The sequence below is a fragment of the Bacillus sp. PK5-006 genome (genome assembly GCF_054161415.1).
Genome location: NZ_CP096414.1, coordinates 1,724,730 through 1,781,745, shown reverse-complemented (window position 1 = coordinate 1,781,745; position 57,016 = coordinate 1,724,730). Strand labels below are relative to the sequence as shown.

Here is a 57,016-nt window from a genome sequence, read left to right as displayed (position 1 = left end):
GCTGTTCTTTTCGTTGAAATCCCTTTTTATTAGAAATATCACCGAAGCCGTGCAGTAAGCTTCTCAGTCCTCTGACGACATGCGTCATTTCTTCTTCTTTTACACCAAAGCGTGACATAATGGATTGAACAAACTGAACAAGGCGCTCTGCTGCAAGTCGTACTTCTTTTTCGTTCATATGTGAAAAGGCAGCTTCATAAAGACCGGGATGTGTTCGGACAAATTGCACATATTGTCTGGCAAAGGCTAAAACAGCTTCTTTTTTTTCCAGCCCCTCTGTGACTTGCATCCCTTCCTCACAAAGCATGGAGAGCCCCTTTACTGCGAGTGCTGCCTGAATCTCATGAAGGCCGGATACATGATTATAAAGAGAAGGCGGCCTGATATTCAGCCTTTTAGACAATGTAGCAATAGTCAAAGCGGAGAAGCCCTCTTCATCAACAAATGCAGCCGCTGTATCCATAATTTTTTCTTGTGTAATTCCCATTCTTGGAGACACGGTTTACTGCCCTCCTTTTTTTAGCTGGTGCTGTCTTTTTTTAACGGCAGCTTGAAGCTTTTCATGAGGCTCTATGATAAGGTCACCATGTCCTGCAGCAAGACAGGATATGCGCAGCGCTAGTAATTTTTCAGCGCTTTTTAATGCGGTTTCTGCATCCCATGTGGCAAATGCCGGGAACGGGAAGCTCCACCGAAACTCACCCGTAACCGATAAGCTGCCTTTTGTCACAAGTGCATCCCCTGCAATGACAACTCCTGACCTTTCATCGTATAAAGAAATGCTGCCGGGTGTATGCCCTGGTGTTGCAATCACTTTGAGCGTCCCAATCTCATCTCCTTCTTTGACAAGTACATCTGGTTTTGTATGAATATTTTTCATAAAACTGCCTTTAATTTTTTGCTGAGGTTCATCAGGGAGCAAGGAAAAGTCACCTTCAAAAAGGCGTGCATCACGTTTTGATAAATAGACAACTGCCTCTGGAAAAGCCTTCTTCACCTCATCTAATGCGCCGATATGATCCATATGGCTATGAGTGAGAATAATCTTATGAATTGGTTTGTTCTTTTTACGGGCAAATTCGATGATCGAGTTTGCCGCCATTTTTAAAGCAGCATCAATTAAGATGAGTCCTTCCTCTTCCTCAAAGACATAGCAATTTACCGGAAATAATCGCGGCATCAATGTAAGCTGGTGCAGACGGTCAAAAGTTGTTAATCTCATGATTGCCCTCCTAAAACTAATATCGTTAGTTTTATATTAACTAATAGTATTAGTTTTAGCAATCATTTTTTCATCAACCGCAATATAAATATCAATTTGTGCTTCTTTTGGATCAATAGATCTTTCATCATACCATTCAAAATCACCTGTATAAGTGCGGTATTGACGCTGATCCCACGTCCAAATCTTGTGCCATGTTTCAAGCACGACCTCTTCAATCGGTCCTTTTCTCGTTTGAAATCTTGCATAGGTGGACGCAGGAATCTCTTTTACATGTTCGATCTGCTGATCCGCGAATTGCCCAGCTGTAAATAAATAAGAACCATGTTCATCTTTTTCATAATCTGAATAGAGCCCTATGACTGGAGCTTGTCCCCCATGTAGCTGCTGCGCAAAAAAATCCTGCCAAAGCGGTGCAATCTTCCGCTCTTTTGTTTTCTCTATTTCATTTGTTGTTCGAACAGACAACCCTTTGACCCATTGTTTCTCTAATGTGACGATATCGTACATACATTCTCATCTCCTTTTCTCCCATCATATAAAAAGAAACCTGACAACAGTGTGTCAAGTTTCTAATCGCTTCATAAATTGTTTTAATTGGAGATCAAATGCTTCCTTGATGTGCTGAGGTGAAACAATGTCGACGTCCGGTCCTAAATGGAATAGGAAACTGTGCAGCCAATCATCTTGCGGCACAGTCAATGCTGCCAGATAGGTTCCGTCTGAACATATGATCAATTCGTTCTCATCCACCCATTCCTTCACTTTGCCAACTGATGCTTCGGTTAACCTGAGCGTGAGGGTTGTGACTGAAGGTTCTTCATGCCAAGAGTCATTCCAAGGCTTCTCTTCATTTTTGATTCTTTTCGGCCTGAAATATGCTGAAATGGTGATGAGGTCTGTCATTCTGGTCAGCTTGAATAGACGAAAATCATGTTTCACACAACAAAACGCATACAAGTACCAATGCCTTCCTTTTAAGACAAGCGTATAAGGCTCCACTTTACGTGGAAGTGTTTCACCTTTTGCGTTGCGATAAGTGAATTGAATGAATTGATGCGCGGAAGCAGCTGTATGGATCAGCTGAAGCTTCTTTTCTGCCTGGCTGTCTTTTCCCCATGAGCTTAAATCAATAAAGACATGGTGCTGTTTCTCGCTTTCATCGCTTTGTGGCGGAATGAGAGATTTGATTTTTTTCAGTACATGTTCACTTTCTTTAAAGGAGTATGCACTCGTCATGCTTTCAAGGGCAGTTAAAATAAGCTCAATGTCATCATCGGTAAATAATTTTTTCTCTAAACGATAGTCGTCAACAAGCGAAATGCCTCCGCCTGCTCCTTGTGTTGTCACAATAGGAATCCCGGCTTGATTGATGGTCTCAATATCGCGATAAATCGTCCTTACGCTCACTTCGTGAAGTTCAGCAAGGTCTTTCGCTTGTATTTGCTTTTTGCTAATGAGCAGCATCACAATAGACAAAATACGATCGATTTTCATGCTTTTCCTCTTTTTCATAAATGTAGGTTTTGATTTGATAAAAAATGAAAGAATGGTAAAGATAAGGAACAGCCAGCATTCGTTTACATCCCTGCACATGCAGGAGGAGGTTGCATCATGACACATCACGTGTGGCAGTTATTCATAATTGGGGGCATTATGCTGATCTGCATCATCTTTCGAATGAATCGAATGAGACGCTATCAGCTTGTGCGCCCGATCAGTCTTTTGATGAGAATGTATGTATTTGGACTCACTGCCCTTATTCTCTTATTAGAAGGCTGGCAAAATCACAGCATTTTCATCTATGCCGCTATTGGTATGCTCTTTGGAAGCAGTCTGGCCGTTCATGCCTATGAGACGATCCGCATGAAAGAAGAAAATGGCCGTCTTTATGTGAAAACGAGTAAATGGATTGAAAGCTTCATTTTATGCTTATTTTTATCACGACTTAGTTTTAAGCTGGGTGAGCTGACGAACCATTCGCTCACAAAGATTGGTGTCGTTGAACTGTATCAGCATATTGTGAGTGATGATGCCATGACCATGCTCAGCTTTTTTCTGTTAGCTGCTTACTATGTTGTTTTTTCTTATCAAATGATGAAAGCAGGTAAACGATCAACCCGTATGCATCATGCGTAAAAACCTTCCTACTCATATAGGAAGGTTTTTATTAGTCATGCTGTGCATGATGAATCATTTGTTCAAGTACTTCCATCACATGCTGATCTTCAGGACTGTAAAAGATCGATGTCCCTGCTCGTCTAGATTTCACGAGACGAAGGTTTTTTAAAAAGCGCAGCTGATGAGAAACTGTTGATTGCATGAGATTCAGCGTTTCTGCGATATCATTTACCGAGTATTCACCTTGAGACAAGAGGTGCAGAATACGAATACGTGTCGGATCAGATAAGGCTTTAAACGTTTGGGAGACAAGAAATAAACTTTCTTCATCCAGCTCCATCCGTTCCTGTTCTTGATTTGTATTCAGTTCTTCCTTCATTTCGCTTCACCTTTCTTGTTAGTCAAATCACGACTTATTCTATGTATCATCATATACTAAAACGTCCGGCGTGCAAAGCGGGCACACTTTAAACAAAAGATTTATTCAAATAGCATTGACACTTGGTAGCATTCTTTTTAAAATGAGCATTATTTATTCATTTTTAGAGGAGCTGATAGGCAAATTGACTGAAGAGCCAAGACTAAAACGCAGCCTGACTGTCTTTCCACTTGTTGTGATCGGGCTTGCTTATATGGATCCACTTGTCGTATTTGATTCATACGGCATTGTTGCTCAGCTGACGAAAGGACACGTCGCTGCAGCTTATATATTTACGTTGCTGGCATTACTATTGACAGCGCTTAGCTATGGGAATATGGTGAAGGCTTTTCCAAAAGCAGGATCTGCTTATACATATGCGCAAAAAAGTATTCATCCTCATGTCGGCTTCCTTGTGGGCTGGACACTTTTACTGGATTATTTATTTCTGCCTATGGTGAATTTTGCGATCGGAAGTGCTTATTTAACCGCAGCCTTTCCTGATGTACCTCATTACATTTGGATCATCATACTTGCTATCGCCATAACGACTGTCAATGTCATCGGTATACGGCTTACAGCCAACATTACGGCGCTGTTTGTGACATTTCAGGTCATTGTCGCTGTCACCTTTGTTGGATTTGTTATTTATGGGCTCACGCAAAACGCTGGCAGTGGAGAGTTATTGTCAGCCCGGCCTTTTTATTCAGCGAGCTTAGATCCAGCGCTTATTTTTTCAGGAGCGACCATTTTATGTTTCTCCTTTCTAGGATTTGATGCCATTTCCACTATGTCTGAGGAAACCATTAAACCAAAAAAGACGATTCCGCTTGCCATTTTCTTAACAGTTGCGATTGGAGGCGTACTGTTTACTTTGACGTCTTATTTTTTGCAGCAGGTGTTTCCAAATTTTCAGCAGTTCAAACATCCTGATGCAGCCTCACTTGAAATTGCAGAATTTGTGGGCGGCGCATTTCTTCACTCGTTCTTTTTAGCCGGCACAATGGTCGCTGTCATTTCTTCCTCCTTATCGTCACATGCGAGTGCAGCAAGGCTTTTATATGCAATGGGAAGAGATCAATCGTTACCAAAGCGTTTCTTTGGGTATATTCATCCGAGATTAAAAACCCCTGTTTTTAATATTTTGTTAATCGGAGCTTTCTCCTTAACCGCAGTCGTTGGCGAACTTGAAGTTATTTATTCCTTTATCAGCTTCGGCGCGTTAATTGGATTTACCTTTGTGAATTTGTCTGTTTTTGCGTACTTTTTCGTCAAACAAAAACAAAGAGGTATTCTGAATACATTGAGATATGCCGTGATCCCTCTATGCGGGACGGCGTTTTGCATTTGGCTGTTAACGAGCATCAGTACAAATGCATTAATCATTGGCATGATTTGGCTGATTATCGGTTTTGTTTATTTCTGCTTCAGGCTGAAAACAAGACCTGAATTTACGTTTGGATATGATTGATTATAAGGTTTTCACTTGGTATCCTGCACAGGATATGGCATAATGAAAAGGCTGTACTTCCCTTTTAAAAGCGGGGCAAAACAGGGGTGAACTGACCTTGAAAAAGAAAAAAACAGGATGTTTTGCCATTTCAGGCTGTTTCACGATTTTTCTCTTTGTTTTCGTATTAGCAGCCATTGCCATCTCCTTTAATCAAAAGGAGTTAAAAAAGCTGCCGATTGATACGGAATCAATTGTTTTGTCGAGATTGGATGATTACAAACCGCTTGTAGAAACAGAGTTAAGAGATCAAGATTTAGATCAGTATACCGGGTTAATCCTCGGTATGATGTATCAAGAATCAAAAGGCAGGGGCGGAGATCCAATGCAGGCCTCTGAATCTCTTGGTTTGAAACGAAATGAAATCAATGACCCTGAGAAAAGCATTAAACAAGGAGTCCATCATTTTTCGACTATGTACAAGCATGGGAAGAAAAAAGGCGTTGATTTGGAAACCATTATTCAAAGCTATAACATGGGAATCGGCTATATTGATTTTGTTGCAAAAAACGGGGGAAAACATTCCGAGAAACTGGCAAAGCAATACTCCAAAAAGCAAGTGAAACGAAACCCCGAGGTCTATACGTGCGGCGGCAATAAAGATAACTTCCGCTATCCGTATTGCTACGGTGACTTCACTTACGCTGAAAAAGTAAAAGAAAAAACGAAAACAGTTGAAGAAAAGATGAAATTGGCTTCTTCATCCACACCATCATCGTAAAAAAAGCACTTCCGTATAGGAAGTGCTTTTCATTTTATCGCTGTTCTTTCCCAATTTCCGGGAGGATCGTTTTTGCTAAATGCTGGTCCATTTCCTCATATTCATCATAATGAATCGTTTCATACAGCTCTTTTCTCGTTTGCATATCCCCAAGTATCCCCTGCTGCGTTCCCTTTTCCATGATTTCTGTAAATAAACGCTCATACGCTTTTGCAGCAACTCTAAGTGATGACACAGGGTAAATGACCATTTGAAATCCAAATACAGAAAATTCGTCTGCATGATAATAAGGCGTCTTGCCAAACTCCGTCATGTTTGCAAGGAGCGGACCTTTAATATGGTTTGACGCATGCGTGAAGTCCTCTGCTGTGATGAGTGCCTCAGGAAAAATAGCATCAGCTCCTGCTTCTACGTAAAGATTGGCCCGGCGGATGACATCCTCCATTCCATTTACGGACTTTGCATCGGTTCTTGCAATCACCAAAAGCGTTGGTGCCGCTTGTTTGATGGCTTTGATTTTTGCGACCATTTCTTCTACTGGAACGAGTGATTTCCCGTTTAAATGCCCGCATTTTTTCGGCATTTGCTGATCTTCAATTTGAACAGCTGCCACTTTGCTCTCAACCATTTCTTTTGCCGCTCTTGCTGCATTTAAAACACCGCCATAGCCTGTGTCCATATCGACCAAAAGCGGCAGCTGGGAAGCTCGAATAATCTCCTTCGCTTTTTCAGCCATTTCTGTTGAATGGATCATGCCGAGGTCTGGCAGTCCTTTGCTGGCACAAAAAGCGGCACCTGATAAATAGAGCCCTTGAAAGCCCATTTTTTTCGCATAGAGCGCAGACATTCCATCGTGAACGCCTGGAATTTGAAATAAAGCTGATTTGTTCATTTGTTCTTTAAAGGCTGCGGCTAAATCAGCCTGACTTCTTTCTTCATTCACGATCCACACGCTAGCTCCCCCTTATATGACGAATAAGTCCATAAATGCTGGCACTGTTGTTGTTTTTAATTGATTTGGATTTTGGCAGAGTGACACAATTTGATCCACTTGCTTTTGTGGAAATCTTGTCTTTAAATGATAGAGCCATTTCTTTTCAAGCAGCGGAATGCCTTCCTGTCTTCTTCTGCGATGACCGAGCGGGTATTCAATTTCAATTCGGTCTGTCATCGTCCCGTCTTTAAAGAAAATTTGTACACAGTTTGCAATCGATCTCTTTTTCGGATCTAAATAATCCTCTGTGTAACGTTTATCCTCTTTCACAATCATTCGATCACGAAGACGATCAATGGCTGGATTTTGCGCCGTTTCTTCTTCATAATGGTCAGCTGTTAGTTCACCATAGATCAGTCCAATGGCTGTAATATACTGCAAGCAATGATCACGGTCTGCCGGATTATAAAGCGGCCCTTTCTTATCAATAATCCGAATCGCTGACTCATGTGTCGTAATCTCTACCCGGTCAATTTCATCTAAACGATCTTTTACAGCGTCATGCAGCATCACAGCCGCTTCTGCAGCAGTCTGCGCATGGAACTCAGCAGGATAAGCAATTTTGAAAAGAACATTTTCTATGACGTATGATCCAAGGGGCTGGGCGAGCGTAAGTGGTTTTCCTTTCATCAGAACATCTTCAAAGCCCCACTTCTCTGCACTGAGGGGCGTTTGATAACCCATTTCCCCTTTACGTGTCATCATTGCCAGCCTCACTCCGCGGCTTGTTGCATCCCCCGCTGCCCATGATTTCCTCGATCCTGTGTTTGGGGCATGGCGATACGTCCTAAGCGGGGAATTATCAACAAACGCTTGTGATAAAACATGCTGGACCTCTTCCTTTGTTCCGCCAAGCATTGCACACACAACTGCACTTGTTGCCACTTTGACAAATAACACATGGTCCAATCCATTTCGATTCAGACAATTTTCTAAAGCAAGGACACCTTGAATTTCATGTGCCTTGACGATTGCATGCAGTACATCATTCATCGTTAGCGGCTCTTCTCCGTTTGCAAGGCGTGTTCTGCTGATATAATCACTTACAGCTAATATTCCGCCTAAGTTATCTGACGGATGCCCCCACTCCTGTGCAAGCCACGTGTCATTATAATCTAACCAGCGGATCATACAGCCGATATCAAAAGCCGCTTGAACGGGATCTAGCACAAACGAAGTGCCAGGAACTCTTGCTCCGTTAGGCACAACAGTTCCAGGTACGATAGGTCCAAGGTGCTTCGTACATTCTGGAAAATTAAGAGCCAGCATTCCGCACCCGAGCGTGTCTATGAGCACATACCGCGCGGTTTCAATGGCCTCTTTGCTCGTAATTTCTCCGTCTACTGCATAGGCAGCGATTTCTACTAATAGCTGATCTGTTTGATTGGCGACTGCTGTTTTGTTCATGTTCATTCCCCCGTTTTTCCATCATCATTTGAAACCTTTAATCCTCTTGGCCCTAGATACCGGACTCTCGGTCTAAAAATGCGATTATGCAAATGCTGTTCAATGACATGTGCGGCTAATCCGCTAGCTCTTGCAGCAAAGAAAATGGGTGTATAAAGTGAAATAGGGATTCCGAGCACGTAATAAATCGGTGCAGCATAATAATCAAGATTTGGATAAAGGTTTTTCTGCTCTTTCATATATGCCTCTCCTGCTACACACATGTCATATAGCGTTGTATCTCCCTTCGATTCGGTAAGCGTTTTCAATGAACGTTTTAAAAGAGCGGCTCGCGGGTCCATTTTTCTCATGTATACTCTGTGGCCAAAGCCCATCATTTTTTCTTTTGCGGCTAATTTTCGTTCAATGAGCGCAAGAAATCCTTCTGTTGTTTTTCCTTCAAGAAGCATGTGCATGACAGCTTCATTTGCTCCTCCGTGGAGGTCACCTTTTAATGAAGAGATCGCTCCAGTAAAAGCACCATACATGTCAGAATGCGTGGATGCAATCACTCTAGCCGCAAACGTTGAATTCGGCAGCTCATGTTCGCTATATAATGTGAGTGTTTGGTCAAAAGCGGTAATTTCGTCTTGTGTCGGGGTGCGTCCAGTTAGCATGGATAAAAAGTTTTCAGTGTAGGATTTGGTCTGATCTGGAGAAATAGCGGCGTCTTTTGTGAGAATATAATAGCTTCCAGCAACAATGGCCGGCAGCTGTCCTAGTAATCGAACTGCACGCCTTTTTTGGCACGCTTCAGATCGATCATGTAATGCGTCATCATACCCTGCAAGAGCAGATAAACACGTTCTCATCGCATCCATAGGGTGAGTGGATTTTGGTAGCTTGGTTAAAATGGTTTGAATGGTTTGATGTAAGCTCGTTTGTGAGGATATATCTTGCTGAAATTGGTGATATTCCATCTTATCTGGTAATCTTCCATAAATAAGCAGATAGGCTGTTTCTAAATATGTCTTGTTTTGTGCCAGCTCAATGAGGTCGTACCCGCGAATCACAATTTCCTCTTGCTCCACATCTAAGTATGATATGGACGTTTCGCTTGCCACAATGTCTTCAAGCCCCGGTTTATACTGCAATTGTTCAGTCATCATATAACCCCCGTTTCGTCCAATTGTTGATCTCCAAACGAGCAAACGGCCAGAAATGATGTGAATCTATAGATGGGAAGATACCGTGCTAGTCGGATATCCAATTACCATTCTATCCAAAGCACTTCATCTTGTAAATAAAAGAACGTATGTCCAATTGGACATACGTTAGCTGTAATATGGAGAAATCATGATATAGACAATGACGCCAGTGAGACTAACATAGAGCCAAAGCGGCATCGTCCAGCGGGCAATTTTACGGTGACGCTCGACCTGCATCTGTGCGCCTCTAAATAGTGTAATCAGTGCAAGCGGTACAATAATAGCTGAGAGCACAATATGTGTAATCAAAATAAAGAAGTAAATCGGACGGATGATCCCTTCTCCTCCGAAGTGTGTATCAGCTGCCATTGAATGATATGTCACATAGGAAATTAAAAAGACAAGTGTTGTTGAAAATGCAGCAAAAATAAATCGTCTATGTGCTTTAATGTTCTTTTGTTTAATCATAATGAGTGCTGAAAGTAAGAAGATAAACGTAAAGCTGTTCATCACGGCATTCAGTAACGGCAGAAATGTAATATCCAGATGACTAAATTTATCTGTTTTTGGCATTAAAAATAATAAAGCGATTAATCCGTTTATGGCAATTGTTAAAATGACAACAATGCCGGTGAAATTTTTCGGTTTTTGATTCTGTTCGTTCATGTTTGAAAACCTCTCTTTATTAGTTCCGACTAAGAGTATGTTATTTAACTTTCTCTATAAAGTCAATGAATTCGCTGTCTTCGTCGAATTTTAGACAAACTTGCCGATTACTGGCGTTCTAACGGGTTGAAAGATTCATCCACTTCCTTTAAAATTGGAATTTATGTGATTTTTATCATTTCTTATATGAAAGGAGTAATGGACTTGTCAATCTTACAGGAAACACCCAAAGATGTGAAGGCGTTAGAGCAAGAATTACAGCAATTGCAGTTCCAAATGTATCGAATGCAAGAAAATATGAAAGATATTTCGAAAAAGGCAAAGATCATTGGCATTGATCAGGCGAAAGAAGATGAATGGATGATTGTCTCTGCCATTGAAAATGCTGATACATGTAAAATCATGCTGACCGATTGTGAAAAAGCTTTTCGCGGACAATCTGATTTTTCCTTAATTGCGGAATATCCTGAAGAAGGAAAGATTCATATTGCTGATATTAAAGGCCCTCCCGATAATGGGTACGGCTCAATCTGTATGAAGCATTTAAAAGAGATCGCAAGGGAGCAGAACATTCCAGTTATTACAGGTGATCTCGTCAAAAGAGATTGGAATCACGTGGACCGATTGATTCACTTTTATGAAAAGCACCAATTTGATGTCCAAATCAATTGGAAAGAACAAAGCGGAGAAATTTATTGGGTGGACAGCTAACGACAAAAAAACAGCGTGTATGATGGAATATACGCTGTTTTTTGTCGAAAATGCAAATTTTTCTGAAAAATGTGTGTTTTTTTGACCAAAAAAAGGGTACAATAAAAGCATCAGGCCGCCACCTGATGCTTTCTTCCAAAAAACAATAAGTTACTAGTTAAGTACTTTCACTTTGACTGATTTTACGCCCCAATTTTTTGCTTGGGATTTGCTTGGTACATGAACATCAATTTTGTTACCTTTAATTGCGCCGCCAGTATCTGCTGCGATGGCTTCACCGTAGCCTTCAACATAAACCTTACTTCCTAATGGAATGACATTAGGATCTACTGCAATCACTTTCGCATTTGGGTTTTTGTTTAAGTTTACCCCTGTTGCAGTGATACCTGAGATGCCACCATCATTTGCTGTATAAGCCGTAGCCGTTACAGTCATTTCTTTTTGTACACTTTGACTAGCAGAAGATGATTCTGCTTTAGCTGTTTCCTGTTTAGGAGCAGCTTTTTTCGGTGCTTCCTGTTTAGGAGCAGCTTTTTGTGTTGTTTGCTCTTTTTGGACAGGCTCCTGTTTTTGTACAGGCTCTGAGCTTACCGGAGCTGAGCTTTGACCAGCAACACTTAGTGTTGAACCAATCATAATTATATCTGAGTTTAAGTTATTCCAAGACTTAATATCGCTAATTGACACATTGAATTTTTGAGCGATTTTCCAGAGGCTGTCCCCCTTCTGGACTTTATACTGCTCCTGAGTTTTCTCTTTTGAAGAGATTGTCAATTTATCACCTACATAAATCATGTCTGTAGATAAATTGTTCCAACCCTTTAGGTCCTTTAGAGACACATCATTTTTTTGAGAGATTCCCCAAAGTGTATCACCTTTCTTCACAGTGATTTCCTTTGCAGAAGCTTGCTGTGCTCCAAATGCTGTTGTAGAGATTGCTGCAACAGCAACCAAGGACATAATAGTCTTCTTCATAAAGTAAATCCTCCCTTGTTAGCTTTTTATGGCGGCTAACGAGTGCTATCGTAACATATGTAAATGTCAATTCAATAACAAAACGATATGTTTTAGATTACAGTTCCTTTACATGAAACATCTCTCTCCATTGGTAAATCAGACCACAAAACAGCTCGATTACCCGCCATATCAAGGTTTTGAAAGGATCAGAAACCTCCTGTTGAAAACGTGTCCAAACGCAGCGAAAAAAATTTATTTTTCTTCTTCAACCTTTTTATTTTTCTCTTTTTCTATAAATAAATGGATTTCTTCTAAAAAAACATCCCCGTATTTCTCTCTTTTTTGAGCGCCTATTCCCTTAATATTGAGAAGTTCTTCTTCTGTTTTAGGCTGAACGGCTGACATTTCCTTCAAGGTTTGATCAGAAAATACAACAAATGGCGGAACGCCCTGCTCTCTTGCCAGCTTCATTCTCACCGCTCTCAGCTGCTCAAATAATGCATCGTTTTCTTGAATCGCCTCTCTTTTAACTGCCTGCTTTTTATACACAGCCTCTTGCCCGACTAACACTTTCTTTCCTTTATGTGTCACTTTTAATGTTGGATAAGCTCCTTCAGACATGTGCAAATACTCTTCTGTAATTAAAAATTCGATGAAATCACTAATTTGCTGGGCGGATTGCTGCTTCATTAAAGCGTATGTAGGAAGACGGTCGAAACCGAGGTCAAGCACTTTTTTATTTTTAGAGCCTGCCAGTACTTGAGCAATCATCATTTTTCCAAAGCGCTCGTTCATTCTAACCGTACACGATAAAACCATTTGCGCTTCTCGAGTGACCTCTTCACGCTCTCTTTCATCAAGACAATTACTGCATTTTTGGCAAGGGGCACTTGCTGATTGATCAAAGTAGTCCATCACAAATTGCTGCAGACATTGCTCAGTGTGACAGTAATCGACCATTTGTCTAAGTTTAAGCAGCTCATGCTGAAAGCGCACTTCATCTTCTGTTGACTGTTCAATGAGGAATCGCTGCATTCGTACGCCCTGCGGCGAAAACAGTAAAATGCATTCACTTTGGAGCCCGTCTCTGCCGGCTCGTCCAGCTTCTTGATAGTAGCTTTCAATATCCCTTGGAATTTGATGATGAATCACAAAACGGACATTTGACTTATTAATTCCCATGCCAAATGCAGATGTAGCGACCATGACCTGGATGTCATCGTTTAAAAACAGGTTTTGCTGCTCTTCTCTCACATCGTCATCTAACCCGCCATGATAAATGCCCACTTTGATCTTTTGTTTCTTTAGCCGATTGTAAATATTTTCGGCTTCTTTTCTTGTAGCAGTATAGATAATGCCGGACTCAAGCTTATTTTTCTTCATATAATGTGTGATAAAGCGGTCACTATTTTCTCCTTTGACCACCTGAAAAGATAAATTTTCTCTAGCAAAACCAGTAAAAATGGTTTCTTCTTCGTTCATGCCAAGCTGTTCACATATATCTCGGTGAACCTTTTTCGTGGCTGTAGCCGTTAATGCGACAATCACTGGCCTTTTTGTCAGCCGATTTAAGCATTCTTGAATAAAGCGGTAGCTCGGCCTAAAATCATGCCCCCACTCAGATATACAGTGTGCTTCATCAATTGCAATTAAAGGGATCGTTAACCGATCAAGCAGCTGAAAAAAACGTTCATTTTGTAAACGTTCAGGTGTGATATAAAGCAGCTGATATTCCCCATCTTCACATTTTTTCAGCCTTTTATTCATTTCAGCTGCGGAAAGTGTGCTGTTTAAAAAGGACGATCGTATGCCCATCTCATTTAGCGCATCGACTTGATCTTTCATTAAAGAAATTAGCGGGGATACAACGATCGTTGTTCCTTCCATCATCAAGGCAGGAATCTGGTAGCAAACCGATTTCCCCCCGCCTGTCGGCATAATACAGACGGTATCCTTCTGTTTGTTTACAATCGATTCAATGGCTTGTTTCTGTCCCTGCCTAAAGGCGTCAAAGCCAAAGTATTGTTTCAGGAGTGCTTCTGCTTGTTCTAACATCCAATTCCCTCTCCGTCTTTTGTTTTGTCTATTTTAACATACATTCATGCCTCTTCCTGCTGACTGTGCAATTTCGTTTTTTCACAAAATAAAAAGCCATTTTCCAAAATGGAAAATGGCTTGAATCATCCTAGGAAAAGCTGCGGATGCCGTAATCTAAGTAAGAAAGTTTTAAACCACCACTCCTCAAAGTGGGTGTTTGCAGAAACGTTCCTGTCTTCCTCGCTAAGGAGGCATGACATTCCGGCTTCAATATAAAACTCCCTATTACAGCTTAAAGGTTAAAACTTAATTAACATTACGCGCATCGCAGCCTTTAAACTATATTACACGAAAGTTTATTAAATTTCAAGAGATCTTTTTTCTATGAAATACTCATGTATACAAGTTATTTGTTCATGTGTACATAAGAAAAAATTATTCTGAAAAAATTTAACCTTCGCTTATGATCCTATTTTTCCTCATCTACATCAACATCTTGCTCTTCCTCTAATCTTTCATACGTATCTGAATGCATCTGATCCATTGTTTCTCTATTTGTTAAATCGCGCATTTGATCGGAGAATGAACGGTCAAATTCGTTTGGATCTTGAGTGGTTTCTTCATTTTTCTTTGCATCTATTGAATGACGTGTATATGGAACTGCTTTTAAACGCTCGTATGGGATCTCTTTTCCCGTTTTCTCACATATCCCATATGTTCCGTCTTCCATTCGTTTCAGTGCTGCATCGATTTCACCTTCAAGCTGATCATCGACCTGATCCAGCGTTTGTTCTGTCATACGGTCTAAATAGATGCTCCCATGATCAGCGATATGATTACCAACACCATTTGAAATCTCACTCGATTCAACGAGCATCGATTCTTCTTTCTTTTTTGATCCCTTCACATCTTCTTTTAATTGAATCAATCTTTCGTATAAATCAGCTTGTTGTTCTTTCGTTAAGCCCACGGTCAATCACTCCTTTCTCATTACCTTCCCGCTGAAAGGGAAAAGAAAACATCAAAAAAGCCGCCGCCTCTTTGGCAGCAGCTTTCTTTTCTTACAGATGGCGAAGTGCTTCTTCGATTGGTTTATCGCCTTTCATCAAGTCAAAGGACTTATTTTTCACATTGGATTCTGTTAAGCTCTCCACAAGAACAATGGCTACGTCCTCTCTTGAAATTTCGATGTTTTGATCATCTGGAATATGTTCGGCAGCTTCAATCTTTCCTGTCTTCTCCTCATGCAGCAGGGCACCTGGGCGGACAATCGTATAGGAAAGACCAGACTGTTTTAAGTGCTCATCGGCTTTTCTTTTTGCTTCATAATAAGTTTCCATACTTCCTTGCCCTTTTCCTTGATTCGGATCATCTGCATTATAAGCACTAAGCATAACAAAATGCTGGATGTTTTCTTTTTTCGCTGTATCAACGAGGCGTTTTGCCCCTTCTTGATCGACCGCAATGGTCTTATCTGCACCTGTTTTTGAGCCTGAACCAGCTGCAAAGATGACAGCGTCTGCTTGTTTCACAGCATCTGTCACATCTTTTTCAAGATCACCGATGACAGGTGCTGCACCAAGTTCTTTTAGTGCATCAGCTTGTTTTTCATCTCGAATGAGAGCAAGCGGTTCATGTCCTTTTTCTTTTAAATAACGAACGACAAGTCTGCCTGTATGTCCATTTGCTCCTGCAACTAATACTTTCATTGTTCATTCTCCTTTCTGTATCTGTTTCATCTTTATCCTTTTTTGCTATCATTCAAACTCTTAAGCAGAAAAAAGCCCTTCCCATCAGATGGGAAGGGCTTAGCAATGTGCGATCTATAAAAATAAGAACGAAGAATGAGAAAAGTGCATATGATCTATGTAATCGCAAGATTGATCAGCAAAGATGTTTTGTCAAAATGGCTTGCACATCACTCAAATCCGTCTCTTTGGAAAAGTCGAGTTCAAATACTTTTGAGCTTGTAACAAGCAGCATACCTGTGTCCTGATCAAACACGCCAGCTTCTTGTATGGCAAAACTTTCAATTGATCGATACGGCAAGGAGACCCTGACTTTCTTCTTAGAAAATACGCGGTTATCGCCAAAGATCAGTCGTTTATTGGTAAAGCAAATTTGGTCGTGACGCAGTCTGTAAACAGCCTCAATTCTTTCCCCTTCAATCAATAAGGATTCGAATTTCTTATCATTTTGTTTACTGACAGAAAAAATACCCACGTAAACCCCCTCTTCCTGCATCAAATTCCTTTATGACAAAACGGCCACACGGCTCTGTGGGTACGTTTTATTCTCACTTATAGAATACGCTATAAATGGTTGTTATTCCATTACGAATAGATTAAATTTCATTTAACTTTTTCTTTTTGATCCGATGCTCTTTCCTCTACTTATTTAGACAGTTAAACCAGGAAAAAAGTTTCAGTTCTTTTCGAGAAAAATGCTGAATCATTCCAATAAAAAAACAGTGATTATGCCAAATCACTGTTTTTAAATGACTATTCGTCTTTTGGTGTATCAATCGTTCCCTCGGCATACACATCGGAAATCTGTTCAAGCGTAATCGCCATATCAGCGTCCTCGTGTTCATGCCATGCATTTTGATTTTTCTGCTCGTCATTTTGCTGCTTTTTCATCATCATCACCCTTTACTGTTTTTCTTAGTATGAGTGATGACCATCAAAATCATTCAGCTGAAATATCTTCGAAATACTCCTTGTAATACCCGCCTACTTTACCCGTATTGTCTACGACAAACAGGAATTCTTCTGTTTCATTTTTCACTTCATATGTGCTTCCAACCGTTAATGCCCGGTCGACCATATATTTTTTCGCATTTGTATGTACACATTTTACTTGTTTTAACGTTTGAGCCGTTTGCCAGTTTTGATGGATCATGATTTAAAAACTCCTTTTTTCATCTATACATTTATTGTAGCCAAATTTTCGCGAAATGCAATGAGTGTTATGGATTGCTTTCAAACAGGTCGTGTAATATGATAATTGTATACGTTTACATCTTTGTGCGTATACAATTTAAGTTGCTTGTCCGCTTTTCCCACCTAGAACTCGCAGAAAACAATCCATATCTTTAAGGAGGTTTGTTTATTTATGAGCTCTACAACACTTCAAATTAGTTCAAAACTCGAATCTTTTCTCCAAGGGACGAAAAAACTCTACATTAATGGTCAGTTTGTCACAAGTCACGATAACAAAACCTTTGCTACTCCTAACCCAGCCACAGGCGAAACCCTTATTGATGTTTATGAAGCAGGTGCAAAAGATATTGATGAGGCCGTAAAAGCTGCAAAAAAAGCCTTTCATGGTCCTTGGCGCTCAATGTCTGCCGCTGAACGCGCCCGCCTCATGTTCAAGCTTGCTGATTTAATGGAAGAAAATCAGGAAGAGCTTGCACAGCTAGAAACTTTAGATAACGGAAAACCAATTAATGAAACAACAAATGCAGATATCCCCCTCGCTATTGAGCACATGCGCTATTATGCGGGCTGGACGACAAAAATGAATGGACAAACCATTCCTGTCAGTCAAGGATATTTTAATTATACCCGCCATGAGCCGGTTGGGGTTGTAGGACAAATCATCCCATGGAACTTCCCGCTGCTCATGGCTATGTGGAAAATGGGCGCCGCACTTGCAACAGGGTGCACCATCGTTTTAAAGCCAGCCGAACAAACTCCACTCTCTGCTCTTTACTTAGCAGAATTAGTGGACAAAGCCGGCTTCCCAGAAGGCGTGATTAACATCGTTCCTGGATTTGGCGAAACAGCCGGAGAAGCCTTAACTGATCATCCTGACGTGAACAAGCTGGCCTTCACAGGGTCAACAAGTGTTGGGAAATTAATTATGGAGAAAGCGGCTAAAACCATTAAGAGGGTCACATTAGAGCTTGGCGGAAAATCACCGAATATTATTTTACCTGATGCCGATTTAAAGAAAGCCATTCCAGGTGCTTTAAATGGCGTCATGTTTAACCAAGGCCAAGTATGCTGCGCAGGGTCCAGAGTCTTTGTTCATCGGAGCCAATATGATGAAGTAGTCGATCAAATGGCCAAATATGCAGGATCCCTCAAACAAGGCGCTGGTCTTCATCAAGATACGCAAATTGGACCTCTTGTAAGTAAAGAACAGCACGAACGCGTGTTAGGCTATATTGAAAAAGGTAAATCCGAAGGGGCAACAGCCGTTGTCGGGGGCGATTGCCCTTATGAGGCTGGCTATTTCGTCTCTCCTACTATTTTTAAAGATGTAGAAGATGAAATGACCATTGCCAAAGAAGAAATCTTTGGACCTGTCTTATCTGCCATTCCTTACGATTCCATTGATGAAGTGGTCGAACGAGCCAACCAGTCTGAATATGGATTAGCAGCAGGACTTTGGACAGAAAACTTAAAGCATGCCCATGATATCGCTGCACGTCTTGAAGCAGGAACAATTTGGGTCAACTGCTATAATGTCTTTGATGCCGCCTCCCCGTTTGGAGGATATAAGCAATCAGGTCTTGGCAGAGAAATGGGATCATATGCCCTTAACAACTATACAGAAGTCAAAAGTGTATGGATTAACCTCCAAGACTAATGACGTCAAGAAAGCCGTGACCCTGTCATCGGCTCAGATCGTTGACAAAGTGCTAAAATGATTTTTATTTTAGCACTTTGTCTTCTTTTCAGCGTGATAGAAAACCTTTGCAGTCTAGGAAGGACGGCTACTTTTGCGGAGCGAATTGACATTCGTGAGCACCAGCGCGCAGACCTGACACCTAATGCGAGGGTTTGTCTACACGCTGAGCCGGTGACCCTGTCATCGGCTTTTTTTGTATTTGCATGTGACAGGCCGGCTCCTGAATATAGTATGAAAGGAAAGGAGCATGGCCGCATATGCAAGATTTTAAATTGAAAGTAAACGAATTTATTGAAGAATTGCACATGCAAATGCAGCGAAGACAACGAGAAGATGGTGCCTTTGTTTTCTGCTTTGAAGGTCCTATGATGACAAATGCTTTTTTGATTATGCTGTTAAAGGCTGTCGGCGATTCGGATCAGGCTTTGGTTCATCAATTAGCAGAAGCGATACGCGAAAAACAAAATGAGGATGGGTCTTTTTCTTTGTATCATGATCAAACGGGACATGTAACAGCCACTGTGCAGGGCTATTGCGGAATGCTTGTTTCAGGCAGGTTTCAACAAGATGAGCCTCATATGGAAAAAGCAGCGCAATATATTCGATCAAAAGGCGGATTAAAGAACGTTCACTTTATGACAAAGTGGATGCTCGCCGTCAACGGCATGCACCCTTGGCCGTATTTCTATGCACCACTTTCCTTTTTACTCATCCCTACATACTTTCCGCTGCACTTCTATCATCTTAGTGCATATGCAAGAATTCACTTTGTGCCAATGATGATTGCACTCAACAAACGATATACCTCTCATGAGACATTTCCAAGTTTGGCACACCTTGATGCAAACATGTCTAAGAATCCATTTGACTGGTTTATGGCAAGAGAAGAACGTTCCGCTCAACACTTTCTGACTTACATGCGGTCGTATACAGCACTCGACAGCCGGCTGGACTTTTTCGGATATGAAGCAGCAAAGCGATATATGTTTGATCGCCTTGAAAAAGATGGCACGCTGTACAGCTATTTAAGTGCCAGTATTTTTATGGTCTATGCACTGATGAGTCTTGGGTACTCCCCGGGACATCATCTCATTTTAAAAGCAGTCAAAGGCATGAAAAAGCTAGTCACTGTCTGTCAGGGCAGAATGTATGCAGAAAATTCCACATCCACAGTTTGGGATACAGCGCTTGTCAGTTATGCTTCTCAAAAAGCTGGCAAAAAACAAGAAGACCCAGTCATCACAAAGTCTTTCTTATACTTATTGAACCGGCAGCAAATGAAGAAAGCAGATTGGGCGATTCATAACCGTCATGCTGCCCCGGGAGGCTTTGGTTTTTCAGATATCAACACAAATAACCCTGATTGTGATGATACGCAAATTGTCTTAAAAGCCATTCCGCGAACATACGCACCAGTTCAATGGAAACGAGGATTTCATTGGCTTCTTTCCATGCAAAACCGTGACGGCGGATTCTCTGCCTTTGAAAAAAATCAAGATCACTTCCTGCTTCGACATCTTCCGCTTGAATCTGCGGAGGATGCAGCAATTGATCCATCGACCCCCGATATTACAGGCCGGGTGCTTCATCTCATTGGTCTTGAAGAGAAAAACATGTCTCCTCCTCTTCACAGGCAAAAAGATCGATGTGTCAAGTGGCTCCTAGATCACCAAGAGAAAAATGGGTCATGGTTTGGCAGATGGGGTGTTTGCTATATTTATGGAACGTGGGCAGCATTAACAGGACTAAAAGCGGCCGGCATCCCCTCCACCCATCCTGCTGTTCAAAAAGCGTGCCGATTTTTAAAGCAGATTCAACGAGAAGATGGCAGCTTCGGAGAATCGTGTAAAAGTGCAGAGGTAAAAACGTATGTCCCTCTTCCGTTTGGCACAGTGGTTCAGACGGCTTGGGCAGCAGAGGCACTTTTACAATATGAGAAGCCAGATGACAAAACGATTTTAAAAGCCATCTCATTTTTGACCCATCATCAGCACACGAGTGAAGCCTTGCACTATCCAGTAGGCATTGGCCTGCCAAAGCAATTTTACATCACTTATCATAGCTACCCATTTGTCTTTCCGATGATGGCTTGTTCCACATTTTTAGAAGAAATGAGGCGTAAAAATGAATAAGGAAGAATACCGTTTGCAGCTTAAAGAGTGGCTTAGCTCGATTCAACCCGCGATTCAAGATGACAACATCCGTCAGAAAGTAGACCATTTATGGTTTTCAATGGATGATGAACATTCCAGTGAACAAGAGTGGTACGAACTGGCAGAACGTATTGCTGAGGACATGAACCCACAAGAAGACATGCGAGAGGTAGCAGCTGGAAGTCACAAGTTACCTCCTCTCCCTTACCGGTATGATGCACTAGAACCGTTTATATCAAAAGAAATTATGTATTTGCATCACCAGAAGCATCACCAATCATATGTAGATGGTTTGAACCAAGCTGAGCTTGCATTAAAAAATGCAAGAAGAACCAATGATTTTAAAATGATCAAACATTGGGAACGGGAGCTTGCCTTCAATGGTGCGGGGCACTATTTACATTGTATTTTTTGGTTTTCCATGAGTCCTTCAGGAAAACGAAAGCCCACTGGACAAATGCTTCGTCTCATTGAACAATCGTTTGACAGCTATGATGCATTTAAATCTCAATTTTCAGCAGCGGCCAAACAAGTAGAGGGTGTTGGCTGGGCCATTCTCGTATGGGCGCCCAGATCTCAGCGATTAGAGATTTTACAAGCAGAACGCCATCAATTTTTGTCACAATGGGATGTGATCCCCCTTCTAGCCCTTGATGTATGGGAGCACGCCTACTACCTTCAATATTTGAATGAAAAAGCGAAATACGTCGATCGTTGGTGGAATGTAGTCGACTGGCGTGAGCCAGAAGCTAGGCTTAAGCAAGCACAGCAAGTGAGATGGACCCCTTTTTAAAACGATGCTCCATATAGGCTAATGCTTATATGGGGTATTTTTAGTTTACATAATTTTATTATTAACACCTTTATAAAGAATGGGTTGTTTTTTCAGAAAATTCGTTTAAAATAGAAAGGATATGTGAGGAAAGTGAGATGAAGCAATGAATGAACATTCTTTTAACCATTAGTCAATTTGCAGGAAGAACCTTTGCAATCTGGGTCATTATCTTTGCATGTCTTGGATTTGCTTTTCCTGACGTCTTTTCTCAGATTGGACCGTATATCCCTTTTTTACTAGGTGTCATTATGTTTGGGATGGGGCTTACGTTATCTGGTGAAGATTTTAAGGAGCTTTTTCGTAAACCTCTCTATGTGTTAATTGGGGTTTTGGCGCAGTACACACTCATGCCGCTGATCGCCTTTCTATTAGCTTACGGATTACGGCTGCCGTCTGAAATTGCAGTAGGCGTTATTCTTGTCGGCTGCTGCCCAGGCGGTACAGCATCCAATGTCATGACCTTCTTGGCAAAAGGCAATATGGCATTATCCGTAGCGGTCACAACGATATCGACCCTTCTTGCTCCCTTTTTAACGCCTCTCTTTATCTATATTTTTGCAAGATCATGGTTACCTGTATCACCTGAGGCATTATTTTTGTCGATTGTCCAAGTTGTGCTAATTCCTATTATCTTAGGGGTTATCGTTAAGGTATTTTTCAAAAAACAAGTAAACTATGCAGTTCAAGCATTGCCGCTTGTATCTGTTGCTGGAATTGTGTTGATCATTGCAGCGGTTGTCAGTGCAAATAAAGAGCAAATTCTTCAAACTGGATTGCTGATATTTGCCGTTGTTATATTACATAATGCACTTGGTCTCTTATTTGGTTACCTGATCGCAAAGTGGTGCAGAATGGATATCCCTTCTCGTAGAGCGATCTCGATCGAAGTAGGCATGCAAAACTCCGGGCTCGGTGCAGCGCTAGCAACAGCACACTTCTCACCGCTCGCAGCCGTACCAAGTGCGATTTTTAGTGTGTGGCATAATTTATCTGGTTCCTGGCTTGCGACGTATTGGTCAAAACGAGGACAACATGACAGTGAAAAGAAAAAAAGCTAGCACCTTAACAGGTGCTAGCTTTTTATAATTGAAGATTATCCTTCAAGTAATAGCTGCTCAGGATCTTCAAGCAGATTTTTAATCGTAACGAGGAATCCAACTGCTTCTTTACCATCGACAATGCGGTGGTCATAAGAAAGAGCTAAATACATCATCGGACGGTTCTCAAAACGTTCTTCATCAATCGCTACCGGACGAAGCTGAATTTTATGCATCCCTAAAATTCCAACTTGCGGGCTGTTTAAAATCGGAGTTGAAAGCAGAGAACCAAATGTTCCGCCGTTTGTGATCGTGAATGATCCACCTTGTAACTCATTAAGAGACAATTTGTTATCTCTTGCTTTTTTCGCAAGATGACCAATTTCTTTTTCAATCCCCGCAAATGACAATCTGTCTGCATCACGGACAACCGGTACAACAAGTCCTTCGTTTGCAGCAACAGCGATGCCGATGTCATAGAATTTTTTCAAGACAAGCTCATCACCTTGAATTTCTGCGTTAAGCAGCGGATATTTCTTCAGTGCTGCTACAACTGCTTTTGTAAAGAAGGACATGAAGCCAAGCTTGACATCATTTTGTTCTAGGAAGGCATCTTTACGACGCTTTCTTAAATCCATTACCGCTGTCATATCGACTTCATTAAATGTCGTCAGCATCGCAGCCGTTTGTTGAACTTCAACTAAACGTTTTGCAATTGTTTGTCTGCGGCGTGACATTCTTTCACGTTCAATAGGCTTTCCTGGTTGTTCAGTTTGCACCGCAGCATTTGCTTTTGGCGCGGCTTTCGGTGCACTTGCAGGTGCTTCATTCTTTTGATAAGAAGCGACATCCTGCTTTCGTACCCTGCCCAGCGGATCTACGGTTGGAATCTCAGATAAGTCTAATCCCTTCTCTCTCGCTAATTTTCTAGCTGCAGGAGAAGCGATGGTTCTGCCATTACCAGCTTTCGGCTCTTCTTTCACTGCTTCTTCTTTTTGAGCAGCTGCCGGTTCTTCTTTCGAAGCTGGTGCAGAAGCTTGCTCAGGTGCTGGAGCTGCGGACTCGCTTCCGCCAGCTTCACCTGCTGCAATCGTTCCGATGACCTCTCCAACTTGTACAGTGTCACCAGAATCTTTCAGCACTTCTTTTAATACACCAGATTCTTCAGCAGTCAGTTCGACATTGACTTTATCTGTTTCAAGTTCTAGCAGGTACTCCCCCTGCTCCACATAATCGCCCGGCTGCTTTAGCCATTGAGCAATCGTTCCTTCCGAGATTGATTCCGCTAATTCAGGTACTTTAATTTCCGCCATTTTTCATTTCCCCCTTAGTTTTTGCGAGTCAAGCTATCAGATACAATTCGTTCTTGTTCTTTTTTATGCACAGTGGGATCACCCTCAGCCGTACTTGAACGTCTTCTTCGGCCGATGTAACGTACTTTTACTTTTTCAGGCGCAATTTCACGTAAATATGGCTCAATGTATCCCCAAGCTCCCATATTTTGTGGTTCTTCTTGCACCCATACGATTTCTTCTAAGTTTGTCAGCTTTGTTAAAATTCCTTTAATATCTTTGGCTGGGAACGGATATAGCTGTTCCACTCTTGCAACGTGAAGCCAATCTTTCGGCTCTTCCATTTGAGTAAAACGATCACTAATATCAATGGATACCTTCCCGCTAGATAGCACGAGACGCGATACTTTTTCGTGATCATGTACAAGACCTGGCTGTTCAAGAACTGGACGGAACTGTCCATCTGTTAATTCTTGGACTTCAGACAATGTGTTCGGGTTACGAAGCAGACTCTTCGGTGTCATAATCACAAGCGGACGAATCTCTTCACGAAGCAGCATTTTCGCCTGTCTTCTAAGAATATGGAAATATTGCGCTGCACTTGTCAGGTTCGCAACTGTCCAGTTATTCTCAGCAGCTGATTGCAGGAAGCGCTCTGTTCTTCCACTTGAATGCTCAGGACCTTGTCCTTCATATCCATGCGGCAGCAGCATGACTAAACCTGATTTTTGTCCCCATTTTGCACGGCCAGCTGAGATAAATTGATCGAAATACACTTGAGCCGCATTTGCGAAGTCTCCGAATTGAGCTTCCCAAATCACTAACGTTTCAGGAGAATAGACATTATAACCATATTCAAACCCGATGACTGAGCCTTCTGACAGTGGACTGTTATGAACTGTAAACGATGCATTCGCATCACTTAGTTCATGAAGAGCAATAAATTCATCTCCCGTTTGACTGTCGTGAAGAACAAGGTTTCTTTGAGCAAAAGTTCCACGCTCTGAATCCTGTCCGGTCATTCGAATTGGCGTACCGTCTTTTAATATAGATGCAAATGCGAGTGCTTCCCCAAGTGACCATTCTACTTTACGGTCATCTGTAAACACTTTTGCACGTTTTTCAAGGATCCGCTTCAGCTTACCAAATACTTGGAAATCATTCGGCCAGCTGATCAATTCTTCATTCAGCTTTCGCAATACATCAAATTCTACTGATGTATCCACTGCTGGGAAGCCGTTTGATACAGGCTCTGGCAGTTCGATTTCTTGAATCGTATGCTCTTTCTTTGAAGGCACCTTTTTATAAGCTTCTTCTATTTTTGCTGTCACAGCCTGCTCGATTTCTTCACGCTGCTCTTTTGTCAAAAGACCTTCTGAGACAAGTTTATCTGCAAAGATATTCTTGACCGTTTTGTGCTTTCTGACCGCATCGTACAGCATTGGCTGAGTTGTAGAAGGCTCATCCATTTCGTTATGACCGTATCTGCGGTAACCGATCAAGTCAATAAGGAAATCCTTCTTGAAGCGTTTGCGGTATTCTACTGCTAACTGAACAGCCGCTAAACACGCTTCTGGATCATCTGCATTGACGTGAACAATAGGGATCTCAAATCCTTTTGCAAGGTCACTCGCATATTTCGTCGAGCGAGATTCATTGCTTTCTGTTGTAAACCCGATCATATTGTTGGCAATAATATGGATGGTTCCGCCCACTTGATAGCCTACAAGTTGGCTTAAATTTAATGTTTCTGCCACAATTCCTTCTCCAGGGAATGCTGCATCCCCATGAATTAAGATGGCTAACGCTTTTTCAACGTCTTGAACTGGATAGCCTTTTTGAGTACGTGATTCCTGAGCAGCACGCGTGCTTCCTTCAATGATTGGATCAATGAACTCCAAGTGGCTTGGGTTATTAGCAAGCGTGACTCTCGCACTCTTTGTATCTTCGTCTTTAATTTGACGGTCAGCTCCAAGATGGTACTTAACATCCCCTGTCCATCCGTAGCTGATGCCAATAGAGCCTTCTGATGGAACGAGCTCTTTATTTGGCGCATGCTGGAATTCTGAGAAAATGATCTCATATGGCTTTCCTAACACATGTGCTAATACATTTAAACGGCCTCTGTGTGCCATTCCAATGTTAATATTTGAAGTCCCTTGTGTAACAGACTCTGAAATAATTTCATCAAGTACTGGGACAAGTGCGTCTAAACCTTCTATAGAGAAGCGCTTTTGCCCAACAAATGTTTTATGAAGAAACTGCTCGAACTGCTCAACTTCTGTTAATCTCTTGAATACAGAAACTAGTTTATCTGCTGGTTTTTTCTTAAATAGTTCACCAGATTCAATTGATTTTGAGAGCCAGTTTCGCTCTTCGAAGTCATGCACGTGATCAAACTCAAATGAAATGGTACGTTTATACGTATTTCTCAAATGGTTAATGGCTTCTATGCCGTTTGAAATGTGTTTTGGTGCATCCGGACTAATAATAGAAATCGGAATATTCTTGACATCTTCTTCTGTTAAACCGTACTCCTTTAAAGGAAACAGCTCTTGTAATTCCTTTTCTTTGCGAAGAGGATTGACGGAAGCATTTAAATGGCCATACGTTCTGATGTCTTCTGCCAGTTTAACGACTGATGCTATCTTTTGGATTTGTTCAGAAGTAACTACGCTATTTTCTTTTTTCCCAATTTCCTCCTTCATTTCACTCGGTGGTGCACCAAGTTCATCAAATATGCCTCTTAGATCTTCATCAACACTAGTAGGATCCTGGACATACTGATCGTAGAGCTCGAGCACATAGCCGAGGTTCGGACCATGAAATTCTTCCCAACTCAACGGTTGTTTCACATCATTTTGAAACATTTTGAACACTACCCCCAACTTTGATCATCAAGTGATTGAACACTATCTCGATATAACTTCCAGAACACAATGACCAAATTTATGTAATAAAACGCTTCCAATAATATTCTACCACTGTTTTGGATTACTTTCTACATTCTTTGTTCAATTAAAGATAAAAAATTCACAGAAAAACAAAAAATTTAAATCATTCCGAAAAATAATTTAAAGAAAGGGGCAAAAGCTTATGCCCCAATGCTTTTATGCAGCAGTTTCTTCAGTAATGGATATAAAACATCTGGCAATGTATCGACATCTGGTACAAAAATGCTGAACTTGCCATACATATCTTGAATGGTTTTCATCTGTGCTTCTTCTATCGGCGAATTGGATAAAAACACATTGATCACCTCAATGCCCTTTTTCCTCGCTTCAAGAACTGCTTCATGCGTATCGACAATCCCATTTTGTTCGTAGCTGAACGCAGCTGGCTCTCCGTCTGAAAAGACAATCAGAAACTTTTGTTCTTCTCTTCTCTTTAAAATCATCTTTGTCATTTGGCGAATCGCATAGCCATCCCGGTTATCCTCTTCTGGCTCAAGAGACATAATAGAAGGCCCTGCATCAAATAGAGAATCTTTGAACGACACGACTGTGTTGAAGTAGTTTGGCTGGCTTGTTTCTGTTGCGTCGTTTGTATCTTCCCAAAACCCAACAATTTGATGTGGGACTTGCACGGATTTTAACGCTTCATGAAAGAGAACAATGCCTTTTTTCGTCTCATCCATCTTGTCAAACATGCTCGCTGAACAGTCTACTAATAAGGTGAAAACAGCATCAATCTGAGAAGACGGTGTCTGTTTTTTATAGAAAAGACGCGGGTTAGACTCTGTAAAGTAGCGAATCAGCTTTTTACTGAGACGTCCTGCATGAAGGTCTGTTTTAGGCCATGATTTTTTATGTTCAAGTGTTTTTTGGATCATTTGTTTTAAGCGTTTCTGATAAGGCTCAATTTCCTTCGCATGCTGCTTGTATGCATCGATTTGTTCTGGCTTAGGAGGATCTGGTGAAATCATGACTGGAAACGCATATTTGTTTTCTTTTCCATTCTCATAACCATCTGACCCGCTTTCTTCACCTTCAGCCTCTTCCAGCGCTTCAAGCTTTGAATAATCTTTTCGGTGTGTTTGCTTTGCAGAGCCTTGGACAGTGCCGAGTGCCTGATCTCCGTCATCGCCTTCTCTTGCTGCATCCTTACCAAGATCACTTTTACCGCCGTGCTCTAAATCAAATTGAAGGAAGCTTTTGGATGGCGCTTCGGTTTCTCGATGCCACACTTCCATATACTCTTGGTGAATGTCTTCATCGCCTTCTTTTTCTCGGTCGACTTTAATGTCCTCACTTAATGTAGGTTTTCTTTTTAAATCATGGAACAGCGGTTCTTTTGCCGCTTGTTCATAGTCCAATTCAGGGAAGAAAAAGTACGTATTCAGCATATCCTTTTCAAGAAGCTCATCGAAGCCTTCCATTAATTCTTTTACAATAACTGCGATGTCTGCTGTTGAACCCGCATCATACACACGTTCAAGACTTGACTCAATAAACGGAATCATCGGGTTGATCTGCTCATGAAGAGGCGGAATCTCTTCGAGCGGAGAATCAGCTGTCAGCTTCACATAAATCGCACAAAAGAGTGCATCTGTTAAAATACTTCGTTCTTGGTTAATCGTTAATTGTGTCTTAAAGTGACGCCGGTACAGCTCTCTTCTTCGTTTAAATACCTTTTTTGTTCCTGGGCGGTCATGTTTAATCCGCTCTTCGATCCGGATATCTTCAAACAGCATAAACAATTGTTTACATACATCAGGAATGGATAATGTATGAGCAAAGCGAATGATCTCCTGAAATACCGTAAGATCACTATAAACCGTGCCTACTGCACGAAGGAACACATCACTTTTCAGCCCTGCTAGCATATCTTCTTGTTTACGATCATCCCAAAAATGACTGATGAAAATTTTCTTTTCAAACGGTTCATAGTAGGACTGTACACCGTATTCAAGCTCGACATCATCACTTTTTGCTAACGTTTTGGCTAAATCCGTTAATTCCATAAATAAAAATGAATCGATTCTGCTGTCATTAAATTTGATGAATTTCAAAAGTCAGAACCTCACTCGAATAATGTTTGAGCGATATTTCTTACCGCTGCTTTTTCCCGGTCATCTTCCAGCTTTTCAACAATGCCTCGTTCAACGGCACGAAGCGGCGGGATGTACTGCGCAAGATCACAAGTATCTAGGAGTGCGCGGATGGATGCTGCTTCTTCACTCACCTGTCCGTTATGAGCTTGTGTAATGAGGTCTGATGAGAGCTGAACGAATTGATCAATTAACCGCTCATCCTTTAAAACAGATTGAGATTGCAGTACATCTTTCAGGATACCGCCGCCAATATATGGAACGTCAATGACAACAAAACGGTTTTTTAACGCTTCATTTAGAGGTACTGTGCCGACATATCCTTCATTGATTGCCGCAATGACGCCAAAGCCTTCTTCTGCTCGAACAACCTCACCTGTAAATGGGTTTGTCATCATTTTTCTGTAGTCGAGTACACCATTTAAAATAGGAAGTGTTTCTGGCTTCGCCATGTTGATTTCATCAATATATAAAAGATGGCCTTTTTTCATTGCTTTTGTCACAGGCCCTTCAATGAATTCAATCGAAGCCACCTGACCATCATTGTGAATGGTTTTATAGCCAATTAAGCTTTCAGCATCAAGATCAACCGAGCAGTTCACACTGTGCATCGGCTGCTGAAAGAAAGCGGATAATGTTTCTGCTAGTTTGGTTTTACCTGAGCCGGTCGGCCCCTTTAAAAGAACGTTTTTTCCTAGTGCTAATGCAATCATGGCATCTTGAATGATAGAAGTATCCTGTGATTCATAGCCGCCTGTTCCAATAAGTGGACGAAATTCTTCTTCCAGCCCTTTTGCTTTTGCTTCAATCATTGCTTGAATTTCTTCTGGGAGTGATTGTTCGTTAAACATGTATGATTAATTCCTCTCTTCGATCATTTTCCTCACCAAGTATACTAAAAAAACCTTTATGCACTCAATACATAAAGGTTAGACTTCTGTTATTTTACCATTTCTTTAGTGATCGATCCGCAAGCAATGCGTTTCCCTGAATTTCCAGAAGGGTTACTTAAATAATCATCTGCTTCTGCATGAATGATAAAGCTTCGCCCATTTTGATCGATTAATTGATTCGGGCCTCCCTTTAACGTCACATCCGGTACGTTCACAACCACATCAATTTGTCCATCTGCCCCTACCTCTAAATTAGGCATATCTCCAGCATGGTGCCCCTTTGGATTGTCAAAACCATGCTCTCTATGGGTTGGATTAAAGTGAGCTCCTGCCGTTTCAAAATCTGGCGTTTCACATATTCCTGTTTCATGAATGTGAAAACCGTGAGGACCTGGCGGCAGCCCTTTCGCCTTCACATGCAAATCCAGCCCATTTTCTGAGGATTCTCTGATTTCAATGCTTCCTATTTTTTGCCCGCTTTCGTTTATGAGTGACGTCGTGACTGGTGCTTGTTTAGGTGCTGAAACTTCGCTTGTTTCTTCTGTCGTTTCTTTTTTCGGCGGTGCATGACATGCTGATGCGGTAAAGATCAAACATATCATGATCATCCACACTGACTTTTTCATTTATGACTGCCCCCTTTTGTTATCAGTATGGACAATCACAGCAGCGGGCAAACAAAAAAAGCCGAAAATCGGCTTTTTTTAGAAGAAACGTTTTGCACCTAAGTAGGCTTTTTTCCAATATGGGTTACTTAAGTTCGAAATTCCTACTCCATTGTCACTTGCATGAAGGAAATCTCCTCCGCCAAGGTATAGTCCCATATGAGAAGGGCCTGCTTTGTACGTTGTAAAATAAACAAAATCTCCAACTTGTGGTGTGCTTACAGGAGTCATCATATTCCAGTAGCCAGCTGTGCTTAATCTGGATACAGATGAAACTTTGTTAATGAGATAGTAAACAAAGCCGCTGCAGTCAAATCCTGCTGGTGTATTACCGCCCCATCTGTAAGGAACGCCTGTCAGCTTTTTCCCCTCTTGAATCATTGTCGTGATCTTTGCATTCATTGGTACATCATTTTTGTTATTGTCGACTGGCTTTGTTGAACCGTTAGACGTAGAGCCATTCGATCCAGTTGAGCCGGAAGCTGCACCATTAATTTTTAATACTTGTCCAATTCTAAGCACATCACTTTTTAAGTTGTTGGCTGTGCGGATTGATTGAACCTGTACTTTGAATTGATTCGCAATTTTCCATAACGAATCGCCTGATTTTACAGTATAAGAGGTTGTTTTCCCGCTAGAAGACTGGTTGCTGTTTGAATTGCTTGGTTTAGTAGGTTTCGGCTGACTTGGTTTTGATGCAGCCGTCCCTTTTACTTTCAATACTTGATTCGGATAAATCATATCAGATTTTAATCCGTTCAATGTTTTGATTTCACCAATCGACATGTTTAGCGAATTCGCAATTTTCCAAAGTGAATCCCCTAATTTAACCTTGTATGTACTTGAAGATGATGAACTATTTGAGTTCGTTGTCTTATTGCTTGAGCTGGAATTTGAAGATGAGTTTGAATTTGATGACTGGCTTCCGCTCGTCTTCGTGCTGCCAGATACCTTTAGCTTTTGACCAGGACGAATCAGGTCGCTGTTTAAGCTGTTTAGGCTTTTTAAGCTTGCAACTGACATTTTATGATTTTTTGCGATCAGCCATAAAGAATCCCCAAGCTTTACAGTATAGCTGGAAGTCGTTGAAGCACTTGATTTCTTTGCTTTTGACCCTGTTGATGAACTGGATTTCTTGCTTTTTTCACCAGGAATTTTTAAGCTTTGCCCTGCAAAAATCATTGTCGTTTTTAATTGATTAAGAGATTGAAGCTCCGAAATAGTTGTATTGTACTGTTCGGCAATCTTCCAAAGTGAGTCACCGCTTTTCACCTTGATCGTCTGTGCTTCTGCCGGTGCAGCAAACACAGCTGAGCCAGCGATCGCTGAAACTGTGAGGCCGGTTACTACTTTTTTCTTCATAAAGAAATCTCCGCCTTTCGTAATTTGGTCCATCAAGACTTATGTACTAGTTTCGAGTTTAGCATTTAATGGTTCTGCTTCTCTTGCACTATTTTATCTTTATTTCTATTATATTACTCGACATGAAGACGTTGGGCAATAACAAATAGGCTAAAGCAGCCAACTCAAAATGCTAAAAAACAAAGCCATATCGTTTCTATCGGCTGTTTGTTGTATTTATAAACATTTTTTAAGGAATTTTTAAGTTGACGTTTAGAAATTTGTCAAAACAAGCACACTGCTAGTTTCATAGTTCTATTCTACATGACAAATTTTTCTGTATCAAATGACTTTTTACTTAATTGGTCGATTTTTCTCCGCAAATAAAAAAGCATCCTTCCGAATGAAGAATGCAGCGTTCGTTTTTATTTTCTTATTTCCGGATCTTTTACGGTAAGCGGGTAAAGCACGCCTTCTTTCGCAAACGACATTTTTCCCGTTTCTTCTGATACGACAAGAACAAGTGCATCTGTCATACCAGAGAGTCCGATCGCTGCCCTGTGCCTTGTGCCAAGCGAAGGACTCACTTTTTTTGATGTAAGCGGCAGCACATTTGCAGCAGAGACAAGTGTATTTTCTTTGACTAAAAGAGCACCGTCATGCAGTGGATTTCCCGGGTAGAAAATGCTTTCTATTAAGGAAGCGCTAATCTTCGCATGAAGGTTTGTCCCTTTTTGAATAAAATCCTCAACCTCATCGCGTCTTTGGATCACAATGAGTGCTCCATGCTTTTGTTTTGATAAATTCTCAATGGCTAAAGAAAATTGAGCAAATCCTGGTGTGAATTCTTCCATATACGCTTGTAAATAAAACGACGAGGCCTCTGCATGCATTTCATTAAACTGATCATGCAATGATTCGAGATCACAAAGTAAACACTGCTCTGTTTCATCAAGAGAATCAATGATATCACTTGCATCCTTCATAATGTTCATCAAATGTGTTCTCATCCCGGCTTTAAATATCACTTCTTCGTTCGTCCGATGGATCATCTGATCTTTTCCCTCCTCCTTTCGCTTGTTGTTATAAAATAGCAAATTGTGCACATTCTATTAGTATGGAGGTGAGCTTAATATGACCATTCAGAAAATCATCCAATATGCTTGCAGCATTTTAGGTGTTGTCAGTCTTTCTTTTATTTATGCCCAAATGTTTAAAAAAACGAAGCCATCTAAGAAAAATAATCCGACGGAGAATTGATTTTTTTACATAGCATGATATAATTCCTCTCGTTATTTCTGTTCAGAGAGGAACTTATGATGAGAGAAACGAATAGCATTCGAGCAAAGCTGACACTATTTTTAACCATTTTGATTCCGATTTTAATCACCCAAGCAGGTCTTTCGCTTATTACCTTTTTAGATACGGTGATGTCTGGAAAAGTGAGTGCAGAAGACCTTGCGGGTGTTGCGATCGGTTCTAGTATTTGGACACCTGTTTATACGGGACTTGCCGGGATTTTGATGGCCGTTACTCCGATTGTGGCTCAGCTGATGGGCGCTGGGCATAAAGATGATGTTCCCCGGGCTGTCTTTCAGGCGATCTATTTGTCCTTTCTTTTAAGTATCGCTGTAATTGTCATTGGTACGATCAGCGTTCCTTACATACTCGGAGGACTTGGACTCGAGCACTCTGTAGAGGATATTGCCCGGCATTTCCTCAGCTTTCTTGCTTTTGGCATCATTCCGCTGTTTGGTTATTCGGTGCTAAGGTCATTTATTGATGCATTAGGGAAAACACGTGTGACAATGTTCATCACGCTCACAGCACTTCCTATTAACTTTGTTTTAAATTACGTATTTATTTTTGGGAATTTTGGCTTTCCAAAGCTTGGGGGCGCGGGTGCCGGCCTTGCATCTGCAATGACGTATTGGGCGATTTTCATCATGAGTATTTGTATTGTCATTAAAGCAGAACCATTTGCCTCATTTCGTTTGTTTCAAAAACTGCCTCGAATGAATATCTCCCGTATAGGGCAAATACTGAAAATTGGCCTTCCTATCGGGTTTGCGATCTTTTTTGAAACGAGTATCTTTGCAGCAGTGACGCTATTAATGGGGCACTTTGATACCATTACTATTGCCAGTCACCAAGCAGCGATGAACTTTGCTTCTATTCTTTATATTTTACCGCTTAGTATCTCAATGGCATTAACGATCGTTGTTGGGTTTGAAGCGGGGGCTAAGAGGTATAAAGACGCGCAAAGCTACAGCTATATCGGCATTGGAACAGCGGTATTATTCTCATTATGTACGGCGGCCCTCATCTTGCTATTCAGACCAGAGATCGCTGGTTTATATACAGCTGAATCAGCTGTTTTACAAATGACACAGCACTTTTTGATTTACGCGATCTTTTTCCAGCTGTCAGATGCGATTGCTGCACCCATTCAAGGGGCTCTGCGCGGCTATAAAGATGTGAATTATACGCTGATTGCTGCTTTTGTCTCTTACTGGGTCATCGGTCTTCCTGCCGGTTATCTCATTGGCACATATACCTCCTTTGGGGCGTTTGGTTATTGGATCGGACTGATTGCCGGGCTTGCCGCAGGCGCCATCGTCCTCTTTATCCGTCTCAGATTGATTCAAAAACGTCAACTCAGGCATGTATCGAATCACTAAATACAACACAAAAAAGCAGCTGACATAGATCAGCTGCTTTTTTGTTTAGTCATTCCATTGATACGTCCAGAAAATTTCTTCATCAAACCATTTTTGGACAACTGGTTCTTTGTTTTTCAGCTTTTGTTCAAGCTCTCTCAGCATGCCCTCTGTTTGCGTTCTATGCGCTCTCAGTGCATTTAATTTGATATCTGCAACATCTGTAATATCAATCACAATATCCGCATGTCCAAGGACTTCTTCTCTATTCTTCGTAATGGCCATGCAGTATGTGACAGGACGGTCTTCTTTTTTCTTGCGGTAAAGAGCACGAATCACAGCTTCACCTGTCGCATCATGATCAGGATGTACACCGTGTCCTGGATAAAACGTCACAATGAGTGTCGGTTTGACTTCATCAATGATGGTTTCCATCACATCTGCCAAATACTCGTCGTCTTCAAATTCCAATGTTTTATCACGCAGGCCAAGCATACGTAAGTCTGTGATATCCATTTCTTTGCAGGCATTGATTAATTCCTGTTTTCTTAATTCAGGAAGTGTTTCACGGTTCGCATATGTTGGGCTTCCCATATTTCTGCCCATTTCTCCAAGTGTCCCGCATGCATATGTGACGGGAATTCCGCGTTTTCTGCTTTGTGCAATGAGACCAGCAACCCCAAAAGATTCATCATCGGGGTGAGGCAGCATCACTAGTACATGTTCGTTCATGACTTGTCACCCTTTCTTCTACACCTGAAATGGTGTTTCGCTAATTTGTAATGAGATCGCTAGTTTGCCGTCTGGCAAGTGTCCAGCTAATAGCAGGCGGCCTTGGTCATCAAACACATAATCGGTTAATCCTTCTGCGTAAATCCAGCCATCTTCTGTTTTCATTCCAACACGGTATGGACCTTGTCCTTTTATTTTCGCCTGTGAATAGACGACTTTCGCGTTGCGGATATACGCAACAACCGTCATATTTTGTTCATTTACATGAGCTGAATAAGAACCAGTTGTCGTTTCAAGATGAACGAAGACTGGACGATTTAAAAACGATTCAAGATGTGCTGTGACATCTTCCGTTTGAATTGGTTTCATGAGTGGTTCCTTCCTTCATTTTGAATTAATTCTCGCAGCTTTTTCGTATGTAAGCTGATCAGCTGCAGCTGATGATCATGCTTAAGCTCACTTTCTAAAATTCTCTCCACAGCAAGCACATACTTTTGGTGTAATGGTTTCCTTGCCCGCGGATGAGTTCGTGCATCAAGTAAATCATCACATATGGCCTCGTGTAAAGAAGACATATCATCAACATCAAGCTGACGATTTTTCCATAAAGATTGATAGGCGGCTGCAAGCTCATGAGCTGACGACATATGATCACCTCTACAGTTTTGGTAACAACTTATTATGACATGATCCGCCTGCAAAAAAAAGCAAACTGCTCGTTTGACTTAATGAGAATTCGCTGTTTTTTTCATGCGTAATTGAGAGGTGGTAAACAGTAAAATCGCCACCCAAATACAAAGGAATGTTACAATTTTAGCTGCGGATAAGTGTTCGTGATAGACAAACAGCCCTAAAAACAGCGTAATTGTCGGTGCAATGTATTGCAAAATGCCCACTTGATAAAGAGGTATTCTTTTTGCGCCTTCTGAGAATAAAAGAAGCGGCACGGCTGTAAAAACGCCTGCAAAAAATAAGAGACCGAGCGACCCGAAGCTGTTAGGATTCATAGTCACAACAGGTTCTTTTAAGAAAAATAATAAGTACACAAGTGCAGCCGGTGCGAGAAGCAGCGTTTCAATCGTCAAACCAATCGCGCTCGTGAAGCTCATCCTTTTTTTAATCAAACCATAAAAGCCGAAGCTAAGGGCTAATAAGAAAGCAACGACAGGAAATGACCCGTATTGAACTGTTGAAAGGATCACCCCAAATGCGGCAATGAGGATGGCAATGGTTTGTAATTTATTTAGTCGTTCTTTTAAGAAAATAATGCCTAATAGAACGGATACAAGCGGATTAATATAGTACCCTAAACTTGCTTCTAGCATAAGACCATGATTGACTGCCCAAATGTAAACATACCAGTTGACCGAAATTAAAATAGCAGATAAAAGTAATGAAAAAAATGCTTTACCATCCAGTATGAGACCCTTCACTGTCTGCATTGCCGGGCGGACTTGTTTTAAATACAAAAGAATACCGCACATAAACACAAATGACCATAAAATTCTGTGCGCTAAAATTTCGCCTGACGAAATATGCTCCATCAGCTTCCAATATAACGGGAATAAACCCCAGAGTGTAAAAGATGCTGCCGTGTAGAGAACACCTTTTGATTGCTGTTCGTTCAATGTAACCATCCCTTTCTAAATCTAACGTATATTATAGCACGCACGCCGGCGAATGGGCATATACTAATTCAGGGCATTTAGAAAGGATGATTCACATGTTCGACTGGAACCGATTATTCCCTTTTCAAAAGCAGTTCTCAAAAGAAGCCTTAAAGAATTCAGATCCTAAAGACGTTGAGCAGTATGTCAATCAAGTCATGGAAAGTGTATTCGGCTCCAATTATCCTGCTCAGTTCCCATTTCAGGATCCCCTTTCTCAAAATCAAAAAACGAGAGAAAATGATGTCGAAAAAGAAAAAGAGCCAGAAGTCGAAGTGTTCGAGACGACTGATCATGTGTTTGTCAAAATTGAACTTGCTCGTCCGAACACAGAAAAAGTCAAAATCAAACATACAGCCAATCTGCTGTTTATTGATCATTTTCCTGAAGAAGGGACGCAGAAGAAAGTCGTTCTCCCTGCTGCTGTGAAACGAAAAGGAACGAAGGCGTCATATCAAGACGGCATTTTGGAAATTATGTTTTTAAAGCATGATGATCCAGGAATTTCTGAAATTGATATTCCATTATAAAAAGCCTGCTTTAAGAACGGAAGCAGGCTTACTCTTTTTTCTTAATAATATGGTGGATATCCGCCGCCATAAGGTGGTGGAGCAGGCGGTGGTGGCGGCGGGTAATATGGACGGGGATAATTAAAAATCGCACTTCCTAGAAATCCGCCAAGCAGTCCGCCGACTAAAGGAGCGCCAAAACCAAAAAACAAAGGGACTCTGGATTCATATGGCGGAATGCCAGGGGCGCCGCCTCGAAAATACGGAGTATGAGGGTACATGCATTTCTCCTCCTTTGTCATGTGCCTAACATCAGCATATTCATCAGGAGTTAAAATGTTTGGGCAAACCTGAAACTAGGCTTGCTCCTTTTTCCCGTGTGAGTCTGTATACTCCCCTGCCCACCGAGATACCTCATGAAACACATCATGTAACGCATTCCCTTTTTCAGTTAAACTGTAAATGACTTTGACAGGCGTCTCAGGCAGGACAGTCCGCTCTATAATCCCTTCTTGCTCGAGCTCTTTTAAACGCTCTGCGAGCATTTTTTGACTGATCGTCGGGATCGTGTCTGTAAGGTCTTTAAAACGCTTTGGTCCATCAAGCAATACATGTATAATGAGACCGTTCCACCTTTTGCCTAGGAGTAAAAAAGCTTGCTGAATGTGTGGACATAATTGGAATTCCATAAATTTCAGCCTTTCTTTTCATGATTGTTTGACAAACTAACGGTGTACAATTTAAAATAACTCTAGTTACAATAAGTAAGTTTCTCACTTTTTAGTTATTGTACCATATTATTTGCAAAAACGGGAGGAAATATCCATATGGCGACCGATCAAAAAACAATTGACATCTTAAAACAAAGAGCTTCAGTAAAAGAGTATGATACTTCTCATGAAATGACAAAAGAAGAGTTAACAGAGCTTCTTGAAATCACAACAAAAGCACCATCTGCTTGGAACCTTCAGCATTGGCATTTCACTGTTTTCCATAGTGCTGAAGCAAAAGCAAAATTACTTCCAATCGCTTACAACCAAAAGCAAGTATCACAGGCATCAGCTGTTATTGCAGTTCTAGGTGACCTTGAAGCTAACCAAAATGGCGAAAAAATCTACAGTGAGCTGGCAGAACAAGGCTTCATTACTGAAGACATTAAAGAAACATTGATGACTCAAATCAATGGCGCATACCAAAGCAAGCAATATGCACGCGAAGCAGCGTATTCAAATGCTTCATTAGCTGCTATGCAATTAATGATTGCGGCCAAAGCAATGGGCTATGATACATGTGCAATGGGTGGTTTCAGTAAAGACGCGTACATCAAAGAATTCAATGTAAGCGGCCGCTACGAGCCGGTTATGCTGATTTCAGTTGGTAAAGCAGCGAAAGAAGCTCATAAAAGCAACCGTTTCGACATCGAAGAAGTTTCTGATTTCCTTTAAAAATTGGCAAAGCCTCAGCCTTTATGCTGGGGCTTTTTTATTGGCTTTAAATATTATTTCTACATACTTTCTTTCACCTTCCTCCTCTTTACAACTTCACTCTTTCTCCTTTTTCAAAAATGAAAGCGTTATATTAGTATGATATTCACCAAAATGATTGTTTTTTCTGAAAATGGTCTTGTGATCTAATCTGACAACTGCTATTATTATGAAATTACAAAATATTCAGGAGGAAATCATGAACAAAAAATTGATGCTGGCACTACTAATCGCGATTCCATTCATCGGACAGCTCGCATTGCTGCCTTTTGCGAACCGCATTCATCCATTTGTCATCGGCCTGCCCTTTTTCCACTTCTGGCTCTTACTATGGATTGTACTCACACCAATTTGCACATTTATCATTTATAAGATGCAACATTCAAATGGAGGAACTGACTAATGCAAGGAAATTTAACAGCTTTATTGATTACTGCAAGTATTATTTTCATCGTCGTGGTCATCGGATTTGCCGCTGGTCGTGACAAATCATCAAGACAGTCAGTAGAAGAATGGTCTGTCGGCGGAAGAAAATTTGGCGGACTGCTCGTATGGTTCCTCGTTGGGGCAGACTTATATACAGCGTATACTTTTTTAGGGCTTACAAGTACAGCTTATACAGCTGGAAGCGTCGCTTTTTTCGCTATTCCTTATTCAGTCCTAGCTTATTTTATTGCTTATTTCTTTTTACCGAAACTATGGACGGTTGCGAAAAATCACAACCTTACAACACTTGCCGATTATGCACGTGAGCGGTTTGACAGCAAGCTGTTATCCAGTTTGATTGCGATTGTTGGAGTACTTATGCTGATTCCTTATATTTGTCTTCAGCTGAGCGGAATTCAAGATACGTTAACTGTCGCTGGAACTAATTATATTAATGTGAATGCAGTAGTTATTATTTCATTTATTTTAGTCGCACTTTATACATTTTTCAGTGGTATTAAAGGTCCTACATATACAGCCATTATTAAGGATATTCTCGTTTGGGTGATCATGCTGTTTATGGTCGTTTCACTGCCAATTATTCATTTTAACGGCTGGACACCGATGATGAGCACGTTAGCCAAAGAAGCCCCTCAGCTTCTAACGATCCCTGAAGGCGGTCCTAAGGGCATTTTATGGTTCATTACTGCTTCAGGCGTTTCTGCCCTTGCTTTGTTTATGTGGGCACACGCAGCAACTGGGGTTTTTACAGCCAAAAGCGCAGATGCCATCCGTAAAAACAGCATGTTTTTGCCCCTTTATAATATTGTATTGATTTTGGTCATCTTCCTTGGATTTATTGCTTTTTTAGTCTTACCAGAAGATACAAATCCAAGATTTGCTCTTCTTCATTTAATTCAAACATCATATGGCGGTGTGATGCAGGGACTCGCTTATTCAACGATTGCACTGGCTTCCCTCATTCCATGCTCCATCATGGCCATTGGCGCATCGAATTTATTTGCCAATAATTTATACCGTGACTTAATTCATCCGAATGTGTCACCTAAAAGATTGACCATCATTACACGTTCGATGGTGTTTATCGTCATCGGGCTCGCTCTTTTATTCGGAATGCTGTTCCCAACTGCACTTGTCACGCTTCAGCTCATTGGTGTTTCAGGAATGGTTCAAATATTCCCAGCTATTGCCATCAGCTTATTCTGGAAAAAACAATCGAGAGAAGCAACGATTGCCGGTTTAGTCGTTGGAATCATCGTTACCTTTACAGCGAATATCTCACAAGTTACGTTCGGTCTTTATGAAGGTTTTCTTGGTTTACTAGCAAACGTCGTTGTCATCTTGATTTTGAATCCATTCTTCCAAAAGAAAGTCACATCCAATTCTGTCATGAATGATCTATTTGAAAAGGATCATGAAAAAACAGAAGCAATCACAAACGAAGTGTAAGGATAAGAAAAAGCAGTCCCCTGATGAGGACTGCTTTTTTTATTTCATTTCTTTTTTCAAGACTTCAATGGCTTTTTTCATTTGTGTATCGTTGTTCTTTAGCTTATCTTGGATCTTTGTCATCAGAACGGTCGTTGTATCTCCTGTCAGAATACCGTCTGCCTTGAGATCGTTGTCTGTTTGGAAGCTTTTGACGATAGTCTGGAATGCTTGATCGTACTCACCGTTTGCTTTTGCTTTGTAGCCGAGCGCTTGGAACATTTTTTGAGCTGCTTTGACTTCATCTCCGTTGTCATTTAGCTCATATGATTTTTTCGGGCTTAAGTACGGCAGCTTTGCATAACTTGGGAGAGCTGCTTTCACCTGTGGTTCGATACCTTTTTTGTGAATCCAAGAACCGTCTGGTGTCAGCCATTTTGCAATGGTTAACTTGACACTAGAACCATCATTGTAGTTTTGCGCATTTTGAACAGTTCCTTTGCCAAACGTCTTTTCACCCACAATTTGAATGCCTGAAGATTGGTGCAGAGCCGCCGCCATGATTTCAGCAGCGCTGGCTGAACCGCCATTTACAAGGACAACTGCCGGCTGATGGACTTTGCGTTCTTTTTCAGCCTTGTACACTTGTTTCTTCCCTTTTTCTTCAACCTGCATGATGACTTTCCCTTTATCAATAAAGTCATTGCTCATTTCAATGGCTTCTGTCATGATGCCGCCTGGATTATCTCTTAGGTCAATGACAAAACCTTTTGCCCCTTTTTTCTCGAGGTCATCAATTGCTTTATCCAGCTCTTTCGATGTGGTTTCAGCAAAGGACGTAATTTGGATTTCTCCTATTTTGTCTTTTGTGAGTTTTGCATACACCGTTTCAAGCGGAATCGTGTCTCTTGTGATGGTCACATCTACATTGCCGACTCCTTGACGGTTAAGATGCAGCTTAACATCCGTTCCTTTTTTCCCTCTGATGAGAGAGACTGCTTTATTGACCGACATTCCTTTGGTGCTTTTTCCATCCACTTTTAAAATATGATCATGAGGTTTCAAACCAGCTTTTTCAGCAGGAGAGCCTTTAATCGGCGCGACAATTAAAATTTGTCCATCCTTCTCTTCAACTTGTGCACCAATTCCTTCAAATGAAGAAGAAATGGTATTGTTAAATCCTTCGGCTTCCTCCTGATCCATATATGTAGAGTATGGATCATCAAGTGATGCAATCATTCCTTGGATCGCACCATCTACTAGTTTTTGATCATCCGTTTTTTCGTAATACTCATCCTTTACCTTCGTATACGCAGCCATGAGTTTACTAAACTTCTCGTCTCCTGAGACGCTGACAGCACCTTGTTTTGTGATCACAAATGTAATCGCTGAGGACAGTGCAGCAGTCACCAGAATGGCTACCACGAACTTCATTTGTTTTTTCAAAAAAACACCACCTTTATCTCCTTTCATTATTATCAAGGACGATGCTTCATCCGTCAACCAAAGGATCAACTTCTATTTGAAAAGATAAGCCATTTGCCTCTCTATTGCATAATCTTTAGAGAGGAACAGGATAAAGAAAGAAGGGATTATATGAGTGATTATGTAGAAATGCTTGCTTATTTTGGCGTATCAGGTGCCCATCCTGGCGGAATTGAGTTAACAAAAACGATGATTGAGCATATAAAACTGCCGCCTCATGCACGAATACTGGACGCTGGATGCGGTACAGGACAGACCGCCGCCTATTTAGGAAATATAGGTTATCAGGTGGAGGCCATTGATACGCATCCATTGATGATTGAAAAGGCGAACCTGCGATTCAAACGGGAGGAACTGCCGATCCGTGCTTTAGAGGCATCTATTGAGCAGCTGCCCTTTCCAGATCAAGCGTTCTCTCTACTCATCAGTGAATCTGTTTTAAGCTTTACCAAGCTGCCTGATGCACTAGCTGAAATCAAACGAGTGCTTGCTCCTGGCAGTCAATTGATTGCAAATGAAGCTGTGTTAAAAGCCCCTCTTACCCCTGAAGAGCTGGCAGCTGTTCGAAATTTTTACGGCTTTCACTCGCTCTTGTCGCTTGAAGAATGGAAGGAGCAGTTAACAGCAGCAGGCTTCCGTGACATTCAGATTCTTTCATTCGATGAACATATGGTGCAGGAGGAACCGACAGAGATGGAATTATCTGAACACATACCGCCTTCTCTTTACGAGACACTGCAAACACACTACGATCTCATTCAAGCACACCGAAAGCAGTTAAGTCACATTCTATTTGAATGCACCGTATAAAATGAGCGAATCTCCTATATGTTTTGTCCAAACTCTATGAAGTCTCTCGCATAGGATAAGAGTGAATAGAGTTTTGTCATAAGGAGGAAAAACATGGAGCGCTACTACAAGCTTTGTCAGCAGCACATGGGGAAAGTCGCTAGAATTACTGACCGTAATGGCAGAGTACACGTCGGACGCATTGAGCGTGTGACAAACCGCAAAGTTTATATTCGTCCAGTCGGCGGGTCTCGCGGAGGCTTTGGCTTTGGCTATTGGGGCGGATATTATGGCTGGGGTGCAGCGTATGGCATCGGCCTCGGTTTCATTACCGGCTTCGCATTAGCAGGATTGTTCTTTTTTTAAAAGAAGAATAAGAGAAGGCCTCCCGAATAGCTGGGAGGCCTTTAACTTGTTTAGATTTTCTTTACTTTGTTCATGTATTCTTCAAATGTTAAATCATGATCATGCATCGCTTTTGCGGCTTCTTTTCCCACATAGCGCAGATGCCACGGCTCATATTCGTATTTCGTAATGTCTTCTTTTCCTTTTGGATAACGGATGATAAAGCCATATTTATAGGCGTTTTTAGCCACCCATTTGCCATCTGGTGTTTCACCAAACTTTTCAGAGATCTCAAAACCGGCACTTTTTGAGGAAATGTCCATGGCTAAACCTGTTTGATGTTCACTTTCGCCCGGTAAAGCGACTGCTTCTTGTGCTTTTTCTTTGCCTTTTAATTTGACCTCACTATCAAAAATGACTTTTTGACGGTCATAGGAGCGATAGCCAGATACTGCAGCAAGCTCGAAGTTTTCCTTTTTTGCACCTTTGAATAACTTCTCAAGCGCTTCCGCTGCTTCTTTGCGGATATATCGCTTTTCAATATCTTCCGAAAAAGAGAATTCTACTTTTGGTACAACAAGATCAGAAGGTTTATAGGTTCCTGGTAATGCATATTCTTTGTTGACAAGTGCTAGCACATTTTCAGGATTTTGAATGGTTTTCAGACCGCTCACAACCTTGATGTCATTGAAATATTCACTCTTTAACGTCAGCTCTTGATTCGATGAATCTGCCTTATCGTTTGAGTTGTGCTGGGGAGATGAACTTGCTGCGTTTTTTTGTTCGTTTGTTTTGTTTGATTCAGATGTACCGCTTTTTTGATCCAGCAACTGGCAGCCTGATAGCGCGGCTGTCAAACCAAGAATCGATGCGATTGAGAGTATTTTGTAGCTTTTCTTCATGACATACCTTCCTTTTGCTCTTCTAAAAAAATAAAGATGCGCTACATTGTAGCACACCCTTTATACTATTATAAAACGGAGTCTAGCGCAATTAAGATCATTTCATCAAACGTTGTTTGACGCTCTTCAGCCGTTGTTTCTTCTCCTGTTAGAACGTGGTCACTCACAGTCAAAATGGATAACGCTTTTCGATCAAATTTTGCTGCAAGAGAATAAAGAGCGGTTGTCTCCATTTCGATCGCTAGGATACCATATTGAGCCATGAGCTCAAGTGGTTTTTCATTGTAAAATTGGTCTGCTGTAAATACATTTCCGACACGTACAGCGACATTTTTTGCTTCTGCTGTGTCGTAGGCTTTCTTGAGCAGGCCAAAATCAGCGCATGGCGCATAATCAATCGGTCCAAAAGCCACACGATTCATTTGTGAATCTGTTGATGATGTCTGGGCTAAAATGACGTCACGTACATTGACATCTCTTTTGATGGCTCCGCAAGATCCAACGCGAATTAAGTTTTGAACATCATAGCTTTGAATGAGTTCATTCACATAAATTGAAATAGACGGTACGCCCATTCCAGTGCCCTGTACAGAAACACGTTTCCCTTTATAGGTTCCAGTATAGCCATACATTCCGCGCACTTCGTTATAGCACTCAACATCTTCTAAATATGTATCTGCAATATATTTCGCACGAAGCGGATCGCCTGGCAGCAATACCGTTTCTGCAATTTGTCCTTTTTCTGCTCCAATATGTACACTCATTTTTTAGCCTCCACTTACGTTTACTATGTATTTTATCCTATTTATTATAAACGATCGAGCTTAAAAAAGAAAATACCAGCTGGATCTCCAGCTGGCATCATTCATTATCTATTTAACCTATCGTCATTAGTCGTTCACTGCGTTTCCACCCTGCCGGAGAGAGCTGATAATAGCACTTCCCCTTTTTCTTATCATCAATCACAACAATATCACCTGTTGTGATAAACCGCGCATTGTAATCATTAGGGACTGTATCATGTACATTAAATGTCGAGAATGCTTTTTCCAGTACATCAAGGTGTGTTCTGCCGCCAATCTTTGTCCGGTACACAGGCTGATGCCCGCTTGCAGCGCCATATTCAGGTGTCTGATAAATGGTTAAGTGAAATGCTGAAGGTTTCTTTTGAAAAAATCTCAACGTCAATTGCATTCAAATCCCTCCCCTTTTATATAAAATTGGCTGGGATCTGTCCATTTCCTTCTTCTATTTTTGTCGAATGACAGGCAATCTTTCGTCAATCTTTTTACAAACGAGAAATAGAGCGAGTCCTATCGCAAAGCCTCCTGCAACATCTGTCAAATAATGCACCCCGATATACATCCGGCTGATGCCAATGGCCAGAACGCAAAGCCCTGTGATCAAATAGACGATTTTTTGTCTTTCTTTCAGCCATGGGATTATTTCAACTAATAGATAAGCAATAAAAGGGTAGATTGTGGCTGCATTCATCGAATGTCCGCTCGGAAAGCTGTAATACGTTTCAACTACAAGGTGATCAAAGGCCGGACGCTCTCTAGCAAACAGCCCCTTTAATTCATGATTGATTGTTTTTTCTGTGAGATATAATAGAAAAAGCATCATGATAGAGTAGTAGCGCTTATACATAAACAAGACCACACTAAAAATGAGCATGATTGGAACGAGCAGCGCGCTGATGCCTAAGTCCGTCAAAGCCAGCATGACATCATTTAAAAAAGGGAGTCTGATGCTTTCAAACCATAGGATGATCTGGTTGTCCAAATCTTGAAAAGCCCCAGATGCCATGAGCGCAGCAATGGCGCCAAATAAAATGAAAAGAAATAGGATGTACACGCGAAGGATTCCCCTCCCTCTCTCTTCAGAATCTCTTCAAAGTATAGTGCCTACCACGCCTCTTCTTCAACTATCATTGCTTTTTTCAGCATATATTCAAATGTAATGTCAGCCAGCTCAAATGTTTCAAGCTCAGCAGGTATGTACCCTCTTTTGATCAGCTCCACGTAGAAGAACTCCGCAATTTCCTCTGTATCAATCACCAAATCTGCTTCTTTCATTGCATTCCGCCTCCTTTTTTATGATGTATGAACGCCGGCTGTTTTTTATTACAGTTTGTCATAATGGCTCATTCCATACATATAAATGCAGTAAACAAAAAGAAAAGGGGCTTGAAAGAATGAAATGGTTAAGCATATTAGATGGAGAAACTTTTGATCAGGTGATGGGCCGTATCTTGAGGGGATGGTTTTATGTGATTGCATTTTTCTGTGTGCCTTATTTTTTATTCGTGTTAGGACAAGTCTTTCTTTAACCAAAATGTTCGTGTAAACTTTCCAAAATAAAATCCATCATATCCTTATATTCTGGATCTTTGAAAAATTCATAGAGAATTTTATAATCGTTATAAATATCAAGAAGCTCATCCACTATAGATACAGCCAGAAATTCAAGTGAAGATTCGCTTTCTTGTTTCTCTTCTAGCTGTAATAGAGCCGTTTGGACCATATCTTCTTCTAACTCTTTTGAGGTTTCTCCGACGTAATGCACAAAAAGAAGCTGATGAACAAACTGGTCCATCTCATATTTTCTTAGGACAAGCGTTAAATCTTCCTCTTCTGTTTCCAGCCACTCTCCGTCTTTCAGCCTCGTGAGTTCGTAAATGACATCTTCCCAGCCATCTTCAAGGTAGCGCCAAATTTCAGTCCGATGACCAATGATTTTAAATAGCTCTTTTCCGTAATCTTTTACATATACAACATCGCCAATGAGGAACTCATATTCAATGTCCAGCTTTTCTGTATCGACAATCACTCCGCTATACTCATCGTAAAGCTGAAGTGATGTTTCAAAATAAAGCACCTCATTATGATTGACCTCATATAAATAGTGCTGGTCAATTTGATGGACTTTTGTAATCGTTCCGACTGTGCCGTACATGACAACGACGACAATATCCCCTACTTGATATTTTGGTGCTTTCGCCTTCATTCTGTCTCCCCCTTGCCCGACTTTTGGTCTTAACGTATCGTATGCCGGCGCAAGGAATTCTGCATGGGCAACCACACCATGCAAAACGCCATTTTATTTCTCATGAAAAAACCGCTTCTCCATTCGGATAAGCGGTTGTGTGTTATTTTTTTTTGACTTCTACTTCGTATTGCTCAAACGCTTCGTCAAATGTTGTCATTGAGCTTAAATAATCACCATTTAATTCTAAATAAGCGCACAGCTCATGATAATCTGTGGAAGCTTTAGGAAAGCTGTGATCCTCATACGCAGCATTTGCGAAATGGCTGATTTCATCTTTCGGTTTTGGATGTCTGAACTTCATTAAATAATGGTAAAACGACTTCACCTGTTTTTCCCTCCGCGACACACTATTTTGTTGTTATATTATACAGCAATTTGATGACTTGTATAGGCGGAGGTACAACTTATGATGAAAAGTCAAAGTAATTTCGCTTTAATAACCGCTCCATGCTCATTAATTCCTCGTAGGAGATTTTTTCTGGAAGTTTTGTCTGATCCACTAAAATTAATTGATCTTCAATCTCTTTGACCGTCTCATCCTTTTGATAGATCATCCCGCAGTGCGTGCAGGAAATGGACGGCGTTTCGATGATTTCAATTGATTGTGTGCCCGTGATCAGTTCCCAATAGACTGTTGTCTGCTCCGCATTTGCTTTGTTTTCCTCACACCAATCACATGTCAGCAAGGCTATTTCTCCTCCTTTACGGTTTGTTCTTTTTTGAGCTGCGCTTGATATTTCTTCTCTTTTAATTCATCTCGTTTCTCACGTTTGTTTTTAAGTGTGTCGTGCTCAGGATTTGTCTCATATGCTTCTCTACGTTTCATTCGGCTTAAATTCTCAGGCGTAAACGATCTCGCTTCATCCTCAAATAGTGCGGTAATACCAATTGCCGGTTCTTGTTTCTCTTCATAAATTTCATTAAAATACGCATCTGCCTGGCCTGCGACGTAATGCTCTGGTTCTGGATAAGAGGTGATGACACCTTCAAAGTTACGAAGGACGACTTTGTCAGGGCTTTGCGATAATAAATAATTTGGCTGTAAGGCAATTTTCCCTCCGCCTCCTGGCGCATCTACAACAAAGCTTGGTACTGCATAACCACTCGTATGTCCTCTTAAACCCTCAATGATTTCAAGCCCTTTTGATACCGGCGTTCTAAAGTGGCCAATGCCCTCAGATAAATCACATTGATAAATATAATATGGTCTGACCCGAATCTTCACAAGATCGTGCATCAGCTTCTTCATAATCGGCACACTGTCGTTAATACCTGCAAGGATGACGGCCTGATTCCCTACAGGCACGCCGGCATTCACAAGACGTTCGCACGCTTCTTTTGCTTCTTTTGTGATTTCAATACTTGTATTGAAATGGGTGTTCAGCCAAACTGGGTGATATTTTTTCAAAATCTCGCACAGCTCATCTGTAATACGCTGCGGAAAGACAACCGGCGCGCGGGTTCCAATCCTAATGATCTCAACGTGCGGAATATCTCGTAAGTTTTTCAAAATGTATTCAAGCACTTGATCATTGATTAAAAGCCCATCTCCGCCAGAAATTAACACATCCCGCACCTCAGGTGTTTCTCTAATATATCCAATTGCAGCATCTAACTGCTTTTTCGGCACACCCATACCAATCTGGCCGGAAAAACGTCTTCTCGTACAATAACGGCAGTACATGGAGCACTGATTTGTCACAAGAAACAGCACACGATCTGGATATCGGTGCGTGAGCCCTGGGACAGGTGAGTCCTCATCTTCATGCAGCGGGTCTTCCAGATCATATTTTGTTTTATGAAGCTCTTCTGCAATTGGCACAGATTGCATACGTATTGGACATCTTGGATCGTCTGGATTCATCAGTGAGGCATAGTAGGGTGTAATGTTGAGTGGAATGGTTTTGGTGGAAATCTTCACCCCTTCTCGTTCCTCTTCTGTTAAGTTTACGATTTTTTCTAAATCCTCAAGCGTTTTCACGGTATGCGTCAGCTGCCAAATCCAGTCGTTCCACTTTTCCTCAGGTACATCCTTCCAAAGCTCAATGTCCTTCCAGTGACGTGCCGGTTCATACAATTTCTGATTCATATCCATTCCCCCTATCAGCATTCACTTTATACTATGCAAGTTATGTGCCAACATGGGAAAATGCCCCTATTCTTTACAAAAGGAGCTTTACCCGTCATATTCAATTGGATGCTGTGCCTAGATTTCGGCATCTGCATATTTCTTTAATTTATATTGCAGCGTTTGTCGAGGGATTTTTAAAGCAGCGGCGGTTTTTTTAATATTCCCATTATGCTGATGTAAAGCTTCTTGAATCAATGTTTGTTCAAATGAAGACACTTGATTTTTTAAGGAGGATTCAGATGTTTCTTTTTCCAGCTTTTGCTCACGTAAATGAGCCGGAAGGTATAGAGGGATGATCTCTTCCGCTTCCTTTGGCATCATCAACACAGCATGTTCTATTGTATGTTTTAATTCTCTGACATTCCCAGGCCAGTGGTGCGCCATAAACAATCGTTCCGTTTCTTCAGAAAGGCGTGTAACGTTTTTTGAAAACTGCTGATGATAGGTTTGAATGAAGTGGCGGGATAGCAGCGTGATATCTTGCTTTCTTTCACGAAGCGGCGGGATATGAAAAGATGATACATGCAGTCTATAAAATAAATCTTCTCTTAAAATTTGCTTTTTCACTGCTTCGAATGGGTCCATATTGAGCGCAGTAATGAGCCGAACATCCACTTGAATGGACTTTGCATCACCGATGCGGCGCACCACGCCATCTTCTAACACACGTAATAATTTCGTCTGCAGCGTGAGCGGCATCGCTTGCAGCTCATCAAGAAAAAGTGTGCCCCCATCAGCTAATTCGAAAAGTCCCTTGCGATCAAGCGCGCCCGTATAGCTCCCTTTGACAGATCCGAACAATAAACTTTCAAGTAATGATTCTGGGAGTGCTGCGCAGTTTTGCGGAATGAACACTTGATTTTTTCGATCAGATTCATGGACAATGGCTTGAACGAGCACTTCTTTTCCTGTCCCTGTTTCCCCGTAGACAACAACTGATGATGGATAAGCAGCTGCTTTTTTTGCCCTTTCAAGCATTTCTTTTAAAAGCGGATCATTTGTTAAAAATGAAGCAAAATCATGCATTTGTACGGCCTCAGCCGCATCTTGTGTCCGCTTTTTTTGATCTAAACGATTGGAAAGGGCTGACAGCTTTGAAACATCTTTTGCGACTTCGACCGCGCCTATTAACTCGTTATCTTCGATAATAGGCAATGTCGTGTTCACTGTTTCAATCCTTTCTCCATTTTTATTCAAATAGGTTTGCAGCGAATGATAAATGGGCTTTCCTGTTCGCAACACATGCATGAGCGTACTTGTTTTTTCAGTTAAAGAGGGATACACATCAAGGATGTACTTGCCAATCACCTCTTCTTTTTTTAAAGAGTCAAACTTAGCGGCATTATGATTGTAAAAAATCGTCATCCCTCGATCATCTACAACGTGAATGGCTTCATCAATAGCTTCTAAAATCAATTCAAACCAATCTGCTCTTTCGACAACCTTCCCCATTCTTTCCCCCTCACTTTCAGTGCCAAAAAACCGGCATCAATTGCCAAGTTTTCAGCGGCTTGATCATTTCTTAAAGGTTCCTGTCCTTTTCATGTTTCGCTTTTTCCTTTCTACTTCCTGCAATCATTGCGAAAAAAGCACCCCTCTTATGAGGAGTGCTTTCGTCCGGATGTTTGATAAAGAGACATATCGAATTCTTGCAGCGATTCCCTATACAGCGGCACAATCGGCTTTCCTTCCTGAAAAAACGCAAATTGGGATGGGTACAGCTTAATCGGCTGATGATAAAAAGCAAATCGCTTCACGACCTCAGGATCAATTCGGCAAAAGGTATGATGCACAAGTAAATAAACATCTTGTTTCCATTTAAACAGGCGCCTGTTTGGCGGACTGAAAACTGGAGAAGCTTGAATGATGCTGCCATCCTCAAATGCCTGGAGCTGATCATTTGAAATCGTATAGATCTCCTTTGGGTGAAACTGAAAATATTGCACGTCACGTTTTGAAGCAAACCGTCTTTTTTTCTGATCTTCAATATAAAAGAACGTTTTCCCATAATCTGCGGTGACAACTGTATAATTGGGTACTGCCAGCTTCTCTTTCATTTCATATTTCATCTCACATAACAGCGGAACACGGATCGCACGCCTGTTCTTTTCATTGATCCAGCGTTTTTCAATTCCATGAAGTTTCCCGTCTGCGATTTGATAATAATCTCCTTCTTTTTCAATGACCGTTCCGTCAATTAAATCATACGGCATACTCGAAAACAGATGATGAAAGGAATGAGGCGTTTTATACGTTGTATCCAGTACATCTTTTAATGGAAAAAACGCAGCGAAGTGATTCAGCCTCATCCAAAATACAGAATCTGCATGATGCCAGTGCTTTGGCTCATCGTCCCAATATTGTCCGTATTTTTCATAAATCAGTGGAAGCAAGCAGCTTCTGTGCATGACCGAACAATGGTCCACTTGAAAGGACGCATGCTCTAAGATTTGATCTGCTTCTCGAATAAAACTCATCGTTTCCACTAAATGCTGATCAACATGCACGACCCGCTGCGAGGAATACACAATATCTATGTGAGGCTTCGACCGAAAAACATCCACCATTTTAAGCAAACGATCTTTATGGTACACGGTATCATCGGTTAAATAACAAATGAGCTCACCTGTTATACGGGTTAATGCTTCATTAATAAGCGTCGCATATCGTGCGGTTAACAGCCGTTTTGCCGGATGAACTGTGTGCGAATACAGCTGAATGCGTTCATCACTTAAATAGGGCTGGATCTTTTGAATGGTGCCCTCTTCTGAGCCATCATCCATAATCAAAAGCTCCCAATGCGGATACGTTTGATCTACCATACTCTTTAGCACACGATCAATGAAATCTGGTTTATTGTAGCTTGTTAAAATCACCGATACTTTCATGATCATTATCCTTTTTGATTAGATTAAAAAGCCCCCCAGCTGACAATGTTCACATAAGGAACACTCACTCTTAGCTGATTTGTCGCGTTTTTAAAGACTGCAACCGTATCAAACAATTGCACGACAACCACGTTTTGAAGTACATCTCCATTGACTAAATGAACACGCGGCACTGGAATGCCAAGCTCAAGCCATGGACGAAGTAATTCTTTGATGTCTGACACATTCTCTTCCCCACTTTCTTCTAAAAGACGAAGAAGAAGTAAAATCAAGATAACTTCAAGCACTCCTTCCGACTCTAGTAATTCTTCGTTCCAACCATCTAATAATTGTTCAAATTCCATTCATAATCCCTCTCTCTTCACATTTAATCTTTACTAGAGTATGAGCGCCACTTCATTTAGCCTCAGCATTTGAAAACATTTTTAAAAATGTGTGAAGTGATTAAATGAAAAAAAGATCAGGAATCAGCGTTCTGCTTATGCCAAAAAAAATGAACGGCATATACATAGGGGTGAGTTTGAATTGATGAAGAAAGGATGGGGAAAAAATGAGCGAAAAGCGTGCTGAATTAAAAAAGGAACTATTGAAAGTGTTTTTCAAACCAATTACTCATGCATTAACAGCTAATCTCGAAGAAGGAGGAGTTCAAATGGAAGAAAAATTGAACGATTTATTAAGTGAAGTGGCAGCTGAGGCATCACCTTCAGATTCTGCTACAACACTCGATGTATCTCAGCCAGCAAGATGGATCTTTGCAAGACTTGCACCAGGAACAGTCATTAGCATTGTCACTGACTCAGGAGATTTAATTGGGCCAGTTCAATTTGTATCATTCGATGCTTCAACAGGCGTTGTATTTGTTACACAAGAAAGCTCTGTCACACCTACAGGCTCAGCAACGACTCTATTAGATGTAGATAAAGTTGAAAGTGTTACATTCACATCTTAATGTGAGAGGATCATCATGAAGCTTCTTTATATCAGTTCTGGCTACGGCGGAATCTATCACATGTTTGATCAATGGGTAGAAGAAAGCTTCATTGATTCCCCCTTTTCATGTGTAAAGATTGATAGAGAATCTCTACCCACTAACATGCACAAAATCCGGACATTTTCTCCGGATTTTGTTTTGATGATGATCGGTGATCATGTTCCGAAAGATGTACTTCATCAATTCAAACAAGAAAAAATCCCGATTGTTCTTTGGATGACAGAAGATCCCTTTTATACAGATGTGTCAGCTGCTTGCGCACATGAAGCTCAGCTTATATTAACGATTGATGAAGGGGTTTTGCCATTTTATAAACAATTAGGCGCTCTAAATACGCACTACTTTCCCATTCCGGCAAATACACGTGTCTTTCAGAAAAATGAATCGCCAGAAGAGATGTGCACGTATGACATTGCTCTCATTGGCTACCCTTATCCCAACCGCATCAAAGCCATCGATACACTCTTGCAGCAAAACAAATGGCGTATTCTCGTTGCAGGTAAGGAATGGCACCGTCACTTAAATAAATCACGGAGACATTATCGTGATTTCACACTGATAACGAATTGGCTGAGTCCTCAGCAAATGGCGGACATCTATCAGCAGACAGCAATTGTTTTGAATCCGCATAGGCCGGCTCAATTTGCGTATAACAAAAACAAAGCCATGATTCAAAATATGAGCCTCAATAACAGAGCATTTGACATTGCTGCAACTGGAAGTTTTCAATTGACGGATCTACATCCACCGCCTGCTTTTTCAAGCTTTGCTTTTTACAAAGATGAGGATGATTTGATAAAACAGGTGGAATACTATGGATCAAATGCCGGTGAAAGAAAGGCGGCCGCACTGAACAACTATGAGCAAGCCGTTCGCTGGAATACATTTGATACGATGCCACAAAGGCTTTATGAGATCGTAAAAAGCGCCCTATAACTGGGCGCTTTCAAATTGTTGACAAAGGGCTAAAATGTTCTTGATTTTAGCCCTTTGTCTTCTTTTCAGCGTGATAGAAAACCTTTGCAGTGTAGGAAGGGCGAGTACCGGAGCGGAGCGAATTTGACATTCGTGAGCACCGGAGCGCAGACCTGACACGGAATGCGAGGGTTTGTCTACACGCTGAAAGCGCCCTATGACTGGGCGCTTTTTCTCGTTGAATGCCAGCTTATGCATGATCTTCCGCATCTCGGCGAGCTAATAAGATTTTCTCTGCCTCTTTCCGGTCTGCCTCCTGTTTCACCACAAGCGACTGCGTGTGATCCATCATATATGCTCCGACAGATCCTTCTAAAAAGGAATGAATGCATTCTTTGGCATAATGAGCATGAAAAGCATATATTGCACCATTTAGCCGGCCATACGTATATGGCTGCTCATGCTTTGGCATGAAAAAGTAATGATTGTCCTTATATAAAGTAGCTTCATTGTTTTCATGCAGTGTCCAAGTTTCATTTGGGTTTTCTAACGCCTCTGTAAAAGATGCGGTGCAGTCATATCCCCCCTCCACTAAAAGCTGCAAGCACTTCTCGATATCTGCCGGCTGTCTTAGAGGAGACGATGGATGCAGATACAGCACAATATCAAAGGTTTTTCCCTCCCGCTCTAAATAAGCAAGCGCATGCTTCACAGCTAACAGTGACGGCGTTTGTTCTGTCACATGTGTGCTTGGCAGTTCAATCACATTTGCTCCGTAGTGAGATGAAATAATTTGCGTATTGACATCCTCTGAGGAGACGATGACTTCATCTAATTCAATCATTTGCAGTAACGGCTGAATGGTCCAATAGATAAGCGGCCTCTCAGCCAATATGCGTATGTGTTCATCATGCCGGCCGTCGTGACTTCTAAATGCAGGTATCATGGCTAAAATACGATTTCCCCTATACATGTCTTCTCTTCTCCCCTCGCGCACAGCTCCCTACAATTTTCTTCTCTGCCCGAGCTGACCGCAGTACTGAAGTATTCAGGTCTCTCGTTTTTCTAGTTGATCTCTTATCTCTCCATATTCTATTAAGACAACAAGCAGATGGTTATAATTTGTTCACCTAATTTATACATGAAGTGGTTCTTTTCCTCAAACGAATGCCGCTCTTTCACATATGATGCAAAGTAGAGAAATGAGAGTTGGGGGATTAGATATGTCCAAACAGATAGAAACGACTTTGAAGACCTTTTTTCGTGATAAAACGATATTGGTTACAGGCGGTACAGGGTCAATCGGCCGGCAAATCGTGAATAAATTAACAAGTTGCTCTCCAAAGAAGATAATCGTCTTCAGTAAAGATGACAGCAAACAATACATGATGAAAAATGAGTACGCAGATCATCAAGAGGTCGTATTCGCTTTAGGAGATGTCCGGGATGCAAGCCGCGTGAGACAGCTCGTCAAGGGTGTGGATATCATTTTCCATGCAGCGGCCTTAAAACAAGTACCTACTTGTGAAGATAATCCGTTCGAAGCTGTTCAAACGAATATCATCGGCGGGCAGCACGTCATTGAAGCCGCTCTCGAACATGAAGTGAGTCATGTCGTCAACATTTCAACTGACAAAGCGGTTTCTCCAACGAATGCCATGGGTGCAACAAAATTGATTTCAGAAAAACTATTTTTCCAAGCAAACGAAAGTATTCCGAATCAAAAAACGAGGTTTTGCTCTGTACGCTTTGGCAATGTGCTTGGATCTAGAGGTTCCGTTATTCCGATCATGCTCCAGCAGCTATTAAATGAAAAACCTTTGACCGTGACTGATCCTCATATGACACGTTTTTTTATGTCCATTGAAGAGGCTGTTTCCCTCACACTTAAAGCAGCAATCATGATGAAAGGCGGCGAAACCTTCATACTCAAGATGGAGTCCTTACAGCTTGCCGATCTCCTAAAAGCGTTTCATGAATATGCCGCTCAAATCAATGCTAAATCTCCGGATATTCTTGTAGTCGGAAAAAGACCTGGCGAAAAGCTTCACGAGGAGCTCACATTTCCGCACGAAGCAGATGCACTGTTTGAACATGAACAATTTTATGCCATTTTACCGAGACCACATTTGCACCCTGCCTTTCAAAAAGTCGACTTAACGAATTACACCTCAAAAGAAGCACCGCTCATTACCAAAGAAAAGCTATTCCATATCATCGAACAATTACATCATACACATCATAAAAAATAAAAAATCGTCACACGGAAGCAGATGCTTTCCATGTGACGATTTTTAAATGGATCAATCAAATAGATGTTTCAAATCCCCGTAGCCTTCTTTTTCAAGATCATCCTTTGGGATAAACTTTAAAGCGGCTGAGTTAATACAATACCGAAGACCGTTTGGCCCTGGTCCATCAGGAAAAACATGACCTAGATGAGAATCAGCTGTTCTACTGCGAACCTCTGTCCGCACCATTCCATGACTCGTATCAACCTTCTCTGCTACTTCTTCCTCTTCAAGCGGTTTTGTAAAACTTGGCCATCCGCAGTGGGCATCAAACTTATCTAAAGAAGAAAAAAGCGGCTTTCCTGAAATGATATCCACATAGATACCTTCTTCTTTATGATCCCAAAATTCATTTTGAAATGGCGGCTCTGTGCCATTATTTTGCGTGACTTCGTACTGCATGCGATTTAATTCTTTTATACGCTTTTCTTTTTCATTTG

63 protein-coding genes and 1 other RNA gene (2 of these 64 only partly in view) are annotated in these 57,016 nt (G+C 41.2%); 19 read left to right on the top strand and 45 right to left on the bottom strand.

Going from position 1 to position 57,016, the window contains the following annotated elements; genetic code table 11:
* The 4 genes in view from M1D84_RS09375 to M1D84_RS09360 are tightly spaced (at most 54 nt apart) and all read right to left on the bottom strand, a layout consistent with a single transcriptional unit that may run on beyond the window.
* Positions 1–499 carry the 5' portion of a TetR/AcrR family transcriptional regulator gene (locus M1D84_RS09375; RefSeq protein ID WP_122630988.1) on the bottom strand. Its footprint begins 74 nt before the window's first position, so 499 of the gene's 573 nt are visible here — the first part of the coding sequence; its start codon is at positions 497–499; its stop codon lies beyond the left edge, outside the window.
* Positions 500–502: 3 nt separating this feature from the next.
* On the bottom strand, positions 503–1,222 hold the full coding sequence (locus M1D84_RS09370; RefSeq protein WP_122630989.1) for an MBL fold metallo-hydrolase: 720 nt from the start codon (positions 1,220–1,222) through the stop codon (positions 503–505).
* 36 nt (positions 1,223–1,258) lie between these two features.
* A complete protein-coding gene (locus M1D84_RS09365) occupies positions 1,259–1,732 on the bottom strand; it encodes a GyrI-like domain-containing protein (RefSeq protein WP_122630990.1) in 474 nt (157 codons plus the stop codon).
* Positions 1,733–1,786: 54 nt separating this feature from the next.
* Positions 1,787–2,719, bottom strand: coding sequence for a helix-turn-helix transcriptional regulator (locus M1D84_RS09360; RefSeq protein ID WP_024428349.1), 933 nt, complete (start codon positions 2,717–2,719; stop codon positions 1,787–1,789).
* A gap of 117 nt (positions 2,720–2,836) precedes the next feature.
* Here M1D84_RS09360 and M1D84_RS09355 point away from each other — a divergent pair, with 117 nt between their 5' ends.
* Entirely contained in the window at positions 2,837–3,361 is a 525-nt protein-coding gene (locus M1D84_RS09355) for an Asp23/Gls24 family envelope stress response protein (protein WP_024428348.1), read from the top strand.
* Between the two features lie 31 nt (positions 3,362–3,392).
* Here the strand turns inward: M1D84_RS09355 and czrA are convergent, their stop codons facing one another.
* Positions 3,393–3,722 carry a Zn(II)-responsive metalloregulatory transcriptional repressor CzrA gene (gene czrA, locus M1D84_RS09350; RefSeq protein ID WP_024422670.1) on the bottom strand — a complete coding sequence of 110 codons (330 nt, stop codon included), beginning with the start codon at positions 3,720–3,722 and terminating at the stop codon, positions 3,393–3,395.
* A 184-nt stretch (positions 3,723–3,906) separates the two neighbouring features.
* On the opposite strand from czrA, the gene M1D84_RS09345 reads away from it, so the two are divergent.
* Positions 3,907–5,232 (top strand): APC family permease, encoded by a 1,326-nt coding sequence (locus M1D84_RS09345; protein ID WP_171464319.1) that lies wholly within the window; start codon positions 3,907–3,909, stop codon positions 5,230–5,232.
* A gap of 97 nt (positions 5,233–5,329) precedes the next feature.
* Positions 5,330–5,992: a lysozyme family protein gene (locus M1D84_RS09340; protein ID WP_024422672.1), complete on the top strand. Its 663-nt coding sequence runs from the start codon at positions 5,330–5,332 to the stop codon at positions 5,990–5,992.
* 34 nt (positions 5,993–6,026) lie between these two features.
* On the opposite strand, the gene prpB is transcribed toward M1D84_RS09340, so the two are convergent.
* The 4 genes from prpB to M1D84_RS09320 form a co-directional block, all read right to left on the bottom strand.
* The gene (gene prpB, locus M1D84_RS09335; RefSeq protein ID WP_044332931.1) at positions 6,027–6,944 is read right to left on the bottom strand and encodes a methylisocitrate lyase; all 918 of its coding nucleotides are present in this window, start codon (positions 6,942–6,944) and stop codon (positions 6,027–6,029) included.
* 12 nt (positions 6,945–6,956) lie between these two features.
* Positions 6,957–8,393: a bifunctional 2-methylcitrate dehydratase/aconitate hydratase gene (locus tag M1D84_RS09330; RefSeq protein WP_149126541.1), complete on the bottom strand. Its 1,437-nt coding sequence runs from the start codon at positions 8,391–8,393 to the stop codon at positions 6,957–6,959.
* A 2-nt stretch (positions 8,394–8,395) separates the two neighbouring features.
* The gene (gene mmgD, locus M1D84_RS09325; RefSeq protein WP_247721532.1) at positions 8,396–9,538 is read right to left on the bottom strand and encodes a citrate synthase; all 1,143 of its coding nucleotides are present in this window, start codon (positions 9,536–9,538) and stop codon (positions 8,396–8,398) included.
* 168 nt (positions 9,539–9,706) lie between these two features.
* Positions 9,707–10,246, bottom strand: a complete 540-nt coding sequence (locus M1D84_RS09320) for a DUF420 domain-containing protein (protein ID WP_024422676.1) — start codon at positions 10,244–10,246, stop codon at positions 9,707–9,709.
* A gap of 198 nt (positions 10,247–10,444) precedes the next feature.
* On the opposite strand from M1D84_RS09320, the gene M1D84_RS09315 reads away from it, so the two are divergent.
* Positions 10,445–10,957 (top strand): GNAT family protein, encoded by a 513-nt coding sequence (locus M1D84_RS09315; protein ID WP_029708157.1) that lies wholly within the window; start codon positions 10,445–10,447, stop codon positions 10,955–10,957.
* Positions 10,958–11,110: 153 nt separating this feature from the next.
* Here the strand turns inward: M1D84_RS09315 and M1D84_RS09310 are convergent, their stop codons facing one another.
* From M1D84_RS09310 to M1D84_RS09275, 8 genes are all read right to left on the bottom strand, one after another.
* Positions 11,111–11,932, bottom strand: coding sequence for a LysM peptidoglycan-binding and 3D domain-containing protein (locus M1D84_RS09310; RefSeq protein WP_024422678.1), 822 nt, complete (start codon positions 11,930–11,932; stop codon positions 11,111–11,113).
* A gap of 234 nt (positions 11,933–12,166) precedes the next feature.
* Positions 12,167–13,969, bottom strand: a complete 1,803-nt coding sequence (gene recQ, locus M1D84_RS09305) for a DNA helicase RecQ (RefSeq protein WP_044332923.1) — start codon at positions 13,967–13,969, stop codon at positions 12,167–12,169.
* A 133-nt stretch (positions 13,970–14,102) separates the two neighbouring features.
* A non-coding RNA gene (gene ssrS / locus M1D84_RS09300) (6S RNA) lies at positions 14,103–14,288 on the bottom strand.
* 132 nt (positions 14,289–14,420) lie between these two features.
* Positions 14,421–14,921: a TraR/DksA family transcriptional regulator gene (locus tag M1D84_RS09295; RefSeq protein ID WP_044332921.1), complete on the bottom strand. Its 501-nt coding sequence runs from the start codon at positions 14,919–14,921 to the stop codon at positions 14,421–14,423.
* 91 nt (positions 14,922–15,012) lie between these two features.
* Positions 15,013–15,660: an SDR family oxidoreductase gene (locus M1D84_RS09290; RefSeq protein ID WP_044332919.1), complete on the bottom strand. Its 648-nt coding sequence runs from the start codon at positions 15,658–15,660 to the stop codon at positions 15,013–15,015.
* 175 nt (positions 15,661–15,835) lie between these two features.
* Positions 15,836–16,174, bottom strand: a complete 339-nt coding sequence (locus tag M1D84_RS09285) for a PH domain-containing protein (RefSeq protein WP_024422682.1) — start codon at positions 16,172–16,174, stop codon at positions 15,836–15,838.
* Positions 16,175–16,452: 278 nt separating this feature from the next.
* The gene (locus tag M1D84_RS09280; protein WP_075611524.1) at positions 16,453–16,590 is read right to left on the bottom strand and encodes a DUF4025 domain-containing protein; all 138 of its coding nucleotides are present in this window, start codon (positions 16,588–16,590) and stop codon (positions 16,453–16,455) included.
* Between the two features lie 49 nt (positions 16,591–16,639).
* Positions 16,640–16,852 carry a DUF6501 family protein gene (locus tag M1D84_RS09275; RefSeq protein WP_024422683.1) on the bottom strand — a complete coding sequence of 71 codons (213 nt, stop codon included), beginning with the start codon at positions 16,850–16,852 and terminating at the stop codon, positions 16,640–16,642.
* Between the two features lie 213 nt (positions 16,853–17,065).
* Between M1D84_RS09275 and M1D84_RS09270 the strand changes: the two genes are divergently transcribed.
* The 4 genes from M1D84_RS09270 to M1D84_RS09255 all read left to right on the top strand — a co-directional run bounded on the left by M1D84_RS09270 (position 17,066) and on the right by M1D84_RS09255 (position 22,638).
* A complete protein-coding gene (locus M1D84_RS09270) occupies positions 17,066–18,550 on the top strand; it encodes an aldehyde dehydrogenase family protein (RefSeq protein WP_024422684.1) in 1,485 nt (494 codons plus the stop codon).
* Between the two features lie 299 nt (positions 18,551–18,849).
* Entirely contained in the window at positions 18,850–20,724 is a 1,875-nt protein-coding gene (locus M1D84_RS09265) for a terpene cyclase/mutase family protein (RefSeq protein WP_103132031.1), read from the top strand.
* Entirely contained in the window at positions 20,717–21,538 is an 822-nt protein-coding gene (locus tag M1D84_RS09260) for a superoxide dismutase (RefSeq protein WP_025093123.1), read from the top strand. The genes M1D84_RS09265 and M1D84_RS09260 overlap by 8 nt, the downstream gene beginning before the upstream one ends.
* 149 nt (positions 21,539–21,687) lie before the next feature.
* On the top strand, positions 21,688–22,638 hold the full coding sequence (locus tag M1D84_RS09255) for a bile acid:sodium symporter family protein (RefSeq protein WP_024422685.1): 951 nt from the start codon (positions 21,688–21,690) through the stop codon (positions 22,636–22,638).
* Positions 22,639–22,673: 35 nt separating this feature from the next.
* Here M1D84_RS09255 and odhB read toward each other — a convergent pair whose 3' ends face one another.
* From odhB to cdaS, 7 genes are all read right to left on the bottom strand, one after another.
* A complete protein-coding gene (odhB, locus tag M1D84_RS09250; protein ID WP_024422686.1) occupies positions 22,674–23,930 on the bottom strand; it encodes a 2-oxoglutarate dehydrogenase complex dihydrolipoyllysine-residue succinyltransferase in 1,257 nt (418 codons plus the stop codon).
* 14 nt (positions 23,931–23,944) lie between these two features.
* Positions 23,945–26,779: a 2-oxoglutarate dehydrogenase E1 component gene (gene sucA, locus M1D84_RS09245; RefSeq protein WP_034280582.1), complete on the bottom strand. Its 2,835-nt coding sequence runs from the start codon at positions 26,777–26,779 to the stop codon at positions 23,945–23,947.
* A gap of 224 nt (positions 26,780–27,003) precedes the next feature.
* Complete coding sequence (locus M1D84_RS09240; protein WP_206533766.1) at positions 27,004–28,920, bottom strand: vWA domain-containing protein; 1,917 nt, start codon at positions 28,918–28,920, stop codon at positions 27,004–27,006.
* An 11-nt stretch (positions 28,921–28,931) separates the two neighbouring features.
* The gene (locus tag M1D84_RS09235; protein ID WP_024422689.1) at positions 28,932–29,810 is read right to left on the bottom strand and encodes an ATP-binding protein; all 879 of its coding nucleotides are present in this window, start codon (positions 29,808–29,810) and stop codon (positions 28,932–28,934) included.
* Positions 29,811–29,899: 89 nt separating this feature from the next.
* Positions 29,900–30,478: a superoxide dismutase family protein gene (locus M1D84_RS09230; RefSeq protein WP_098677496.1), complete on the bottom strand. Its 579-nt coding sequence runs from the start codon at positions 30,476–30,478 to the stop codon at positions 29,900–29,902.
* A gap of 78 nt (positions 30,479–30,556) precedes the next feature.
* The gene (locus M1D84_RS09225) at positions 30,557–31,879 is read right to left on the bottom strand and encodes a C40 family peptidase (protein WP_151039979.1); all 1,323 of its coding nucleotides are present in this window, start codon (positions 31,877–31,879) and stop codon (positions 30,557–30,559) included.
* A gap of 404 nt (positions 31,880–32,283) precedes the next feature.
* A complete protein-coding gene (gene cdaS / locus M1D84_RS09220) occupies positions 32,284–32,910 on the bottom strand; it encodes a sporulation-specific diadenylate cyclase CdaS (protein WP_044332896.1) in 627 nt (208 codons plus the stop codon).
* An 82-nt stretch (positions 32,911–32,992) separates the two neighbouring features.
* On the opposite strand from cdaS, the gene M1D84_RS09215 reads away from it, so the two are divergent.
* Positions 32,993–33,118 (top strand): hypothetical protein, encoded by a 126-nt coding sequence (locus tag M1D84_RS09215; protein ID WP_008359993.1) that lies wholly within the window; start codon positions 32,993–32,995, stop codon positions 33,116–33,118.
* Between the two features lie 59 nt (positions 33,119–33,177).
* Complete coding sequence (locus tag M1D84_RS09210; RefSeq protein ID WP_024422692.1) at positions 33,178–34,539, top strand: MATE family efflux transporter; 1,362 nt, start codon at positions 33,178–33,180, stop codon at positions 34,537–34,539.
* Positions 34,540–34,584: 45 nt separating this feature from the next.
* On the opposite strand, the gene bshB2 is transcribed toward M1D84_RS09210, so the two are convergent.
* From bshB2 to rarD, 4 genes are all read right to left on the bottom strand, one after another.
* The gene (gene bshB2 / locus M1D84_RS09205; protein WP_024422693.1) at positions 34,585–35,250 is read right to left on the bottom strand and encodes a bacillithiol biosynthesis deacetylase BshB2; all 666 of its coding nucleotides are present in this window, start codon (positions 35,248–35,250) and stop codon (positions 34,585–34,587) included.
* 18 nt (positions 35,251–35,268) lie between these two features.
* Positions 35,269–35,619, bottom strand: coding sequence for a YojF family protein (locus M1D84_RS09200; RefSeq protein ID WP_008359999.1), 351 nt, complete (start codon positions 35,617–35,619; stop codon positions 35,269–35,271).
* Positions 35,616–35,897 carry a hypothetical protein gene (locus M1D84_RS09195; protein ID WP_458106449.1) on the bottom strand — a complete coding sequence of 94 codons (282 nt, stop codon included), beginning with the start codon at positions 35,895–35,897 and terminating at the stop codon, positions 35,616–35,618. Before M1D84_RS09195 ends, M1D84_RS09200 begins: the two co-directional genes overlap by 4 nt.
* Before the next feature lie 78 nt (positions 35,898–35,975).
* Positions 35,976–36,887 carry an EamA family transporter RarD gene (rarD, locus tag M1D84_RS09190; RefSeq protein ID WP_048239421.1) on the bottom strand — a complete coding sequence of 304 codons (912 nt, stop codon included), beginning with the start codon at positions 36,885–36,887 and terminating at the stop codon, positions 35,976–35,978.
* Between the two features lie 86 nt (positions 36,888–36,973).
* Between rarD and M1D84_RS09185 the strand changes: the two genes are divergently transcribed.
* Entirely contained in the window at positions 36,974–37,447 is a 474-nt protein-coding gene (locus M1D84_RS09185) for an Hsp20/alpha crystallin family protein (protein ID WP_044332887.1), read from the top strand.
* A gap of 41 nt (positions 37,448–37,488) precedes the next feature.
* Here M1D84_RS09185 and M1D84_RS09180 read toward each other — a convergent pair whose 3' ends face one another.
* Positions 37,489–37,707, bottom strand: a complete 219-nt coding sequence (locus tag M1D84_RS09180; protein WP_024422697.1) for a hypothetical protein — start codon at positions 37,705–37,707, stop codon at positions 37,489–37,491.
* Positions 37,708–37,782: 75 nt separating this feature from the next.
* A complete protein-coding gene (locus tag M1D84_RS09175; protein ID WP_024422698.1) occupies positions 37,783–38,115 on the bottom strand; it encodes a winged helix-turn-helix transcriptional regulator in 333 nt (110 codons plus the stop codon).
* Positions 38,116–38,253: 138 nt separating this feature from the next.
* On the opposite strand from M1D84_RS09175, the gene M1D84_RS09170 reads away from it, so the two are divergent.
* From M1D84_RS09170 to M1D84_RS09160, 3 genes are all read left to right on the top strand, one after another.
* Entirely contained in the window at positions 38,254–38,871 is a 618-nt protein-coding gene (locus tag M1D84_RS09170; protein ID WP_151039980.1) for a nitroreductase family protein, read from the top strand.
* Positions 38,872–39,109: 238 nt separating this feature from the next.
* Entirely contained in the window at positions 39,110–39,313 is a 204-nt protein-coding gene (locus M1D84_RS09165) for a DUF3311 domain-containing protein (RefSeq protein ID WP_024422700.1), read from the top strand.
* Positions 39,313–40,806 carry a sodium:solute symporter family protein gene (locus M1D84_RS09160; RefSeq protein WP_073205966.1) on the top strand — a complete coding sequence of 498 codons (1,494 nt, stop codon included), beginning with the start codon at positions 39,313–39,315 and terminating at the stop codon, positions 40,804–40,806. Before M1D84_RS09165 ends, M1D84_RS09160 begins: the two co-directional genes overlap by 1 nt.
* A gap of 39 nt (positions 40,807–40,845) precedes the next feature.
* Here M1D84_RS09160 and M1D84_RS09155 read toward each other — a convergent pair whose 3' ends face one another.
* On the bottom strand, positions 40,846–42,231 hold the full coding sequence (locus M1D84_RS09155; RefSeq protein WP_073205967.1) for a S41 family peptidase: 1,386 nt from the start codon (positions 42,229–42,231) through the stop codon (positions 40,846–40,848).
* 150 nt (positions 42,232–42,381) lie between these two features.
* Between M1D84_RS09155 and M1D84_RS09150 the strand changes: the two genes are divergently transcribed.
* Together M1D84_RS09150 and M1D84_RS09145 are read left to right on the top strand one after the other, a co-directional pair.
* Positions 42,382–43,080 (top strand): class I SAM-dependent methyltransferase, encoded by a 699-nt coding sequence (locus M1D84_RS09150; RefSeq protein WP_024422703.1) that lies wholly within the window; start codon positions 42,382–42,384, stop codon positions 43,078–43,080.
* A gap of 93 nt (positions 43,081–43,173) precedes the next feature.
* Positions 43,174–43,425, top strand: coding sequence for a hypothetical protein (locus M1D84_RS09145; protein ID WP_024422704.1), 252 nt, complete (start codon positions 43,174–43,176; stop codon positions 43,423–43,425).
* A 50-nt stretch (positions 43,426–43,475) separates the two neighbouring features.
* On the opposite strand, the gene M1D84_RS09140 is transcribed toward M1D84_RS09145, so the two are convergent.
* The 12 genes from M1D84_RS09140 to cgeC form a co-directional block, all read right to left on the bottom strand.
* Positions 43,476–44,306 carry a M15 family metallopeptidase gene (locus M1D84_RS09140; RefSeq protein WP_024422705.1) on the bottom strand — a complete coding sequence of 277 codons (831 nt, stop codon included), beginning with the start codon at positions 44,304–44,306 and terminating at the stop codon, positions 43,476–43,478.
* Between the two features lie 68 nt (positions 44,307–44,374).
* Positions 44,375–45,070, bottom strand: a complete 696-nt coding sequence (deoD, locus tag M1D84_RS09135) for a purine-nucleoside phosphorylase (protein ID WP_012010274.1) — start codon at positions 45,068–45,070, stop codon at positions 44,375–44,377.
* A gap of 112 nt (positions 45,071–45,182) precedes the next feature.
* Entirely contained in the window at positions 45,183–45,500 is a 318-nt protein-coding gene (locus M1D84_RS09130; RefSeq protein WP_024422706.1) for a hypothetical protein, read from the bottom strand.
* Between the two features lie 54 nt (positions 45,501–45,554).
* Positions 45,555–46,163 carry a phosphatase PAP2 family protein gene (locus tag M1D84_RS09125; protein ID WP_213405097.1) on the bottom strand — a complete coding sequence of 203 codons (609 nt, stop codon included), beginning with the start codon at positions 46,161–46,163 and terminating at the stop codon, positions 45,555–45,557.
* 50 nt (positions 46,164–46,213) lie between these two features.
* A complete protein-coding gene (locus M1D84_RS09120) occupies positions 46,214–46,384 on the bottom strand; it encodes a YozD family protein (RefSeq protein ID WP_065214722.1) in 171 nt (56 codons plus the stop codon).
* A gap of 250 nt (positions 46,385–46,634) precedes the next feature.
* On the bottom strand, positions 46,635–47,315 hold the full coding sequence (locus tag M1D84_RS09115) for a hypothetical protein (RefSeq protein WP_024422708.1): 681 nt from the start codon (positions 47,313–47,315) through the stop codon (positions 46,635–46,637).
* Positions 47,316–47,457: 142 nt separating this feature from the next.
* Complete coding sequence (locus tag M1D84_RS09110) at positions 47,458–47,682, bottom strand: YozE family protein (RefSeq protein ID WP_024422709.1); 225 nt, start codon at positions 47,680–47,682, stop codon at positions 47,458–47,460.
* A gap of 79 nt (positions 47,683–47,761) precedes the next feature.
* Positions 47,762–48,043: a YokU family protein gene (locus M1D84_RS09105; RefSeq protein ID WP_024422710.1), complete on the bottom strand. Its 282-nt coding sequence runs from the start codon at positions 48,041–48,043 to the stop codon at positions 47,762–47,764.
* A gap of 2 nt (positions 48,044–48,045) precedes the next feature.
* Positions 48,046–49,446 (bottom strand): lysine 2,3-aminomutase, encoded by a 1,401-nt coding sequence (gene kamA, locus M1D84_RS09100; protein ID WP_024428317.1) that lies wholly within the window; start codon positions 49,444–49,446, stop codon positions 48,046–48,048.
* Between the two features lie 117 nt (positions 49,447–49,563).
* Complete coding sequence (locus tag M1D84_RS09095; protein ID WP_044335165.1) at positions 49,564–50,940, bottom strand: sigma-54 interaction domain-containing protein; 1,377 nt, start codon at positions 50,938–50,940, stop codon at positions 49,564–49,566.
* 146 nt (positions 50,941–51,086) lie between these two features.
* Positions 51,087–52,382, bottom strand: coding sequence for a glycosyltransferase family 2 protein (locus tag M1D84_RS09090; RefSeq protein WP_044335168.1), 1,296 nt, complete (start codon positions 52,380–52,382; stop codon positions 51,087–51,089).
* 17 nt (positions 52,383–52,399) lie between these two features.
* Positions 52,400–52,720 carry a spore maturation protein CgeC gene (gene cgeC, locus M1D84_RS09085; RefSeq protein WP_024422713.1) on the bottom strand — a complete coding sequence of 107 codons (321 nt, stop codon included), beginning with the start codon at positions 52,718–52,720 and terminating at the stop codon, positions 52,400–52,402.
* Positions 52,721–52,926: 206 nt separating this feature from the next.
* On the opposite strand from cgeC, the gene M1D84_RS09080 reads away from it, so the two are divergent.
* Positions 52,927–53,328 carry a hypothetical protein gene (locus tag M1D84_RS09080; protein ID WP_024422714.1) on the top strand — a complete coding sequence of 134 codons (402 nt, stop codon included), beginning with the start codon at positions 52,927–52,929 and terminating at the stop codon, positions 53,326–53,328.
* 15 nt (positions 53,329–53,343) lie between these two features.
* The gene (locus M1D84_RS09075) at positions 53,344–54,306 is read left to right on the top strand and encodes a CgeB family protein (RefSeq protein WP_185854490.1); all 963 of its coding nucleotides are present in this window, start codon (positions 53,344–53,346) and stop codon (positions 54,304–54,306) included.
* A gap of 229 nt (positions 54,307–54,535) precedes the next feature.
* Here M1D84_RS09075 and M1D84_RS09070 read toward each other — a convergent pair whose 3' ends face one another.
* Positions 54,536–55,258 (bottom strand): acylneuraminate cytidylyltransferase family protein, encoded by a 723-nt coding sequence (locus M1D84_RS09070; RefSeq protein WP_044335174.1) that lies wholly within the window; start codon positions 55,256–55,258, stop codon positions 54,536–54,538.
* 250 nt (positions 55,259–55,508) lie between these two features.
* On the opposite strand from M1D84_RS09070, the gene M1D84_RS09065 reads away from it, so the two are divergent.
* Positions 55,509–56,537 carry an SDR family NAD(P)-dependent oxidoreductase gene (locus tag M1D84_RS09065; protein ID WP_044335176.1) on the top strand — a complete coding sequence of 343 codons (1,029 nt, stop codon included), beginning with the start codon at positions 55,509–55,511 and terminating at the stop codon, positions 56,535–56,537.
* A 51-nt stretch (positions 56,538–56,588) separates the two neighbouring features.
* Here the strand turns inward: M1D84_RS09065 and msrB are convergent, their stop codons facing one another.
* On the bottom strand, positions 56,589–57,016 hold the 3' portion of the coding sequence (gene msrB, locus M1D84_RS09060) for a peptide-methionine (R)-S-oxide reductase MsrB (RefSeq protein WP_185854491.1). 4 nt of this gene lie beyond the right edge of the window; 428 of the gene's 432 nt are visible here — the last part of the coding sequence; the start codon falls outside the window, past its right edge; the stop codon is at positions 56,589–56,591.

Bases quoted from the DNA above. Each gene is read 5' to 3' on its own strand.
- M1D84_RS09365 (WP_122630990.1), bottom strand. From the start codon at position 1,732: ATGTACGATATCGTCACATTAGAGAAACAATGGGTCAAAGGGTTGTCT.
- M1D84_RS09215 (WP_008359993.1), top strand. From the start codon at position 32,993: ATGACCATTCAGAAAATCATCCAATATGCTTGCAGCATTTTAGGTGTT.
- M1D84_RS09270 (WP_024422684.1), top strand. From the start codon at position 17,066: ATGAGCTCTACAACACTTCAAATTAGTTCAAAACTCGAATCTTTTCTC.
- M1D84_RS09130 (WP_024422706.1), bottom strand. From the start codon at position 45,500: ATGCAATTGACGTTGAGATTTTTTCAAAAGAAACCTTCAGCATTTCAC.
- deoD (WP_012010274.1), bottom strand. From the start codon at position 45,070: ATGAGTGTACATATTGGAGCAGAAAAAGGACAAATTGCAGAAACGGTA.
- rarD (WP_048239421.1), bottom strand. From the start codon at position 36,887: ATGGTTACATTGAACGAACAGCAATCAAAAGGTGTTCTCTACACGGCA.
- M1D84_RS09090 (WP_044335168.1), bottom strand. From the start codon at position 52,382: ATGATCATGAAAGTATCGGTGATTTTAACAAGCTACAATAAACCAGAT.
- M1D84_RS09150 (WP_024422703.1), top strand. From the start codon at position 42,382: ATGAGTGATTATGTAGAAATGCTTGCTTATTTTGGCGTATCAGGTGCC.
- M1D84_RS09180 (WP_024422697.1), bottom strand. From the start codon at position 37,707: ATGTACCCTCATACTCCGTATTTTCGAGGCGGCGCCCCTGGCATTCCG.
- sucA (WP_034280582.1), bottom strand. From the start codon at position 26,779: ATGTTTCAAAATGATGTGAAACAACCGTTGAGTTGGGAAGAATTTCAT.
- M1D84_RS09320 (WP_024422676.1), bottom strand. From the start codon at position 10,246: ATGAACGAACAGAATCAAAAACCGAAAAATTTCACCGGCATTGTTGTC.
- recQ (WP_044332923.1), bottom strand. From the start codon at position 13,969: ATGTTAGAACAAGCAGAAGCACTCCTGAAACAATACTTTGGCTTTGAC.
- M1D84_RS09355 (WP_024428348.1), top strand. From the start codon at position 2,837: ATGACACATCACGTGTGGCAGTTATTCATAATTGGGGGCATTATGCTG.
- M1D84_RS09075 (WP_185854490.1), top strand. From the start codon at position 53,344: ATGAAGCTTCTTTATATCAGTTCTGGCTACGGCGGAATCTATCACATG.
- kamA (WP_024428317.1), bottom strand. From the start codon at position 49,446: ATGAATCAGAAATTGTATGAACCGGCACGTCACTGGAAGGACATTGAG.
- M1D84_RS09225 (WP_151039979.1), bottom strand. From the start codon at position 31,879: ATGAAGAAAAAAGTAGTAACCGGCCTCACAGTTTCAGCGATCGCTGGC.
- czrA (WP_024422670.1), bottom strand. From the start codon at position 3,722: ATGAAGGAAGAACTGAATACAAATCAAGAACAGGAACGGATGGAGCTG.
- bshB2 (WP_024422693.1), bottom strand. From the start codon at position 35,250: ATGAACGAACATGTACTAGTGATGCTGCCTCACCCCGATGATGAATCT.
- M1D84_RS09360 (WP_024428349.1), bottom strand. From the start codon at position 2,719: ATGAAAATCGATCGTATTTTGTCTATTGTGATGCTGCTCATTAGCAAA.
- M1D84_RS09210 (WP_024422692.1), top strand. From the start codon at position 33,178: ATGAGAGAAACGAATAGCATTCGAGCAAAGCTGACACTATTTTTAACC.
- M1D84_RS09115 (WP_024422708.1), bottom strand. From the start codon at position 47,315: ATGAAGGCGAAAGCACCAAAATATCAAGTAGGGGATATTGTCGTCGTT.
- M1D84_RS09280 (WP_075611524.1), bottom strand. From the start codon at position 16,590: ATGAAAAAGCAGCAAAATGACGAGCAGAAAAATCAAAATGCATGGCAT.
- M1D84_RS09255 (WP_024422685.1), top strand. From the start codon at position 21,688: ATGAACATTCTTTTAACCATTAGTCAATTTGCAGGAAGAACCTTTGCA.
- M1D84_RS09260 (WP_025093123.1), top strand. From the start codon at position 20,717: ATGAATAAGGAAGAATACCGTTTGCAGCTTAAAGAGTGGCTTAGCTCG.
- M1D84_RS09235 (WP_024422689.1), bottom strand. From the start codon at position 29,810: ATGTTTAACGAACAATCACTCCCAGAAGAAATTCAAGCAATGATTGAA.
- M1D84_RS09170 (WP_151039980.1), top strand. From the start codon at position 38,254: ATGGCGACCGATCAAAAAACAATTGACATCTTAAAACAAAGAGCTTCA.
- cgeC (WP_024422713.1), bottom strand. From the start codon at position 52,720: ATGGAATTTGAACAATTATTAGATGGTTGGAACGAAGAATTACTAGAG.
- M1D84_RS09160 (WP_073205966.1), top strand. From the start codon at position 39,313: ATGCAAGGAAATTTAACAGCTTTATTGATTACTGCAAGTATTATTTTC.
- odhB (WP_024422686.1), bottom strand. From the start codon at position 23,930: ATGGCGGAAATTAAAGTACCTGAATTAGCGGAATCAATCTCGGAAGGA.
- M1D84_RS09185 (WP_044332887.1), top strand. From the start codon at position 36,974: ATGTTCGACTGGAACCGATTATTCCCTTTTCAAAAGCAGTTCTCAAAA.
- M1D84_RS09370 (WP_122630989.1), bottom strand. From the start codon at position 1,222: ATGAGATTAACAACTTTTGACCGTCTGCACCAGCTTACATTGATGCCG.
- mmgD (WP_247721532.1), bottom strand. From the start codon at position 9,538: ATGACTGAACAATTGCAGTATAAACCGGGGCTTGAAGACATTGTGGCA.
- M1D84_RS09095 (WP_044335165.1), bottom strand. From the start codon at position 50,940: ATGGGGAAGGTTGTCGAAAGAGCAGATTGGTTTGAATTGATTTTAGAA.
- M1D84_RS09065 (WP_044335176.1), top strand. From the start codon at position 55,509: ATGTCCAAACAGATAGAAACGACTTTGAAGACCTTTTTTCGTGATAAA.
- M1D84_RS09120 (WP_065214722.1), bottom strand. From the start codon at position 46,384: ATGAAAGAAGCAGATTTGGTGATTGATACAGAGGAAATTGCGGAGTTC.
- cdaS (WP_044332896.1), bottom strand. From the start codon at position 32,910: ATGATCCATCGGACGAACGAAGAAGTGATATTTAAAGCCGGGATGAGA.
- M1D84_RS09165 (WP_024422700.1), top strand. From the start codon at position 39,110: ATGAACAAAAAATTGATGCTGGCACTACTAATCGCGATTCCATTCATC.
- M1D84_RS09290 (WP_044332919.1), bottom strand. From the start codon at position 15,660: ATGAAAGTATTAGTTGCAGGAGCAAATGGACATACAGGCAGACTTGTC.
- M1D84_RS09140 (WP_024422705.1), bottom strand. From the start codon at position 44,306: ATGAAGAAAAGCTACAAAATACTCTCAATCGCATCGATTCTTGGTTTG.
- M1D84_RS09200 (WP_008359999.1), bottom strand. From the start codon at position 35,619: ATGAAACCAATTCAAACGGAAGATGTCACAGCACATCTTGAATCGTTT.
- M1D84_RS09315 (WP_029708157.1), top strand. From the start codon at position 10,445: ATGGACTTGTCAATCTTACAGGAAACACCCAAAGATGTGAAGGCGTTA.
- M1D84_RS09195 (WP_458106449.1), bottom strand. From the start codon at position 35,897: ATGTCGTCAGCTCATGAGCTTGCAGCCGCCTATCAATCTTTATGGAAA.
- M1D84_RS09330 (WP_149126541.1), bottom strand. From the start codon at position 8,393: ATGAACAAAACAGCAGTCGCCAATCAAACAGATCAGCTATTAGTAGAA.
- M1D84_RS09080 (WP_024422714.1), top strand. From the start codon at position 52,927: ATGAGCGAAAAGCGTGCTGAATTAAAAAAGGAACTATTGAAAGTGTTT.
- M1D84_RS09275 (WP_024422683.1), bottom strand. From the start codon at position 16,852: ATGATCCATCAAAACTGGCAAACGGCTCAAACGTTAAAACAAGTAAAA.
- M1D84_RS09265 (WP_103132031.1), top strand. From the start codon at position 18,850: ATGCAAGATTTTAAATTGAAAGTAAACGAATTTATTGAAGAATTGCAC.
- M1D84_RS09070 (WP_044335174.1), bottom strand. From the start codon at position 55,258: ATGTATAGGGGAAATCGTATTTTAGCCATGATACCTGCATTTAGAAGT.
- M1D84_RS09145 (WP_024422704.1), top strand. From the start codon at position 43,174: ATGGAGCGCTACTACAAGCTTTGTCAGCAGCACATGGGGAAAGTCGCT.
- M1D84_RS09310 (WP_024422678.1), bottom strand. From the start codon at position 11,932: ATGAAGAAGACTATTATGTCCTTGGTTGCTGTTGCAGCAATCTCTACA.
- M1D84_RS09230 (WP_098677496.1), bottom strand. From the start codon at position 30,478: ATGAAAAAGTCAGTGTGGATGATCATGATATGTTTGATCTTTACCGCA.
- M1D84_RS09175 (WP_024422698.1), bottom strand. From the start codon at position 38,115: ATGGAATTCCAATTATGTCCACACATTCAGCAAGCTTTTTTACTCCTA.